Genomic DNA, 46267 nt, shown 5'->3' with positions numbered 1-46267 from the left:
CGCGACCGACCCGGCCAACGCAGGCGACACGCTCAAGCTGCTGGGCGGCTCCACGGCCACCGGCGTGGGCGTGCGCCTGATGGTCGAGGGCACGCCCGTGGCCCTCTCGCCCAACGAGGCCTTCCACAGCGGCGGCACCGAACTGGCACTGCAGAACACCGCCGCCACCGCAGCCCTCAAACAGATCCCCTTCAGCGCCCAGTACGTCCAGACCGGCTCGAGCGTCACCCCAGGCTCCGTTCAGGCGCGTTGCTGGTCAATATCTCGTACAACTGAAGCCCGGGCGCGCCGGACCCGTGGGCGATCAGAGCTGGGAGAGGCGATCGAGCGCGTTGCGCAGCGTCTCGTCCTTCTTGGCGAAGCAGAAGCGCACCACCCGCTGGTCGAAGGCGTCGCCGTAGAAGGCGGACAGCGGAATGGCGGCCACGCCGACCTCGCGCGTGAGCCACAGGCAGAACTCGGCCTCGCTCAGATCGCTCACTTCCGAGATGTCCGCGCACTGGAAGTAGGTGCCCTCCGAAGGCAGCAGCCGCAGTCGGGTGCGCGCCAGCCCCTGCGCGAACAGGTCGCGCTTGCGCTGATAGAAGGCCGGCAGCTCCAGGTACGGAGCGGGGTCGGCCATGTAGGCAGCCAGCGCATGCTGCATCGGCGTGTTGACGGTGAACACGTTGAACTGGTGCACCTTGCGGAACTCAGCGGTCAGCGGTGCCGGCGCGGCCACGTAGCCGACTTTCCAGCCGGTCACGTGGTAGGTCTTGCCGAAGCTGCTGACGATGAAGCTTCGCGCCGCCAGACCAGGGAAGCGGGCTGCGCTTTGATGTTGCGCACCGTCGAACACCATGTGCTCGTACACCTCGTCGCTGATGACGAACACGTCGGTGGGCGCCAGCAACTCCTCGAGGCGGCGCATCTCGGCTTCGGTCCAGACCGTGGCGCTGGGGTTGTGCGGGGTGTTGATGATGATGGCCCGGGTGCGCGGGCCGAGTGCGGCGGCGATGCGGTCGAAGTCGGGCCGGAACGTGCCGGGCGTCAGCGGCACGCGCACGACCGTGCCGCCGGCCAGTTCGATGTTGGGCACGTAGCTGTCGTAGCAGGGCTCGAGCACGATCACCTCGTCACCCGGACGCACGATGGCCAGCACCGCCGTGATGATGGCCTGGGTGGCGCCGGCGGTGACGGTGATCTCGTCGGCGGCGCTGTAGGCGCGGCCATAGTGTGCCTGCACCTTGGCGGCGATGGCGTCCCGCAGCGGCGCGATGCCGGGCATCGGCGGGTACTGGTTCAGGCCCGCGTTCATGGCACGCGTCACTTCGCCGGTCAGGCGCGGGTCGCAGTCGAAGTCCGGGAAGCCCTGTCCCAGGTTGACCGCGTTCTTCTCGGCCGCCAGGGCCGACATGACGGTGAAGATGGTGGTGCCGACGGCGGGCAGCTTGGTCTGTATGGCGGGGGTACGGGGGGACATGGTGTTCAACGGGGCAGGTTCACAGTTCGTAGTCTTCGTAGTGACCGCTCAACGCCTTGGCGATGAGTTGCCGGTCGAGCCGGTCGGACAGCAATTCGGCAAACTTGAAGACGAAGTTGCGCAGGTAGGCGCTGCGCTTGAAAGCCACCCGCGCGATGTTCTGGCCGAACAGGTGGCCGACGGGACGCGTGGCCAGGTCGGCGTCGTTGTCGCCGCGCACGGCCATCTCGGCGACGATGCCCACGCCAAGGCCGAGGCGAACGTACGTCTTGATGACGTCGGAATCGATCGCCTCGAGCGCGACGCGCGGCGAAAGCTTGCGCTGTGCGAAGGCGTTGTCGATGCGCGTGCGTCCGGTGAACGACGGGTGGTAGGTGATGATCGGCTCGTCGGCGAGGTCTTCGAGCGAGATGCGTTCTTTCTCGACCAGCGGATGGTCCTTGGGCAGCACCAGCACGTGCTGCCATTCGTAGCAGGGCAGGGTGACGAGGTCGGGGTAGGCGGCCAGTGATTCCGTGGCGATGCCGATCTCGGCCGTCTCGTCGAGCACCATGCGCGCGACCTGGTCGGGCGAACCTTGGTGCAGGCTGACGTTGACCTTCGGATAGGCCTCGCGCAGCTTGACCACCGGAATCGGGAGCACATACCGCGCCTGGGTGTGCGTGGTGGCAATCGACAGCGTGCCGCTGTCCTCGGCACTGAACTGCTCGCCGATGCGCCGCAGGTTGCCCACCTCGCGCATGATCAGCTCGATGCTGGCAATGACGTGCTGGCCCGGCTCGGTGACCCGCTTCAGGCGCTTGCCGTGGCGCGCGAAGATCTCGACGCCCAGTTCTTCTTCCAGTTCGATGATCGCCTTGGACACGCCCGGCTGCGACGTGTGCAGCGCCTTGGCAGCCTCCGTCAAGTTGAGATTTCGGCGCACGGCTTCTTGAACAAACTTGAACTGGTGCAAATTCATAACGATCCCGTCTTTATTCGGGTTTCATTATGCATTCTTCGTCTATGAATGCCTTGCCTTCAGGGGTTTACCTGGGGGTCGGATTCGGGCTCGACGGCGATGCGCGCCAGCAGCGCGGTGACTTCGGGCATTTCGCCCACGGCAGTCCGCAAGCGGATGGACACGCCCGGATGCGCGGCGCGCAATTCGTCGAGCAGGCGCGGCAGGTCTTCGCGCAGGTGCTTTCCAACGCCCAGGAAGAGCGGCAACAGGTCGACCGCCTGCACGCCTTCGCCGACGAGCTGGTTCACGGCCTCGGCCAAGTCGGGCGCGGCGAGCTCGAGATAGGCGCAGCGCACGGCGATGCCGGCATCGAGGCGCCGCGCAAGCGCGGCCACGGCCTCCACCGGCTCGCGCCAGCGCGCGTCGCGCGAGCCGTGCGCGAACAGGACGACGCCGCGGCGCGGCGCCGGGGCATCCGGCGCAGGCGTCATCGCGCTACCGCCTCAGGACCAGCCAGCCGAAGGCGGCCAGCGAGAGCACCGAATAGATCAGCCCCGGCGCGGCGGAAGTCAGGATGGGCGGCCAGTTGCCCAGGTTGCCGATGTAGCCGAACACGTTGTTCAGCAGGAAGAAGCTGATGCCGATCATCACGCCGCCGAAAACATAGGTGGTGATGCCGCTTTGCCTGAAATGAAGATAGGCGAACGGGAGGGCCAGCACTACCATCACCAGGCACGACAGCGGATAGAACACCTTGCGCCAGAGTTCGATCTCGTAGCGCTGGGCGGTCTGTCCGTTGGCATCGAGGTGACGCACGTAGTCGAACAGCGCAGCCGTGCTCATGCGGTCGGGCTTGAGCAGGGCCACCGAGACCATCTCCGAGGTCAGGCTGCTCGGCCACTGTGTCGACGGCATGTGCACCGTCTCGATGCGCGCCTTGTCACCTGCGGGCTGAGCCTGGTATTCCTGCCGCTCGACCTCCGTGAGCGACCAGACGCCGTGCTTGTCGATGCGCGCGGACCGCGCCGTGGTGAGCGAGCTCAGGAAGCCGCGCTCGTCGAACTCATAGATGCGCGGATTGGTCAGGCTGCCGTCACGCCCGACCGAGGCCACGTTGACCGCGTAGGACTTGTTGCCCTGGCGCTCCTTGAGCCAGGCGCCGGTATTGCCGACGACCGCGTCCGACCAGCCCTTGAAGCGCGTCTCCACCAACTGGGCGAAGCGGTCGGCAACCGGCGAGACATAGTCGCCCACCGCGAAGGTGAGGATGACGAAGCCGAGGCCCAGCACGAGCAGGGCCCGCAGGGCACGCCATGGCCCGAGGCCGCTGGTGCGCAGGATGGTGTATTCGGAGCTTTGCGCCAGCCGCGCCATCACGAAGATGGTGCCGATGAGCACGGCGATGGGCAGCAGCTCGTACAGGTGGCCCGGGATCAGCAGCGTGACGTACAACAGCGCCTGCGGCGTGCCGTAGCCGGGCGAACCCGGCCGGCCGATCGACTGGAGCTCGTCCACCAGGTCGAAGAAGAAGAACAGGCAAAGGAAGCCCAGGACGACGAAGCCCACCGACTTGAGGACTTCGGCGTAGATCAGGCGCCGCAGCGTCTTCATGCGGCGGGTCCTCCCGTGGCCGCCCGCCGCAGGGGCAGCCGCAGCACCCAGTTGTTGTGGCGCTTGAGCAGCCACAGCAAGGTGGCCACGAAGACGCCGCCGTGCAGGACGAGCAGATAGTTGGCCATGCCGAACCTGCCGCTGGCGATCCAGCTTTCGCCCAGGTTCAGCAGGTTGTAGTAGATGACGAAGGCGAACAGCGCAAACAGCATGTTGCCGCTGCGCCCCACGCGCGGGTTGGCACTCGACACCGTCAGCGCCAGCAGCACGAAGTTGGCCGCGGCCAGCAACATGCCGATGCGCCAGCTGAACTGGCCCAGGTTGGGCGGCGTCGGCTGGCTCAGGAGATTCGTCGTGCTGCGCACGCGCGGGCGCTCGTCGTTGGGCATGCTGCTGGCCTTGCCGCCCAGCAGCGAGCCATAGGCCTGGAACTCGCTGATCTGCAGGTCGGACTGGTCGAGCGGGCGCTCGAGCCGCTGGCCGTTGCGCAATACGAGGAAGCGCTTGCCGTCGATGGTCTCGATGCGGCCGCTCTGCGCCGACGTCACGCTCTGTTCGTTGTGCTCGACCTGCGAGATGAAGATGTTCGACGCGGTGGTGCCGTCCGCCGTGTCCTTGTCGATGAAGAACACCCGGTTGCGGCCCGGTGACTCCTGGAATTCGCCCGGCGCCACGCGATCGATGTCGCCGCGAGCCTGGTAGCGGTCACGCAGGCCTTGCGTCTGCGAGTTGGCCCAGGGCCAGCCGACCAGCGCCAGCACCGCGATGACCACCAGGATGGGCCACGAGAACTGGTAGAGCGGGCGCACGAAGTTGGTCAGGCCCTGGCCCGAAGAAAACCAGATGACCATCTCGCTGTCCCGGTACATGCGCGAGAGCGTGCCGACGACGGCGATGAAAAGGCACAGGCTGAGGATCGTCGGCAGGTAGCCGAGCGAGGTGTAGGCCAGCACCAGGAACACTTCGGACGGGTTGACGCTGCCCTTGGCGGCGAGACGCAAGGTGCGGATCAGCATCATGGTGACCACGATGGTGAAGAGCACCACGAAGGTCGCGCCGAAGCTGCGCGACAGTTCCTTGCGTAAAGAGGATTGGAATAACATTGCTCGAGAGAATAAGGCGATTATGAACTTTCAACTCAAGACCCTTTCCCTGGTCCAGGCGACCGCTGACAAAGCCGATGCACTGATCGTCCTGGTGGGCGAGGGCGCCGTGACAGGCAAGGACCCGCTGAGCGCACTGCTGGCCAAGGTTCGCGCCGCAGGCGACCTGCCGGACAAGGCAGGCAAGCTCCTCAATCTGTACCTGCCGCTGGCCGACGGCCCGCGCAGCGTGGTGTTCGCCGCCATCGGCGACGGCAAGGATTCGTCGGTGCGCAGTGCGGTGGGCGCCGCCGTGTCGGCGGCGCGCGCCGGCAAGCCGGTGCGGCTCGCCGTGGTCTTCGCCCAGGCGCCGACTTCCGGCGCGCTGCGTGCGGCCGTGCTGGCGTCGTCGGACGCCTGCTACGCCTACACCGCCACCAAGTCGAAGGCCGAGCCCAACCCGGTGCGTCAGCTGATCATGGGGGTGCCCGACGCCGCCGCCGTCCAGGCCGAGTTCGACACGGCGGTCGGTACGGCCGCCGGCATCGAGTTCGCCAAGGAACTGGGCAACCGGCCGGCCAACCATTGCACCCCGACCATGCTGGCCGAGGCGGCGCAAGGTCTTGCGCGCGCGCCCAGGATCAAGTGCGAAGTGCTGGGCCCTAAGGAAATTGCCAAGCTGGGCATGGGTGCCTTTGCCGGCGTCGCCCAGGGCTCGAACGAGCCGGCGCGGTTCATCGTCCTGCACTACCAGGGTGCACCCAAGACGCAGGCACCGGTGGTGCTGGTCGGCAAGGGCATCACCTTCGACACCGGTGGCGTTTCGCTCAAGCCGGCCGCCGAGATGGACGAGATGAAGTTCGACATGTGCGGCGCCGCCAGCGTGCTGGGCGTGTTCCGCGCGCTCGGGGAACTGCGTCCGGCCATCAACGTGGTCGGGCTGGTGCCGACCTGCGAGAACATGAACGACGGAAAGTCGGTCAAGCCTGGCGACGTCCTCACGACCATGAGCGGGCAGACGGTGGAGGTGCTCAATACCGACGCCGAAGGCCGGTTGATCCTGTGCGACGCACTCACGTACGCCAAGCGATTCGCACCTTCGGCCGTGATCGACATCGCCACGCTGACGGGGGCCTGCGTGATCGCGCTTGGCGGCGTTCGCAGCGGCCTTTTCTCGCCGGACGACGAATTGGCGGCCGCGCTGGAGCGCGCCGGCGAGGCCTCGCTCGACCGCTGCTGGCGCATGCCCCTGGACGACGAGTATGGCGAGGGGCTCAAGAGCAACTTCGCGGACATGGGCAACATCGCCGGCCGCGCCGCCGGCGCGGTCACCGCAGCGAAGTTCCTGCAGAAGTTCAGCGGCGACTTCCGCTGGGCGCACCTGGACATCGCCGGGACCGCCTGGAAGAGCGGCGCCGCCAAGGGCGCCACCGGCCGGCCGGTGGGCCTGCTTCTGAACTTCCTGCTCGGCGATCCGCTTGCCCAGCCGAGCGCGGGCCGCACCAAGACCGGGAAGACGGCCGCCGGCGGTGGCCGGACGGCGCGCAAGACACGGGCACGCGCGTGACCGACATCGAGTTCCGGGTCGACCTGTCGGACAAGCTCGGCTACGCGGTGCGCCTGGCACGCAAGTACGCCCTGGCCGGCCAGCCTCAACTTGTGGTTGCCGCCGACGAGCCGATGCTCGACGCGCTCGACGCCGCGATGTGGAGCGGCGGCGCCGCCGAATTCCTGCCGCATTGCCGCGCCGACGCCCCCGAAGAGGTGCTGAGCCGATCGCCGGTCGTGCTGGCCGACGCGGTCGATGGCGGCACGCCCCATGCGGTCCTGCTCAACCTGGGCAGCACAGTGCCCGCAGGCTTCGAGCGGTTCGAGCGCCTGATCGAGCTGGTTGGCGTGGCGGACGAAGACCGGGCGGCCGGGCGCGAGCGCTGGCGCCACTACAAGCACCGCGGCTACGCGCTGCGGCACCAGAGCGCCTTCGGAGGGCGTGCCTGATGTCTGCGCCTACCAATCCGGTGCGCAGCCCGCCGCGCTTCGTGCCGACACTGACGACGGTGGTCGAACTGCCCGCGGTTGCGCCGGCCGTGTCGGAACCGGCGCTGCACGCGCATGCCGCCGAGGCGGCACCTGCTGCGCCCCGACCCGAGGCGGCGCTCATCGAGGATCTTGATTTCGGCCCGCTTCGTGCAGCGCCGCCGCCGGCTGGCGGCATGGTCGCCGTGGCGCTTTCGGACGAGGAGGCGCTGCGGCTCGAGGAGGATCTGCTCCATCGCGTCCTGCAGCGGGTGGACCTGTCGCTCGAGTCCCGGCTGACCGACACCGTGTCCGCCGCCGTGCAGGCACAACTCGACGCAATGCTGCCGCGCCTGCGCGGGCAGATCGAGGAGGTGCTGCGTGCCGTCGTGATCGAGGCGCTGGCGCAGGAACTATCGGAAACCCCAGGGTCTGCGGCGCCTTCCGGGCACCTGGGCATGGGCTAAACTGCGCGCCGTCTGGTGGCGCGAGGGCGCCGATGGACTGCGGCGCGAAAATTGCTGCATGCGCAAGGGGCCGGACACCGTGGAGGCGGCCCGGTTTTTTCTGATCTCATCGACTACGACATCCTGGAGGTTTCCTCATGCAATTGAAATGGACTGCAGTAGCCCTGGCGGCACTGACGCTGGTGGCTTGCGGCAAGAAGGAAGAAGCCGCGGCGCCGGCTCCTGCGCCTGCGCCGACTGCGGCTGCGCCCGCGGCAGCACCTCCGGCTCAGACGCTCGTCGTCAAGATCGGCCACGTGGCCCCCACCAGCGGCGCGATTGCCCACCTTGGCAAGGACAACGAACTGGGCGCCCGCATGGCCGTCGAGGATCTCAACGCCAAGGGCGTGAAGATCGGTGACAAGGTCGCCAAGTTCGAACTGGTGGCCGAGGACGACGCCGCCGATCCGAAGCAAGGCACTGCCGTTGCGCAGAAGCTGGTGGACGAGAAGGTCAACGGCGTGGTGGGTCACCTGAATTCGGGCACGACCATCCCCGCCTCCAAGCTGTACAGCGATGCCGGCATTCCGCAGATCTCGCCGTCGGCCACCAATCCCAAGTACACCCGCCAGGGCTTCAAGACCACCTTCCGCGTGGTCGCTGACGACACGCAGTTGGGCGGCACGCTCGGCAAGTACGCGGTCGAGACGCTCAAGGGCAAGAACATTGCAGTGATCGACGACCGCACGGCCTACGGCCAAGGTGTTGCCGAGGAGTTCGAGAAGGCGGCCAAGGCGGCTGGCGGCACCATCGTGGGCCATGAGTTCACCACCGACAAGTCGACCGACTTCAACGCCATCCTGACCAAGCTCAAGGGCTCCAGCCCCGACATCCTGTTCTTCGGCGGCATGGACGCGGTCGGCGGCCCGATGCTCAAGCAGGTCAAGCAACTGGGCATGGACGTCAAGTTCATGGGCGGCGACGGCCTGTGCACGGGCGAACTGGCCAAGCTGGCTGGCGACGCGGTCGGCGAAGACAAGGTCGTCTGCGCGGAAGCCGGTGGCGTCGAGGGCGACTTCAAGCAGCCGCTGGACGACTTCAAGGCCCGCTTCAAGCAGAAGAACGGCGTCGACGTGCAGATCTACGCGCCGTACGTGTACGACGCCGTGATGGTCCTGGCAGACTCCATGCAGCGTGCCGGTTCCGCCGATCCCGAGAAGTACCTGCCGGAAGTCGGCAAGACCAACTACAAGGGCGTGACCGGCCCGATCGCCTTCGATGAGAAGGGCGACATCAAGAACGGTGCGCTGACGCTCTACACCTACCGCGGTGGCCAGCGCGTGCAGATCGCGGTGGTGCGCTGATCGAGAAAGGTGCAGGCGGCTGCGCGTGCGCAGCCGGCAAGCACGAAGGGGCCCGCATGCGCGAGGCCCCTTTTTTCATGGCGGTGCCCGTCGTGGCGCGAGGCGGATTCAGCGCACCTCGACGACGCCCGTGACGGTGCCGTTCTGGTCGACCGTGCACTTGGCCTGCCGGCCGCTGGGCGCATGGCGCAGGTCCACCTGGTAGAGCGTGGCGGACGTGCCGACCTGGGAGCCGAGCACCTGGATGCTGTCCACCGGCACGTGGAAACGCCGTGCGGCCGCCGCCGCGCAATCGGCCTGCCCCTGGGCCGGCGCCTGGCTGCCGGGTGTCGAGATGGCGCAGCCGGAAAGGCCGAGACCGGCGACAAGCAGGTTGAAAAGGACCGCGGTCGAGTGGGCAGGGCGCATGTGGGCTCCGGATCGGAAGGGCATTGCAGCAGGGCGCAACCATACCGCAAAGCGCGCCGGCAGGGCATCACACCCGGATGCAATGACGGAGGGGCACGCTTGCGTCGGACGCCGAAGGCGGGCGCCTACAACCATTGAGGACGTCGTCTTAAGGCCCGCCTAAGATTCATGGGCGACATTAATGACTCGGCAGTTCTTGTCTCTTCTCCTCCTCCCTCCTCACTTGAGAACTGCTGTTGAGCCCGCTTCGTGCGGGCTCTTCTTTTTTGTGCAAGCGCCAGCCGCCTGGCTCAGGAGCGCGGGTAGCTTCCCGCTTCTTTCGTGCTGGTGCGGGCGAGCCTGGCGGCGTAGGCCCGCGCGACTTGGCCCAGGCCGTAGGCGACGCGGCGGGTTTCCATCGACAGGCGGAACCGCATGGCCGGCAGTCGCTGGTACCACGCAAGCTTGAACGGCCGCAGTTGCGCGCGGTCGCCGATGGTGCTCGGCAGGCCGGTTTCGGCCGGGCAGGGAAGCGGCGTGACGACGCGAAGACGCAGGCCGAATGCCACGGCCTGCTCGAGCGCGTGGTCGTAGGGCAGCGTCATCGGCAGCAGGCGCTTGAGCAGCACCTGGGCCGCGTGGCGGTTGAACAGGATGCAGTTCGCATTCATCAGCCGGCTGAGCGGTACCGCCAGGCTGTGCTTGGGAGAAAGCGCCGCGACGGGCACCGGCGTACCGCCGTGGAAGCTGGAAAGCTTGACGATGTCCCACTGGTCGTGGCACTGGGCCAACTGCTCCAGCACGACGGCGAAATCCTCGGGAAAATCGGCATCGTCTTCCAGCACGAGCGCCCACATCCACGGACCGTCGAGGAAAGCCTTCAGGGCCTTGATGTGCGAGAGATAGCAGCCGACCTCGGCCGGATTGAGGCGCTTGCCATGGCGCTGGCGAAACCCGCGCTCATCCACCTCGGCGCACTGGGACATGTCGAGTGTCTTGCCGTCCACGCCGGGCACACGCAGCCAGGGAAGCTGCGCACGCTCAAGCCGTTCCTTCATGGCCTGAAGGCGGTCTGGCGAGCGGTCGAGATTGATGAGGAAAGTCTGGAACTGGGCGCTAGAGATCACGTTTCCTGAACCTGCAGCTAAGCACTGGCTACTACCCTTCCTTCGTGCAGGACAGGCCGACCAGCGGTGATTGAAAACATCGTGGTGGGCAATGCCCGGCTGCCCCAGCTCCGAACGGCGCGGCGAGTTCCGATGCTCGCGCACGTGCCCGGGGGCACTCAATATCGATGTGGTATTGATACTTTCGTCGACTTTTCACCCTGTCGACTTGGCGGAGCAGGCGGGATTCGAACCCGCGGTGGGCTATTAACCCACACACGCTTTCCAGGCGTGCGACTTAAACCACTCATCCACCGCTCCGAGCCCACGATTATAGCCTTTGGCGGGGCTGGTTCAGGAGACGGCGGGCGTCTTTCCGCTCTGGACCATCCGCATGGCCGAGGCGATCAGCGCCGCCGTCTCGGTCATGTTGCTCGGCACGATCAGGGTGGACGTGGCATCGGCGGCCACCTTGCTGTAGGCGTCGACGGCCCGCTCTGCCACCTTGAGCTGCACCGCCTGATCGCCGCCGGGCTGGCGGATGGCAGCGGCGATGCGCTCGATCGCCATTGCGGTGGCCTCGGCGACGGCGGTGATGGCGGCGGCCTCGCCCTGGGCATTGTTGATCTGCGCCTGCTTTTCCCCTTCGGAGCGGGCAATGAAGGCCTCCCGTTCGCCGGTGGCGATGTTGATCTGCTCCTGCCGGCGCCCTTCGGAGGCCGCGATCAGGGCGCGCTTTTCGCGCTCGGCGGTGATCTGGCGCTGCATGGCGTGCAGGATCTCCTTGGGCGGCGTCAGGTCCTTGATCTCGTAGCGCAGCACCTTGACGCCCCAATTGAGCGCCGCCTCGTCGATGGCTGCCACCACCTGCGCATTGATGATGTCGCGTTCCTCGAACGTCTTGTCCAGTTCCAGCTTGCCCACTACGCTGCGCAGCGAGGTCTGAGCCAGCTGCGTGACGGCGACGATGTAGTTGGAGCTGCCGTAGCTGGCGCGCATGGCGTCGGTCACCTGGAAGTACAGGATGCCGTCGACCTGCAGTTGCGTGTTGTCGCGCGTGATGCAGACCTGGCTGGGCACGTCCAGCGGGATTTCCTTCAGGCTGTGCTTGTAGGCGACCTTGTCGATGAACGGGATCAGGAAATTGGCTCCCGGTGCCATGGTGCCGTGGTACTTGCCCAGCCGCTCGCGCACCCAGGCGTTCTGCTGCGGGACGAACTTGACGGACTGGCTGATGAAGATGATCGCGATGACCAGGATGATTGCGGCAACTTCCATGATGTTCTCTCTCTCCTCTTGGGTTGTTTCTGTTGTCCGGCCGCGTCAGATCTTGTCGACCACCAGCCGGCTGCCGACGATCTCCGCGACGCGGTGCACGCCGGTTGCTGGCGTGACGCCGGGGCGCGAGATGACGGTCCACTGCGCGCCCCTGAAGCGCACGCTGGCAGTGCCGTCCGGGTTCCAGGAGTCGATCACGACCTGCTCGCCGATGTCGAGGTTGAGGTCGCGATTGGCGGCGCTGGGCGGGTCGGCGGGACGGCGGCGCTGGATCAGGTACCAGGCCAGCACCGAGACGGCGCCGACCACCGCGGCGACCACCAGCTGGATCTGTATGCTGGCACCGGCATGCGCGGCGATCGCGGCGGCGGCGAAGCCGGCGCCGAGCAGCAGCAGATAGATGGTGCCGGACAGCAGTTCGAGCACGACGGCGGCGCCGGCGATCAGCCACCAGATGGTGGATTGAGCCATGGAGTCTCCCCTTGTTGAACTTCGCCTGTGATTCTGCTTCAAAAGCCGTTGCGCGCCGGTCATCCGTATTCCGTACACTCTCGCCCTCGTTTCCCGCCCGGAGCTTTCCGACATGAAATTTCGCTTTCCCATCGTCATCATCGACGAGGACTACCGCTCCGAGAACACTTCCGGGCTGGGCATCCGCGCCCTGGCGACCGCGATCGAGACCGAGGGCTTCGAGGTGCTGGGCGTCACCAGCTACGGCGACCTGAGCCAGTTCGCGCAGCAGCAAAGCCGTGCCAGTGCCTTCATCCTGTCGATCGACGACGAGGAGTTCAGCGTCGGCCAGGGCCTGGACCCGGCGGTGCTGAGCCTGCGCACGTTCATCGAGGAAGTGCGGCGCAAGAACGCCGACGTCCCGATCTACGTCTACGGCGAGACCAAGACCAGCCGGCACCTGCCCAATGACATCCTGCGCGAGCTGCACGGCTTCATCCACATGTTCGAGGACACGCCGGAGTTCGTGGCGCGCCACATCATCCGCGAGGCCAAGAGCTACCTCGAAGGCGTGCAGCCGCCGTTCTTCAAGGCGCTGATCGACTACGCGGAAGACGGCTCCTACAGCTGGCACTGCCCGGGCCACTCGGGCGGGGTGGCGTTCCTCAAGAGCCCCGTGGGCCAGATGTTCCACCAGTTCTTCGGCGAGAACATGCTGCGCGCAGACGTGTGCAACGCGGTCGAGGAACTGGGCCAACTGCTCGACCACACCGGCCCCGTGGCGGCCAGCGAGCGCAATGCCGCCCGGATCTTCAACGCCGACCACTGCTTCTTCGTCACCAACGGCACTTCCACGTCCAACAAGATGGTCTGGCACCACACGGTGGCACCGGACGACGTGGTGGTGGTCGACCGCAACTGCCACAAGTCGATCCTGCACGCGATCATCATGACCGGGGCCATCCCGGTCTTCATGAAGCCCACGCGCAATCACTTCGGCATCATCGGCCCGATCCCGCGCAGCGAATTCGAGCAAAGCGCCATCAAGGCGAAGATCCGGGCCAATCCGCTGCTCTCGCACGTGGATGCCGACAAGGTCAAGCCGCGCGTGATGACCCTGACGCAGTCGACCTACGACGGCGTGCTCTACAACACCGAGACGATCAAGAAGATGCTCGACGGCTACGTCGACACCTTGCACTTCGACGAGGCGTGGTTGCCGCACGCGGCGTTCCACCCCTTCTATGGCACCTATCACGCCATGGGCAAGCGGCGCGTGCGGCCCAAGGATTCGCTGGTCTTCGCCACGCAGTCCACGCACAAGCTGCTGGCGGGCATCAGCCAGGCCAGCCACGTGCTGGTGCAGGACTCGCAGAACCGCATGCTCGATCGGGACCTGTTCAACGAGGCCTACCTGATGCACTCGTCGACCAGCCCGCAGTACGCCATCATCGCCAGCTGCGACGTGGCCGCGGCCATGATGGAACCGCCGGGCGGCACGGCGCTGGTCGAGGAAAGCATCCTCGAGGCACTCGACTTCCGCCGCGCCATGCGCAAGGTGGAAGACGAGTTCGGCAAGGACGAGTGGTGGTTCAAGGTGTGGGGCCCCGAGAAGCTGGTCGACGAGGGCATCGGCCGCGCCGACGACTGGATCATCAAGGGCGAGGCGCGGACCGCCAAGTGGCACGGCTTCGGCAACCTGGCCGACGGCTTCAACATGCTCGACCCGATCAAGTCGACGGTCGTCACGCCGGGCCTGGACCTCAAGGGCAAGTTCGCCAGCACGGGCATTCCGGCGAGCATCGTCACCAAGTTCCTGGCCGAGCACGGTGTGATCGTCGAGAAGACGGGCTTGTACAGCTTCTTCATCATGTTCACGATCGGCATCACCAAGGGCCGCTGGAACACGCTGTTGACGGCGCTGCAGCAGTTCAAGGACGACTACGACCGCAACCAGCCCATGTGGCGGATCATGCCGGAGTTCTGCCAGCAGCACCCCGGCTACGAGCGCATGGGGTTGCGCGACCTGTGCCACCGCGTGCACGAGCTGTACGCCAAGTTCGACATCGCCCGGCTGACGACCGAAATGTACCTGTCGGACCTGACGCCGGCCATGAAGCCCAGCGATGCCTTTGCCCACATCGCGCACCGCAAGACCGAGCGGGTGGAGATCGACCAGCTCGAAGGGCGCATCACCACCAGCCTGATCACGCCGTACCCGCCGGGCATTCCGCTGCTGATCCCGGGCGAGGTCTTCAACAAGAAGATCGTCGACTACCTCAAGTTCGCGCGACAGTTCAATCTGGAATGCCCAGGCTTCGAGACCGACATCCATGGCCTGGTCGTCCGAGCCGACGAGACGGGGGTCAAGCGCTACTTCGCCGACTGCGTTCGGGCCGGCTGAGGGCGGGCGCTGCTCACCCGAGCCGCAGCACCAGCACGCCGGCCAGTATCAGCAGCGTGCCGGCGCCGCGCTGCAGTCCGAACGGCTCGCGAAGCCACAGCGCGCCGATGAGCGCGGCGAACAGCACCGACGTTTCGCGCAGGGCGGCGATGACCGCTACCGGCGCGTGCGTCATGGCCCACAACGCGATGCCGTAGCTCCCGAGCGAGGCCACGGCGCCACCGAGGGCAATCGGCCAGCGGCCCTTCATGTACGCCAGCGCCTCCCTGCGCCTGCCCGGGCGGCGCCACAGGACGAGCAGCAGGAATGGGATGCCGTCGAAAAGGAACAGCGTGGCCGCGTAGGCCACGGCATTGCCCGAGACGCGCACGCCCAGGCCGTCGACAACGGTGTAGACGGCGATGATCACGGCGTTGGCCAGCGCGAAGGCCAGGGCCTTGGATCGGTTGGCGGAGGGGTCGACATGCATCGCCGAGCGTGCCAGGCCGAGGGTGACGACGCCGGCGCAAAGCACGGCCACGCCGGCCCAGGCGCGATGCGACAGGGCCTCGCCGATCAGCGCCAGGCTGCCCAGAGCCACCAGCATCGGTGCGCAACCGCGCATCAAGGGATAGGTCAGGCCGAGGTCGCCGTGCTTGTAGGCGCCTGCCAAGGCGATGTAGTAGCCCAGGTGGATGACGAGCGAGGCCAGCAGGTATGGCCACGACTCGCGCGCGGGCAGGCCGGCATGAAGCAGCAGCGGCAAGGCCACCAGAAAGCCGATGCTGTGGACCAGCGCGGTGTCGAGCGACTTGTCCTTGCCGGACTTGATCAGCGCGTTCCAGCTTGCGTGCAGCAATGCGGCGAACAGCACGGCGAGGACGATCGGCAGCGGCACGGCGGGCATGTGCCGACCCTATTCGTCCAGGTCGTTGCGCACGCGCACGAAGCGCGCGAAGCGGGGCAGGCCCGAGCTCGTGAGGCCGTTGTAGCGGAAGTTCACCCAGCTGCCCACGGGCGGCGGATTCTCGCGCTCGGCGTCGGTGAAGCCGCCGCCGAGCTTGAAGCGCCGGCCGTCGCGGGTCTCGACCACGAGGGCGCCCATGCGACGGGCATGCCGGCCCTGGCCGGGCACTATCGACAGCACGCGGGCATCGTCCTCGTCGTGGTCCTTGACCTTGAGCAGGTCGTCGCTGCGGCCGACCCGGTAGCGCGAACTGCCCCGATGCAGCATGAGGCCTTCGCCGCCTCCGCGCACGGTCCGCTCGAGGAGCCGTTCGAGCGCCTCATGTGTCGTGGCGCGCTGCTGCGGCACCGCGAGCAACCATGGCGACCGCGGAATCGGCAGCAGCCGGCGCAATGCTTCCAGCCGCCGGTCGAAGTCGCCCGGCTGCGCCGGAAGGTCGAACACCATGAAGCGGATCTCGCGCCAGTCGGTGTCGCGGGCGGCCTGGCTGCGGACCGTGGACACCGCCGTCGAGAACTTGCCGCGGCCGGCCCAGAGCTCACCGTCCATGGGCTGCGCCGGCCATCCGGCAGTGAACCACGCCGGCGCTGCCACGACGTCGCCCCCGCGCAGTCGCAGCTGCTTGCCGTCCCAGAACCCGCGCACCCCGTCGTACTTCTCGCTGACCCAGTATTCGGTCAGCGGTACGCCGGGACGGTAGTTCTCGGCCAGCATCAGCCGGGGCGCCTCGTCGGCGCCGGCGTGGGCGAATCGCAGCGGCAGGCAGCCGATCAGGGCGGCTGCCAGCAGGGCGCGGCGTTTGCGGGAGGCGGGAGACGGTGGCAGGGTCGGCGGAAACGTGAAAAGCATGCAGGACGCGTCGGGAAGAGGCCTTACTCGGCCATGCCGCCGACCACCTGGCTGAAGCCGCCGTCCACGTAGGTGATCTCGGCCGTCACGCCGCTGGCCAGGTCCGACAGCAGGAAGGCGGCCACGTTGCCGACTTCGTCGATGGTGACGTTGCGGCGCATGGGCGCCACGTCAGCCACTGCCGACAGCATCTTGCCGAATCCCTTGATGCCGCTGGCCGCCAGCGTCTTGATCGGGCCGGCGCTGATGCCGTTGACGCGGATGCCCTTGGGGCCCAGGGATTCGGCCGCGTATCGGACCGACGCCTCGAGCGAAGCCTTTGCCAGGCCCATCGTGTTGTAGTTGGGCAGGGCGCGTTCGGCGCCGAGGTAGGTGAGCGTCAGCAGCGCAGCCTTGTCGTTCAGGTAGGGCAGGGCCGCCTTGGCCATGGCTGGAAAGCTGTAGGCGCTGATGTCGTGCGCCAGGCGGAACGCCTCGCGCGACAGGCCTTCGAGGAAGTCGCCGGCGATGGCCTCGCGCGGCGCGAAACCGATGCTGTGCACGAAGCCGTCGAACTTCGGCCAGGCCTGCGACAGGTCGGCAAAGAGCTTGTCGATCTGCGCGTCGTCGCCCACGTCGCAGTCGAACACCAGCTTGGAGTCGAAGTCCGCCGCGAACTCGGTGATGCGGTCCTTGAAGCGCTCGCCCACGTAGCTGAACGCCAGTTCGGCGCCCTGGGCATGGCAGGCCCTGGCAATGCCGTAGGCGATCGAGCGGTTGCTCAGCACGCCCGTGATGAGGAGTTTCTTGCCGGCGAGGAAGCCCATGTCAGTATCCTTCGAGGTTGACCTTGTTTTCTTGGGCAGAATTCTCGCATGCGCGCATGTTGGCTACTGGCTTGGGCCCTCTGGGCCGCACCCGTCTGGGCGGCGCATGCGTACGCGCAGTTCGGCGACATCAAGTATTCGCCCGGCTTCAGCCATTTCGACTACGTCAACCCCGATGCGCCCAAGGGCGGCGAGATCCGCATGGTGCCGCCGACCCGGCCCACCAACTTCGACAAGTTCAACCCGTTCACGCTCAAGGGAACCGCGCCCTATGGCCTGGGCCAGCTCATGTTCGAGAGCCTGCTGGTCGGCAACAGCGAAGAGCCGACGACGGCCTACGGCCTGCTGGCCGAGGATGTCGAAGTGCCGCCGGACGGCCTGTCGGCCACCTTCCGGCTGAACCCGAAGGCGCGCTTCCAGGACGGCACCCCGGTGCTGGCTACCGACGTGGTGCACTCGTTTCGCACCCTCATCAGCAAGGAGGCGGCGCCGCAATTTCGCATCGTCTACGCCGAGGTCAAGGACGTGACAGCCATGGGCGAACGTACCGTGCGCTTCGACTTCGTGCGGCCGAACCCCGAACTGCCGCTGGTCGTCGGCGGCATGCCTGTGTTCGGCCGGACGTGGGGTGCGGGCAAGCCCTTCGACCAGGTCATCACCGACATGCCGGTGGTTTCGGGGCCGTACAAGCTGTCCAGCGACCGGCTCGGGCGTGACGTGACCTACGTGCGCGACCCGGGCTACTGGGGGGCTGAGCTCCCGACGCGGCGGGGGCAGTTCAACTTCGACCGGGTGACCTTCAAGATCTACCTGGACGACACCAGCCGGTTCGAGGGCCTCAAGGCCGGCGAATACGACTTCATGCGCGAGTTCAGCTCGCGCAACTGGGCGCGCCAGTACACGGGGCGGATGTTCGATTCGGGGCAGGTCGTCAAGCGGGCCTTTCCCAACGGCAATCCTGGCGACTACCAGGGATTCGTGTTCAACCTGCGCAACGACAAGTTCAAGGACGTGCGGGTGCGCCAGGCGATCGGGCTGGCCTATGACTTCGCCTGGCTCAACCGCCAGATGTTCTACGGGCTCTACCAGCGCGTGGAGGGCTGGTTTCCCAACAGCGAGTTCCACGCCGGAGGCTTGCCCGGGCCGGACGAGCTCGCCCTGATGGAGCCGCTGCGCGACAAGCTCGCCCCCGAGGTATTCGGTCCGGCAGTGCGTTCGCCGAGCACGGAGCCGCCGGGCAGCCTGCGAGAAAACCTGCGCGCGGCGCGCGACCTGCTCGCCCAGGCGGGATGGACCTACCGCGACGGCGCGTTGCGCAACGCCAAGGGCGAAGCGTTCACGATCGAGGTGCTCAACGACCAGCCGTCGCTCGTGCGGGTGATCGCGCCGTTGCAGACCTCGCTGCGCAAGCTGGGCATCGAGATGAGCTTTCGCAGCGTTGATTTTTCGCTGGCCCAGCAGCGCATGGACAATTTCGATTTCGAGATGACCACCATCCGCATCCCGGGCAGCACGGCGCCAGGCAGCGAACTGATCGACCGCTTCGGCTCCGAGGCGGCCAGGACACCTGGGTCTTCCAACATCTGGGGCATTGCCGATCCGGCCGTCGACGCGATCGTCGCCAAGGTGATCTCGGCGCGAACCCGGCCCGAACTGGTTGCGGCCGTGCGCGTGCTCGACCGCGTTCTCTCGCATGGCCACTACGGCATCCCGCAGTACTACGGCAACGCATTCCTGATCGGCTACCGGCCGGGCCCGTTCGTGCTGCCGCCGACGATCCCGTCGTACTACGATGCCGGCAACTGGGCCATCTCCACCTGGTGGGCGTCGGCCGCCAACAAATAGGAAAAGGCAGAGCGCCGCACCATGTCCAGCTACATCCTCAAGCGACTGCTGCTGATGCTGCCAACCCTGCTCGGGGTCATGCTGATCACGTTCATGGTGATCCAGTTCGTGCCGGGCGGGCCGGTAGAGCAGATGGTCGCGCAGCTGCAGGGGCGCGACTCGGGCGGCGAGCGCGCCGCGTCGTCCGGGGCGGGATACCGCGGCCGCCAGGGGCTGGATCCGCAGCGCGTCGAGGAAATCAAGAAGCTCTACGGATTCGACAAGCCGGCGCCGCAGCGCTTCTGGGACATGCTGCGCTCGTTCGCCCGCTTCGACCTGGGCACGAGCTTCTACCAGCGCAAGGACGTCTGGCAGCTGATCAAGGAGAAGCTGCCGGTCTCCATCAGCCTCGGGCTGTGGACCTTCTTCATCAGTTACCTGGTGGCGGTCCCGCTGGGTGTCGCCAAGGCGGTGCGTGCCGGCACCCGTTTCGACTTCGCAACCACGCTGCTGGTGCTGGTGGGGTACGCCATTCCCGGCTTCGTCCTGGGCGTGGCCCTGCTGGTGGTGTTCGGCGGCCAGCTCCAGTGGTTTCCGCTGCGGGGGCTGACGTCGTCGAACTGGGAGCAGCTGGGCTGGGGCGCGCGGATTGCCGACTATCTCTGGCACATCACGCTGCCGCTGATCGCCATGGTGCTCGGCAGCTTCGCAGTCATCACCATGCTGACCAAGAATTCCTTTCTGGAGGAGATCCGCAAGCAGTACGTGCTGACGGCCCGGGCCAAGGGGCTGGACGAACGCAAGGTGCTCTGGAAGCACGTCATGCGCAATGCCCTCATTCCCATCGTCACCGGCTTTCCCTCGGCGTTCATCGGTGCGTTCTTCACCGGCTCACTGTTGATCGAGACGCTGTTCTCCCTCGATGGGTTGGGCTTGCTGAGCTATGAAAGCGTCATCCGCCGCGACTACCCGGTCGTGCTGGGCACGCTGTTCTTCTTCACGCTGATCGGCCTGTTCACCAAGCTGATCTCCGATCTCTGCTACGTGGCGGTCGATCCGCGAGTGAAATTTGACTAAGCCCGACGTTCCGGCCGAAGCCGCCGCGCAGGTGCTGGCCTCCCTGAGTCCCGGGCGTCGCGCCTGGCGGCGCTTCCGGCGCAACCGGCTGGGTTTCGTCAGCCTGGTGCTGTTTTCCATCATGGTGGTGCTGTCGCTGTTCGCGGAGGTGCTGTCGAACGACCGGCCACTGGTCGTGCACTACGAAGGCAAAACCTACTTTCCGGTGCTGCGCGACTATTCCGAGAAGACTTTCGGGGGCGACTTCGAAACCCCGGCCGACTACCTCGATCCCTTCATCCGCGAGCGCATCACCGGCGGGGGCAACTGGGCCGTCTACGCGCCCAATCCGTATGGGCCGCTGACCATCAACTATTTCGCGAAGCTCCCCAATCCGGCGGCGCCGTCGAGTCAGAACGTGCTGGGCACCGACGACCGCGGGCGTGACCTGCTGGCGCAGTTGATCTACGGGTTTCGTGTCAGTGCGCTGTTCGCGCTGGCGCTCACGGTGATCGGCGTGGTGCTGGGCATCGCCGCGGGGGCGGTCCAGGGCTACTTCGGCGGCAAGGTCGACCTGATCTTCCAGCGCCTGCTCGAAATATGGGGATCGATGCCGGAGCTGTACCTGCTCATCATCTTCAGCGCCGTGTTCGCGCCCAGCGTGGCGCTGCTCCTGATCCTGCTGAGCCTGTTCGGATGGATGGGCCTGTCGGACTACGTCCGGGCCGAATTCCTGCGCAACCGGCAGATGGACTACGTGCGCGCCGCCCGCGCCCTCGGGGTGGGCAACCTGAGCATCATGCGGCGGCACATATTGCCCAACAGCATGACGCCGGTCGTCACGTTCCTGCCGTTTCGCATGAGCGCGGCGATCCTGGCGCTCACGTCGCTCGACTTCCTGGGCCTTGGGGTGCCGCCTGGCACGCCCTCGCTGGGCGAGCTCCTCAACCAGGGCAAGGCCAACCTCGACGCGTGGTGGATCTCCATTTCGACGTTCACGCTGCTGGTGGTCACGCTGATGCTGCTCACTTTCATGGGCGACGCGCTGCGCGATGCGCTCGATCCGCGAAAGGTCGACCGATGAGCCAGACCTTGCTGCAGGTGAGGGACCTGCGCGTCGCGTTCGGCGGCAAGGAGGTGGTGCACGGCGTCGACTTCGACCTGGCGGCCGGCGAGAAACTGGCGCTGGTGGGCGAATCCGGGTCGGGCAAGACGGTGACTGCGCTGTCCCTGCTGCGGCTGGTGCCGGATGCCCAGGTCGACGGCAGTGCCCTGTTCTCGCCGCCTGCAACCGCCACGGGGCAGGGTGGGGCGCCGCGCGACCTGCTTTCGTTGCCGGAGCGCTCGCTGCGCGGCGTTCGCGGCAAGGAGATCGCCATGATCTTCCAGGAGCCCATGACGGCGCTCAATCCGCTCTACACGGTGGGTGACCAGATCGCCGAGACGTTGGAACTGCACGAGGCACTGTCGGCAGCAGCGGCGCGCGATGCCGCGGTGCAACTGCTGGCCGAGACCGGCATTCCCGAGCCGCAGCGCCGCGCCGGGGCGTTCCCGCACCAGTTGTCGGGCGGCCAGCGACAGCGCGCCATGATCGCCATGGCGCTGGCCTGCAAGCCGCGGCTGCTGCTGGCCGACGAACCCACCACCGCACTGGACGTGACGCTGCGCGGCCAGATCCTGGAGCTGATCGACCTGCTCGCGCAGCGGCACGGCATGTCGGTGCTGCTGATCACGCACGACCTGAACATGGTGCGCCACTTCGCCGACCGGGTGGCCGTGATGGAGAACGGCTATCTGGTGGAGCAGGGGCCCGTGCGCCAGGTGTTCGGGGCGCCTTCGCATCCCTACACGCGCCGGCTGATCGACAGCCGGCCCGTGCGCGATGTCGACGCCCTGCCGGCGCAACCCGGCGCGCCGGTGCTGCAGGCGCAGGGCCTGCGGGTGGGCTACCCGGTGCCGCGACCGGGTATTCGCGGCTGGTTCGGCAAGGACGAGTACGTCGCGGTGCACGGCGCCGACCTGCGCATCCTGCCTGGCGAGACGCTCGGCGTGGTGGGTGAGTCAGGTTCGGGCAAGTCGACGCTGGCACTGGCGGCGCTGGGCCTGCTGCCGTTTCGTGGTCGGCTGGAGGTGGCGGGCGGCCAATGGCGCAGCGGCGCCGCCGATCGCGGCTTGCGGCGCCGGGTCCAGGTGGTCTTCCAGGACCCGTTCTCGTCCCTGTCGCCGCGCATGACGATCGAGGAGATCGTCGGCGAAGGCTTGTCGGTGCACGAGCCGGCGCTGGACCAGGCGGGTCGGCGGGCGCGTGTTGCGGCGGCGCTGGAGGAGGTCGGCATGGGCGAGCGGCAGTTCCCCGGCCTGCTGGCACGCTATCCGCACGAGTTCTCGGGCGGCCAGCGCCAACGCATCGCGGTCGCCCGCGCGCTCATCGTCCAACCCGAGCTGCTGGTGCTCGACGAGCCCACGAGCGCACTCGACGTGACCATCCAGAAGCGGGTGCTGGCGTTGCTGCAGCGCCTGCAGCGCGAGCGCCGCCTGAGCTACCTGCTGATCACCCACGACGTGCAGGTGATCCGCGCCATGGCGCACCACGTGCTGGTCATGAAGGACGGACGCATCCTGGAGTCGGGCGCAGTCGAACGCGTGTTGGACGCGCCCGAACATCCCTACACCCGCACGCTGGTGGAGTCCGCGCAGGATGTCTGAGGCATCGGATCGGCGCGGAGCCTGGCGCGCGGCGCTTGCCGGCATGGTCTGCCTGGCGGTGGTGATGGGCCTGGGCCGCTTTGCCTTCACGCCGGCGCTGCCCTTGATGCTGCACGAAGGCAAGCTGGACCTGGCTGGCGGCGGCCTGCTCGCGTCACTCAACTACCTGGGGTATTTCGTGGGCGCCTTGTCCGGTGCTGCCATCCGGGTGGCGCCGCCGCGGATGATCCGCGTCAGCCTGGTCGCCACGGTCGCGCTGCTGCTCGGCATGGGGCTGACCGGCAGTTTCGCCGGCTGGGGTGTGCTTCGCACCGCGGCGGGCGTGGCCAGCGCCTGGGCCTTCGTCTTCGTCTCCGGCTGGTGCCTGCGGCGGCTGGCGGAGACCGGCGCACCGCGTCTGGTCGGCCTCATCTATACGGGTCCTGGCGTCGGTATCCTGCTGGCGGGCGTCGTCGGGGGCCTGGCGGGGCGCTGGGGTGCCGACGCGGCCTGGTGCATCTACGGGGTGCTTGCGCTGCTGCTCAGCGCCGCGATCTGGCGGATATTCGACGACCCTCATGCCGTTGTGGGTTCGGCGGGCGGCCCGCCGGCCGAACCCGTACCGGAAGCGGGCGCCGCCGCGGCCCGGGACGCGCGCTGGCTGATCGCGCTGTATGGCCTGGCCGGCTTCGGCTACATCATCACCGCCACCTTCCTGCCGGTCATCGCCCGACAGGCGCTGCCCGGCACGCCCTGGCCGGACCTGTTCTGGCCGATGTTCGGCCTCGCCGTGGTGGTCGGTGCCATCCTGGGGGCGCGAATTCCGGGGCACCTGGACAACCGGCTGCTCCTGGCGGCCGGCTACCTCATGCAGGCGCTGGGCGTGCTGTTGTCCGTCGTGTGGCCCACGGTGGCGGGTTTTACCCTGGGCAGTCTCCTGCTGGGGCTTCCTTTCACGGCCATCACCATGTTCGCCGTGCGCGATGCGCGGCGCCTGCGCGGCAATGCCGCATCCAGCCTGATCGGCCTGGCCACTGCCTCTTACGGCGTCGGGCAGATCGTCGGCCCCCTGTTTGCCGCTCCCCTGGCGCAGCGCACGGGTTCTTTTGCGGTGCCATTGCTGGTGGCGGCCGGCGTATTGGCTTTCGGGGCGCTCATGTTCGGCTGGGTTTGGCGCCAAGGTGTGAATCGGATGGGCAAATTGCCAGCAAATGTTTTATAATCTGAAGCTCACGACCAAACGGGCGGGTAATTCACCGCCCGTTTTTTATTGGTCGACATCAATTGCCGGCGCGGGCGAGACGCGAATGGATTCGGATCGGATGATCGCGGCCGGCAGGACACAACAGGAACATCAGAGAACGCGTGGCGCTGCAGCAGACTGTAGAACAAACCGTGGCCGGGCTCGGCTACGACCTGGTCGAGATCGAACGCTCGGCCGGAGGCTTGCTGCGCGTCACGATTGATTTGCCCTGGGTCGGCCCCCAAGTGGATGACCTGGGCGGCGCGGCCAGGCCGGTGCAGCCCTTCGTGACGGTCGAGGATTGCGAAAAGGTCACGCGCCAGCTGCAATATGCGCTGGAGGTCGAGGGTGCCGAGTACAAGCGGCTGGAGGTGTCCTCGCCGGGCATCGATCGTCCGCTGCGTCACGAAAAGGACTTCGAGCGCTTTGTCGGCGAGATGATCGACATCACGCTCAAGGCGCCGATCGGTGCGGCCGGCCAGGGTGGCGGCGCGCCGGTGGCGGCAACACGCAAGAAATTCCGGGGCACGCTCGAGCGTGCCGACGGGGGCGGCTGGCAGATCGTCTGGAGCGATGCGCCGGCCCCGAAGCCAGGACAGAAGGTGGGCAAGAAGCGCGCGAATGCGCCCGTGGTGCTGCAGGCGCTGGGCTTTTCGCTCGACGAGCTGCGCGAGGCGCGGCTGGCGCCCATCGTTGATTTCAAGGGCCGCAAGGCCCCCAACCAGGAAGCTCGCATTGAGGAGCCCGGTCGCGCGGCGCCGGAAAACGAACAGAAGCAGGAGTGGCGGCAATGAATCGCGAAATGTTGATGTTGGTGGATGCGATCTCGCGCGAGAAGAACGTCGAGCGTGACGTCGTTTTCGGCGCGGTTGAATCCGCGTTGGCGCAGGCCACCAAGAAGCTCTACCAGGGCGAGGTGGACATCCGTGTGGCGGTCGACCGCGACAGCGGGGAATACGAAACCTTCCGCCGCTGGCACGTGGTGCCCGACGAGGCCGGCCTGCAATTGCCCGACCAGGAAATCCTCCTGTTCGAAGCGCGCGAGGAAATGCCCGACATCCAGGTGGACGAGTACATCGAGGAGCCGGTGGATTCGGTGCCGATCGGCCGTATCGGCGCGATGGCGGCCAAGCAGGTCATCCTGCAGAAGATCCGCGACGCCGAGCGCGAGATGCTGCTCAACGACTTCATGAGCCGCGGCGAACGCATCTTCACCGGCACCGTCAAGCGGCTGGACAAGGGCGACATCATCGTCGAGGCGGGTCGTGTCGAAGGCCGCCTGCGCCGCTCGGAGATGATCCCCAAGGAGAACCTGCGCAACGGCGACCGCGTCCGCGCCATGATCATGGAGGTCGACCTGACCCTGCGCGGCGCGCCGATCATCCTGTCGCGCGCGGCCCCCGAGTTCATGATCGAGCTGTTCCGCCAGGAAGTGCCCGAGATCGAGCAGGGCCTGCTGGAGATCAAGAGCTGCGCTCGCGACCCCGGCAGCCGCGCCAAGATCGCGGTGCTGTCGCACGACAAGCGGGTCGACCCGATCGGCACCTGCGTCGGCGTGCGCGGCACGCGTGTCAATGGCGTGACCAACGAACTGGCCGGCGAACGCGTCGACATCGTGCTGTGGAGCGAAGACCCGGCGCAATTCGTGATCGGCGCCCTGGCGCCGGCCAACGTCAGCTCCATCGTCGTGGACGAGGAGCGGCACGCCATGGACGTGGTCGTCGACGAGGAGAACCTCGCCATCGCCATCGGCCGCGGCGGCCAGAACGTGCGCCTGGCGTCCGAGCTGACCGGCTGGAAGATCAACATCATGGACGCCAACGAGTCTGCACAGAAGCAGGCGCAGGAAGTCGACGTTAGCCGTCGCCTGTTCATGGAAAAGCTCGATGTCGACCAGGAAGTGGCCGACATCCTGATCGCCGAAGGCTTCACCAGCCTCGAAGAGGTGGCCTACGTGCCGATCTCCGAAATGCTGGAGATCGAATCGTTCGACGAAGACACTGTCAACGAGCTGCGCTCGCGAGCCAAGGACGCGCTGCTCACCATGGAGATCGCCCGCGAAGAAGGCGTTGAAAGCGTCTCACAGGATTTGCGCGACCTGCCCGGGTTGGACGCCGAGCTCATCGGCAAGCTGGCCGAGGCCGGCGTCAACTCACGCGACGACCTGGCCGACCTGGCCGTGGACGAACTCATGGAAATTACCGGCCAACCCTCCGAGGAAGCCAAGGCGCTGATCCTGAAAGCCCGCGAACACTGGTTCGTCGGCCAAGAGTGACGTGATGGAGGCCAAAACTTTATATGTCCAGCACTACCACAGTTGCACAGTTCGCCAGCGAACTGAAGAAGACTCCCGAACTCCTGCTTGATCAACTCAAGAGCGCAGGCGTGGCCAAGTCGGCCGCGAGCGACGCGCTCACCGAGTCGGACAAGCAGCGCCTGCTCGGTTTTCTCAAGGCCAGCCACGGCACCGTTGCCGACGGCGAGCGCAAGAAGATCACCCTGGTGAAGAAGTCCACCAGCGAGATCAAGCAGGCCGACGCCACGGGCCGCGCGCGCACCATCCAGGTGGAAGTGCGCAAGAAGCGCACCTTCATCCAGCGTGACGAGCCCCAGGCGGCGCCCGAAGCCGCGCCGGCCCCGGCGGCCGAGCCGGTTGCCGCCGCTCCCCGCATCGACGAGGCCGAACTGGCGCGCCGCGAGGAAGAAGCGCGCCGCCAGGCCGAGCTGCTGCGCCGCCAGGAGGAAGAACTGGCCGAGAAGCGCCGCCAGCGCGAAGAAGCCGAGGCCCGTGCCCGCGAGGAAGCGGAACGGGCGCGCCAGGCCGAGCAGGCCGCGCGTGAAGAGCAGGCCCGCCGGCAGGCCGAGGCGCCTGCGAAGTCCGAAGCGCCCGCCGTCGTCGACAAGGCTGCCGAAAAGGCCGCCGAGGACAAGGCTGCGGCCGCCAAGGTGCAGGCCGAGAAGGCCGAGACCGAAGCCGCCGCACGCAAGGCCGACGAAGACACGAAGGCCAAGGCCCGTGCCGACGAGGAAGCCGCCCGTGCGCGGGACCTCGACGAGCGCCGCCGCAAGGCGCTGGCCGAGGCTGAGGCGATCCGCGCCATGCTGGCTGCGCCGGCACGCGTGCTGACGCCCCACAAGGCGCCCGAGACGCCCAAGCCCGGCGTGAAGGGCACGCTGCACAAGCCGGCCGCGACCGCGGCGCGCCCCGGCGCGCCCGCACCGGCCGCACCTGCCGCCGGCGTCAGCAAGGACGTGAAGTCGGCCAAGCTGTCTTCGAGCTGGGCCGGTGATCCGGCCAAGAAGAAGGAAATCAAGACCCGCGGCGACGCCAGCGGCGGGGTCAACCGCACCGGCAACTGGCGCGGTGGCCCGCGCGGCCGTCGCGGCGCGAACGACCGCGGCGCGCATGTGCAGCATGTGGCGGCCGCACCGGTCGAGCAGCGCGTGATCGAAGTGCACGTGCCCGAGACCATCACGGTCGCCGAGCTCGCGCACAAGATGTCGGTCAAGGCCGGCGAGGTGATCAAGCAGCTCATGAAGCTGGGCCAGATGGCCACCATCAACCAGCCGCTGGACCAGGACACCGCGATGATCATCGTGGAGGACATGGGCCACAAGGCGGTGGTGGCGGCACTGGACGATCCGGAAGCCTTCATCAGCGAGGACGCGGCCGCGCAGGACGTGGAACTGCTGCCGCGCGCCCCGGTCGTCACCGTGATGGGTCACGTCGACCACGGCAAGACCTCGCTGCTGGACTACATCCGCACCACCAAGGTGGCGGCGGGCGAAGCCGGCGGCATCACGCAGCACATCGGTGCCTACCACGTGGAAACGCCGCGCGGCATGGTGTCGTTCCTCGACACCCCCGGTCACGAGGCCTTCACGGCAATGCGTGCCCGCGGCGCGCAGGCCACCGACATCGTCGTCCTGGTGGTTGCCGCCGACGACGGCGTCATGCCGCAGACCAAGGAAGCCATCAAGCACGCCAAGGCGGCCAACGTGCCGATCGTGGTGGCGATCAACAAGATCGACAAGCCCGACGCCAACCCCGAGCGGGTGCGTGGCGAGCTGGTGGTCGAGGAAGTCGTGCCCGAGGAATTCGGCGGCGACTCGCCGTTCGTCGAGGTCTCGGCCAAGACCGGCCAGGGCATCGACAACCTGCTCGAACAGGTGCTGCTGCAAGCCGAAGTGCTGGAGCTGAAGGCACCCGTGGATGCCCCGGCCAAGGGTCTCGTGGTCGAAGCGCAGCTCGACAAGGGCCGCGGTCCGGTTGCCACGGTGCTGGTCCAGTCGGGCACGCTCAAGACCGGCGACGTGGTGCTGGCCGGCCAGACCTACGGCCGGGTGCGCGCCATGCTCGACGAGGATGGCAAGACCATCAAGACGGCAGGTCCGTCGATCCCGGTGGAAATCCAGGGTCTGACCGAAGTGCCGCAGGCGGGCGACGAATTCCTGGTCATGGGCGACGAGCGCCGTGCGCGCGAAATCGCGACCTACCGTGCCGGCAAGTTCCGCAACACCAAGCTGGCCAAGGCCCAGGCGGCCAACCTGCAGAACGTGTTCAGCGACCTGCAGGCCGGCGAGGTGCAGACACTGCGCCTGATCATCAAGGCCGACGTGCAGGGTTCGCAGGAGGCGCTTGCGCAGTCGCTGCTCAAGCTCTCGACCGACGAGGTCAAGGTGCAGATCGTCTACGCCGGCGTGGGCGGCATCAGCGAGTCGGACATCAACCTGGCCATCGCCTCCAAGGCGGTCGTCATCGGCTTCAACGTGCGTGCCGACGCCGGTGCGCGCCGCCATGCCGAGAGCAATGGCGTGCAGCTGAACTACTACGGCATCATCTACGATGCGGTGGACGAGGTGAAGGTGGCGATGTCCGGCATGCTGGCGCCCGAGCGCCGCGAGGAAGTCATCGGCCAGGCCGAGATCCGCACGGTGTTCGTTGCCTCCAAGATCGGCACGGTCGCCGGCTCGTACATCACGCAGGGCCATGTCACGCGCAACTCGCATTTCCGCCTGCTGCGCGACAACGTGGTCATCTACACCGGCGAGATCGATTCGCTGCGCCGGTTGAAGGACGACGTGCGCGAAGTGCGCGAAGGCTTCGAGTGCGGTATCAAGCTCAAGAACTACACGGACATCCGCGAGGGCGACCAGCTCGAGTTCTTCGAGATCAAGGAAATCGCAAGAACGCTCTGACCAGCCCCAGGCTGCCTTGCTTCGCAGGTCCGCCAACCCCCTTCGAGGGTTGGCGGATCGACAAAGCCCTATGCCCAAGAAGAAGTCCTCCACACCCAACCGCTCGTTCAAGGTTGCCGATCAGATCCAGCGGGATCTGACGGAGATCATCGCGCGCGAGTTGAAGGACCCGCGGGTGGGCATGGTCACGATCCAGGGCGTGGAGGTCACGCCCGACTACGCCCATGCCAAGGTGTTCTTCAGCCTGCTGGTGGGCGATCCGGAAGAGGCCACCCTGGCGCTGAACCAGGCGGCCGGCTTCCTGCGCAACCACCTGTTCAAGCGGTTGCACATCCATACGGTGCCGACGCTGCATTTCCAGTTCGACCGCACGCCCGAGCGCGCGGCCGACATGAATGCACTGATCGCCCAGGCCGTCGCCTCCCGCTCGAAAGAAGAGTAGGCATGAGCACCGCTGGGCCGCCCCAAGGTGCGAGAGCCCCCTTGGGGGGCAGCGACGCACATGCAACGAGCGAGCGTGGGGACAACGTCCGCGCGCCGCGCACGCGCGTGCAGCGACGCCCTGTGCACGGGGTGCTTCTGCTGGACAAGCCGATCGGGCTGAGCAGCAACCAGGCGCTGCAGAAGGCCAAGTGGCTGCTGCGCGCCGACAAGGCCGGCCACACCGGTACGCTCGATCCGCTGGCCACCGGCGTGTTGCCGTTGTGCTTCGGCGCGGCGACCAAGTTCAGTCAGCTGCATCTCGACGCCGACAAACGCTACGTGGCCACCGCGCTGCTTGGCGTGCGCACGGCGACCGGCGACGCCGAGGGCGAGGTGATCGAGCGCAGCGACGTCAACGTCTCGCATGCCGACATCGAGCGGGTACAGGCCCGGTTCACCGGCCCGATCCGCCAGGTGCCGCCCATGCATAGCGCGCTGAAGAAGGACGGCAAGGCCCTCTACGAGTATGCACGCCAGGGCATCGAGGTCGAGCGCGCCCCGCGCGATGTCGTGGTGCACGACCTGACGATCTCGGCCGAGGCCGGATTCGAGACCAATCACCGCGTCCGCATCGAAGCCGGCGTGAGCAAGGGCACCTACATTCGCACGCTGGGCGAGGACATCGGCATCGCCCTCGGCTGCGGCGCGCACTTGACCAGCCTCAGGCGTGTGCGCACGGGCCCTTTCGCGGCCGAGCGCTGCGTGACGCTCGAAGCCCTGGAAGCGATGGACGAGGCCGAGCGGCTGGCGCTGCTGCTGCCGGTCGAGGCGTTGGTCGAAGATCACGTCCCTGTCACGCTAGAGCCTGACGATGCCGGCCGGTTCCTGTCCGGGCTGCGCCGGCGCGGCACCTGGCCGGACGCCCCGGCCGTGGCCGTGTTCGGCCGGGCGCCCGACGCTTTTCTCGGCACCGCTCACGTCAAGGGCGGCGAACTCATCCCGAGCCGGCTCCTGAGCCCGGCCGATATCCAGCAGATTCATTTGCAGCATCAAGCGGCCCTGGCCGCAAGCACCACACCATCATGAGCAAGCCCATTCGCAACATCGCCATCATCGCCCACGTGGACCATGGCAAGACCACCATGGTCGACCAGCTTCTGCGCCAGTCCGGCACCTTCGCCGAGCACGAAAAAGTCGTCGACACGGTGATGGACAACAACGCCATCGAAAAAGAGCGCGGCATCACCATCCTGGCGAAGAACTGCGCGGTGAGCTGGGGCGGCACGCACATCAACATCGTCGACACCCCCGGCCACGCGGACTTCGGCGGTGAGGTGGAGCGGGCGCTGTCGATGGTCGACGGCGTGCTGCTGCTGATCGACGCGCAGGAAGGCCCGATGCCGCAGACGCGCTTCGTGACCAAGAAGGCGCTGGCCCTGGGCCTCAAGCCCATCGTGGTGGTCAACAAGGTCGACAAGCCGGGGGCCAACCCGGACAAGGTGGTCAATGCCGCTTTCGACCTGTTCGACAAGCTGGGCGCTACCGACGAACAGCTCGACTTTCCGGTGGTCTATGCCTCGGGCATCAACGGCTGGTCGTCGCTGGAAGAGGGCGCGCCCGGCGAGCAGTGGGGCCCCGACATGTCGGCCCTGTTCGAGACGGTGCTCAAGCATGTGCCGGCGCACGAAGGTGATCCGAGCGCGCCGCTGCAACTGCAGATCTCGGCGCTGGACTTCTCCACCTTCGTCGGCCGCATCGGCGTCGGCCGCGTGAACGCGGGCACCATCAAGCCCGGCATGGACGTGCTGGCGATGGATGGTCCGGACGGAACCACCATCAAGGGCCGCATCAACCAGGTGCTGACCTTCCAGGGGCTGGACCGCGTCCAGGCCGCCGAAGCCGGCCCGGGCGAGATCGTGCTGATCAACGGCATCACCGACATCAACATCGGCACGACCGTGACCGATCCGGCCAATCCGGCGCCCCTGCCGATGCTGCGCGTGGACGAGCCGACGCTGACCATGAACTTCTGCGTGAACACCAGCCCGCTGGCCGGTCGCGAAGGCAAGTACGTCACCAGCCGCCAGATCTGGGATCGCCTGCAAAAGGAGCTGCAGAGCAACGTGGCCCTGCGCGTCAAGGAAACCGACGAGGATGGCATCTTCGAAGTCTCCGGCCGCGGCGAACTGCACCTGACCATCCTGCTGGAGAACATGCGCCGCGAAGGCTACGAACTGGCCGTGTCCAAGCCGCGTGTCGTGTTCCGTGAGGAGAACGGCGAGCGCCTGGAGCCGATCGAGCTGGTGACGGCGGACATCGAGGAAGGACACCAAGGGGGCGTGATGCAGGCCCTGGGCGAGCGCAAGGGCGACCTGGTCAACATGGAACCGGACGGCCGTGGCCGCGTGCGCCTGGAATACCGCATTCCGGCGCGCGGGCTGATCGGCTTCTCCAACGAGTTTCTGAACCTCACGCGCGGCTCGGGCCTGATCGCCAACATCTTCGACGGCTACGAGCCGCACAAGGGCGAGATCGGCGGGCGCAAGAACGGCGTGCTGATCTCGATGGACGACGGCGAGATCTTCACCTACGCGCTGGGCAAGCTGGACGATCGCGGCCGCATGTTCGTGCGCGCCGGCGATCCGGTGTACGAGGGCATGATCGTCGGCATCCACAGCCGCGAGAACGACCTGGTCGTCAACGCGACGCGCACCAAGCAGCTCACCAACTTCCGTGTCTCGGGCAAGGAAGATGCGATCAAGATCACCCCGCCGATCGAGCTGACACTGGAATACGGCGTCGAGTTCATCGAGGACGACGAACTGGTCGAGATCACGCCCAAGAGCGTGCGGGTGCGCAAGCGGTTCCTGAAGGAAAACGAGCGCAAGCGCGCCGGGCGCTGACCCGACCCAGGGCGGCCCTGCTTTGCAAGGCCGCTCCCGTTCCGATGGAGACTGGCATGTTGTTGAGCCATGGGCGAGCGGTCTGGATGATGGTGGGGGCCACGTTCCTTTGGGCCACGGCCGGCGTTGTCACGCGCCACCTGGACGAGGCGCGTGGCTTCGAGGTCACGTTCTGGCGCAGTCTGTTCACCGCCATCTCGCTGCTGGTGATCCTGCCGGCATGGCAGGGGCGCGGGGCATTCGCACGGATGCGGGCCTCGGGCTGGGCCCTGTGGGTATCGGGCCTGTGCTGGAGCGTGATGTTCACCGCGTTCATGGTGGCGCTGACGCTCACTTCCACGGCGAACGTGCTGGTGACGATCGCCCTGACGCCGTTGTTCACGGCCCTGATGGCGCGCCTGTTCATCGGGCAGCGATTGCCCACGCGCACCTGGGGAGCCATCGTGGTGGCGGGCGCCGGTATCGCCTGGATGTACGCTGCCAAGTTCGAGCAGGGCGAACTACTGGGAACGCTGGTGGCCTTGTGCGTGCCGGTGGCGGCGGCCTGCAACTGGACGGTGCAGCAGTACGCGCATGCCAAGGGACACCATGTGGACCTGGTGCCCGCCGTGCTCGTGGGTGCATTGATCTCGTCGGCCGCTACGCTCCCGCTGGCCGCGCCGTTCTCGGCGAGCGCGCACGACATCGGCCTGCTCGCCTTCCTGGGACTGGTTCAACTGGCGATTCCGTGCGTCCTGGCAGTGACGTGCACCCGTGTTCTGAAAGCACCGGAGGTCGCGCTGCTCGGCCTGCTCGAGGTGATCTTCGGCATCGCGTTGGCATGGCTGGGAGCCGGCGAAGTGCCTGCGCCGGCGGCGCTGGCCGGCGGCGCGCTGGTCATTGCCACGCTCGCACTGAACGAATGGATCGGCTGGCGCGGGCGTCTGCAGCCGCGGCAAGCGCGTGCTTGAAAAGGCCGGCGTGCGAACCAGACAGTTGTCGGCCTCGGCCGACATCCGGGTGCGCCGTATCGTCGTTCAATAAGAAGTCACAAGGTAATACGCAGTCATTCCATGACATTCAAGTTCTATCGACCCGCTGCAACGGCGGCGACGTGCGTGCTACTGGCAGCTGGCCTTGCGCCGGTATCCGCCTTGGCGCAGGTCTCGGTCAACATCAACGTGCCCGGCATCGTGACCGTTGCGCCGCCGCCGCCGCGCTACGAAGTGGTCCCGCAACCGCGCAGCGGACAGATCTGGGTCCAGGGCTATTGGGCCTGGGACCACAACGACTACCGCTGGCGACCCGGCTATTGGCAGCCGGCGCGGCCCGACTACGACTACGTCCCGGGGCGGTGGGTGCGAGCCGACGGCGGCTACCGCTGGACCGAAGGCAGCTGGAAAGGCAAGGGCAAGGGCAAGGGCGGCCCGCCCGGCTATCACTGCCCGCCGGGTCAGGCGAAAAAAGGGCACTGCTGAACCTGGGTTCGGCAGTGCCCTTGCGGGCGCATCCGTGTGCGCCTGACGAGACTCAGGGACGCGCGGTTTTCCAGGCGCCGTTGAGCATGCCGTCGCCGGTGCGGTCGCCGGTCTTCATGTCCTTGGCCCAGTAGTACAGCGGCATGCCCTTGTAGGCCCACTGCTTCTTGCCGTCGTCACGAGTGATCACGGTGTAGCCGCCCATTGGCTTGGCAGCCTCGGGCGCCATGAGTGGCGGCCAGTTGGTGGCGCACTGGGCATTGCAGACCGACTTGCCGCTGTCGGGTGTGTCGCGCGCAAAGGTGTAGAGCGTCATGCCACTCGGGCCGATCAGCGTGCCGTCCACCGTGCGGGTCGGCGTGTCGGGCGCGGGGGCCATGCTGCTGCAACCGGCCAGCACGGCCGCGGCCAGGATCGTCGAGGCACCATACATTCTCATTTGAGCGTTCTCCTTGGTTGATGACAAAAGGGACGACGGGCCAGTGTAGGGCCTTTGCGCATCCGATCCTCACGCCACGGCGCGGACTCAGCGGTGCCGGCTCTTCATGGCGCGCTCGACTTCACGCTTGCCTTCGCGGTCCTTGATGGTGTCCCGCTTGTCGTGCTCGGCCTTGCCCTTGGCCAGGGCGATCTCGCACTTCACCTTGCCGGCCTTCCAGTGAAGGTTGAGCGGCACCAGGGTGTAGCCCTTCTGCTCGACCTTGCCCACGAGCCGCCGGATCTCTTCCTTGTGCAGCAGCAGCTTCTTGGTCCGTACTGAATCCGGATTGACGTGGGTGGACGCGCTCTTGAGCGGGTTGATCTGGCACCCCAGCACGTAGAGCTCGCCGTTGCGGATGACGACGTAGCCGTCGGTCAGCTGCACCTTGCCCTCGCGCAGCGCCTTGACCTCCCAGCCCTCCAGGACCATGCCGGCCTCGAAGCGCTCTTCGAAGAAATAGTTGTACGCGGCCTTCTTGTTGTCGGCGATGCGCGAGGAGGTGTCGGTTTTTTTCTTGGTGGCTGCCATGTTGGCCAATGTGAGGGCACGGGGCGTCAATGCAACGCCCGGCTACCCGAGCGCGAAATTCTAGGCGCTATCGGCACGGGTACCCGAGCCTGGGACCGGGATCGGTGCCGGCACGGATAATCGGGGGCCACATTGCCTATGAAAACCGTCCACAAGTCCGTTCTGATCTGGTTCAGCGCACAGGAAATGTACGCGCTGGTGACCGACGTCGCCCGCTACCCCGAGTTCCTTCCCTGGTGCGATCGCGCCCAGGTGCTGGAGCAGGACGAGGCGGGCATGACCGCCGAGATCGGCCTCGCGTTCGCCGGCTTCCACCAGGCCTTCACGACCCGCAACACGCATGTGCCGGACCGCGAGGTGCACCTGAACCTCGTCGACGGGCCTTTCTCCCGCCTCGACGGTGTCTGGCGCTTCACGCCGGTCGGCGAGCCCGACCAGCGTGCCTGCCGGGTCGAACTCGACCTGAACTACGGCTTCGACAGCGTCACGCTGCGGTCGCTGGTCGGCCCGGTGTTCGACAAGGTCGCCGGAACGCTGGTCGACGCGTTCGTCAAGCGGGCCGAGCAGGTCTACGCCACGTCCCCATGATCCGCGTCACGCTGGTCTGCGCGCCATTGCCTCGCACCGTGCACGAGGAAGACCTTCGCATTCCGCAGGGCTGCACGGCCGAGCAGGCCGTTGTCGCCAGCGCGTTGCCGCAGGCATTTCCGGGGCTCGACTGGCGGGCGCTGCAGGCCGGTGTGTGGGGCAGGGCGGTCGACTGGAACCGGCGCCTCGAGGACGGCGACCGGCTCGAACTGTGCCGCCCGCTCACCGTCGATCCCAAGGTGGCCCGGCGCGAACGGTTCGCCCGCCAGGGCGCCCGGGCCACGGGCCTGTTCGCCCGCCGCCGCGCCGGCGCCAAGGCCGGCTACTGAAGCGCCCGCGGCCTTATGGCTTGCAGTCGCTCTCGATGATCGACTGCAGGCGCTGTGTTTCGGCCGCACGGGCGTTGTCGTCGATGAACTCCCGCTCGCCCTGCGCATTGACGCGGGCCAGGCGGATGCCGCTGTCGTAGGTCGCCTTGGCCGTGCGGGCGCGGGTGCAGTTCTCGGACTTGGCTTGCGCCACCTTGCGTTCTTCGGCTTCCTTCTTGGCCTTCTCGGCTTCGTCGGCCCGGCGCACCTTTTCCTCGAGTTCCTTGTCGACCGGCGCCTTGGCCGCCGCGGGCGCGGCGGCGCCATTGACCTCCGGGGCGCCGGCAGCCGCCGGAGCCGGGCGCAGGGCCGGCAGATTGCCGCGCTGGGTGATGTTCTTGTCCGGGATCTCGGGCGGCGGCGGGGTGTCGCTGAAGACGGTGCGGCCATCCTTGTCGAGCCAGCGCCACTGGGCCTGCGCCGCCAGCGGGAGCAAGGTACAGACGCAGCACAGCCAACACAACCTGCGGACGATGTTCATGGGCGGCAGTTTAGCGCCTGCTTACCTTTTGCAACGTGTCGCGCCGGGATGCGCGCGGGCGGCGCGGTGAATCCGCCACACCGGCGCCCCGGGAAAGTACCGATCAATCGTTACAATCCGTCTTTTGGAGCTTGTCGCCATGCGCCTTCTCGGCAAAGCGCTCACCTTCGACGACGTGTTGCTGGTGCCTGCGTATTCCCAGGTCCTGCCCAAGGACACCTCCCTTGCTACCCGCCTCTCGCGCAATATCGTGCTCAACCTGCCGCTGGTGTCAGCGGCCATGGACACGGTCACCGAGTCGCGCCTGGCGATCGCCATCGCCCAGGAAGGCGGCATGGGCATCATTCACAAGAATCTCACCGCGCAGCAGCAGGCTGCCGAGGTGGCCAGGGTCAAGCGCTACGAATCGGGCGTCCTGCGCGACCCGGTCGTGATCACCCCGAGCCACACGGTGCTGCAGGTGATGCAGCTGTCGGAGGAACTGGGCATCTCCGGCTTCCCGGTGCTTGATGGTGGCCGCGTGGTCGGCATCGTCACCGGCCGCGACCTGCGCTTCGAGACACGCCTGGACGTCCCGGTCGCCGAGATCATGACGCCGCGCGAGAAGCTCATCACCGTCGATGACGGCACCGAGCTGGCGGCAGCCAAGGCGCTGCTGAACAAGTACAAGCTCGAGCGCCTGCTGGTTATCGACAAGGAATGGCGCCTCAAGGGCCTGATCACCGTCAAGGACATCACCAAGCAGACCAGCTTCCCGAACGCTGCACGCGACGCTTCGGGACGGCTGCGCGTCGGCGCCGCCGTCGGCGTGGGCGCCGGCACCGAGGAACGGGTCGAGGCGCTGGTCAAGGCCGGCGTCGACGCGATCGTGGTGGACACGGCGCACGGCCACAGTTCGGGCGTGATCGAGCGGGTGCGCTGGGTCAAGGAAAACTACCCGCAGGTCGACGTGATCGGCGGCAACATCGCCACCGGCGATGCCGCCCGCGCGCTGGCCGACGCCGGGGCGGATGCGGTCAAGGTCGGTATCGGCCCGGGCTCGATCTGCACCACCCGCATCGTGGCCGGCGTGGGCGTCCCGCAGATCATGGCCATCGACAGCGTCGCCACGGCGCTGCAGGGCACCGGCGTGCCGCTCATCGCCGACGGCGGCATCCGCTATTCGGGCGACATCGCCAAGGCCATCGCGGCCGGCGCCAGCACGGTGATGATGGGCGGCATGTTCGCCGGCACCGAGGAAGCGCCCGGCGAGATCGTCCTCTACCAGGGCCGCAGCTACAAGAGCTACCGCGGCATGGGCTCGATCGGCGCCATGCAGCAGGGCAGTGCGGACCGCTACTTCCAGGAAGCCACCACCGGCAACCCCAACGCCGACAAGCTCGTGCCCGAAGGCATCGAGGGCCGCGTGCCCTACAAGGGCTCGATGGTGTCCATCGTGTTCCAGATGGCCGGCGGCCTGCGCGCGGCCATGGGCTACTGCGGCTGCCCGACCATCGACGACATGAAGGCGCGCGCCGAGTTCGTCGAGATCACCACCGCGGGCGTGCGCGAAAGCCACGTGCACGACGTGCAGATCACCAAGGAAGCGCCGAACTACCGGGCGGACTGAGCCCGGCCAACGCAGTGACGACCGACCTACGGCCCGGCACGCATGCCCAGGCGGGCAAGAGGTCGCGATGACGGCATCGGCCGACTATCGCACCTATGTCCGGCTGGTCTATCGGCGTTACCGGGTGCGCGGGCTGGTCGCCGGCCTGTTCGCCGCGCTGGCGGGCATCCTCACGCTGTACGAGGCTGCGCTGGCGCCCGGGGACACCGGCTCCTGGATCAAGGTGTCGACCCTGCTTTCGGCAATTTTTGCGGTGCTTGCCGCCGTGTGGAGCAGCATGAAATCGGAGATCGAAGGCAAGTACACGCTGGCGCTGGCATTGGCGCATGGCTACTACCAGAACCTGGTGCTGCGCGTGCTGGCCGACCCTGACGCCCGCCTGATCGTGTACAGGCCCGCGCAGCTCGAAGCGCTCGAGCCGGCGGCGGTGCAGGCCACCTGCCGGCAGTTGGCCGATCAGGGGGCGAGCATGGAGGAAGTGCCTGTTCCTGGCGCTGACGGCGCGCGCACCGTGTTGCGTGTGAGCAAGCCTGACGGCGGCGCGGCCTATCTCGACTTCCCGCGCACCTTGCGCACGTTGTCGAGCCTGCTCGACTACCGCGACCGCGAGTACAAGGCTGCTACCGGCAGCTTCTTCACACCCGAGCATCGGGCGCTGGTGACGAAGCGCCTGATCGACGAATTCTTCGAGGAGCTGCGCAAGATGGCGGCACTCGAAAAGCAGCAGGACCGCATGGTCTTCACCGACTCCATTTCCAAGCAACTGTGATGCAGCACCAGAAAATCCTCATCCTCGACTTCGGCTCGCAAGTCACACAGCTGATTGCCCGGCGCGTGCGCGAGGCGCACGTGCTGTCCGAAGTCCATCCGTGCGACGTCAGTGACGAGTGGGTGCGCGAATATGCCGCCGACGGCGCGCTCAAGGGCGTGATCCTCTCCGGCAGCCACGCCAGCGTGTACGAGGAGAGCACCGACAAGGCGCCGCAGGCGGTGTTCGAGCTGGGCGTGCCGGTGCTTGGCATCTGCTACGGCATGCAGACCATGGCGCACCAGCTCGGCGGCAAGGTGGAAGGCGGCCACAAGCGCGAGTTCGGCTTCGCGGCAGTGCGCGCGCGCGGCCACACGCAACTGCTCAAGGACATCGCCGACTTCACCACGCCCGAAGGGCACGGCATGCTCAACGTCTGGATGAGCCACGGCGACAAGGTGAGCGAGCTGCCGCCGGGTTTCAAGCTGATGGCGTCCACCGACAGCTGCCCCATTGCCGGCATGGCCGACGAGGAGCGCCGCTTCTACGGCGTGCAGTTCCACCCCGAGGTCACGCATACCGTGCAGGGCAAGGCGCTGCTGGAGCGCTTCGTGCTCGGCATCTGCGGTGCCAAGCCCGACTGGGTCATGCGCGACCATGTCGAGGAAGCGGTGCAGAAGATCCGCGAGCAGGTGGGCGACGAGGAGGTCATCCTGGGCCTGTCCGGCGGCGTCGACTCGTCGGTGGCGGCAGCCCTGATCCACCGCGCGATCGGCGACCAGCTCACCTGCGTCTTCGTCGACCATGGCCTGCTGCGCCTGAACGAGGGCGACATGGTCATGGACATGTTCGAAGGCAAGCTGCACGCGCGCGTCATTCGCGTGGACGCGAGCGACCTGTTCCTCGGCAAGCTGGCCGGCGTGAGCGACCCCGAAGCCAAGCGCAAGATCATCGGCGCCGAGTTCGTCACCGTGTTCAAGCAGGAAGCGGCCCGGCTCAAGGCCGGCACGGGTGGCCACAAGGGCGCTACTTTCCTGGCCCAGGGGACCATCTATCCCGACGTCATCGAATCGGGCGGCGCCAAGAGCAAGAAGGCCGTCACCATCAAGAGCCACCACAACGTCGGCGGCCTGCCCGAGCAGCTCGGCCTGAAGCTGCTCGAGCCGCTGCGCGACCTCTTCAAGGACGAGGTGCGCGAGCTTGGCGTGGCCCTGGGCCTGCCGCCCGAGATGGTGTACCGCCACCCGTTCCCCGGCCCGGGCCTGGGCGTGCGCATCCTGGGCGAAGTGAAGAAGGAATACGCCGACCTGCTGCGCCAGGCCGACGCCATCTTCATCGAGGAACTGCGCAACTTCCGCGACGAGGCGAGCGGCAAGACCTGGTACGAGCTGACCAGCCAGGCCTTCACGGTCTTCCTGCCGGTCAAGAGCGTGGGCGTGATGGGCGACGGCCGCACCTACGACTACGTGGTCGCGCTGCGCGCGGTACAGACCAGCGACTTCATGACTGCCGACTGGGCCGAACTGCCCTACGCGCTGCTCAAGAAGGTGTCCGGCCGGATCATCAACGAAGTGCGCGGCATCAACCGCGTGACCTACGACGTGAGCAGCAAGCCGCCGGCGACGATCGAGTGGGAGTGACTCTAAAACTGTTTAAATTCAACAGCTTATGTTGAATTTTCCGCTGTCAAAGAATGCTCTGTGCTTTGCTCGGCAAGTGAGCGCGGTTCAAACGCTGCGCAGAGCGTACGCACGACCGGCCCAACGGGCCAACACGTCCATGTCGATGAAGTTCGTGCCGTCGGGCCGGACTTCCAGGTTCGGCACCTGCGCCAGCGCCAGCAGCGTAGCGTCTTCACCCGCGGTTTAGAAGTCATCGACCAGCAGGCGCACGCACGCCGCGGGCCGCCGCATCGCGCAACGCGCGCATCAGCGCGAGACCGGCGTTACCTGCTCGCAGCAGGCAGTACCGGGCGCGCGCGACTCCGCCTGGTGTGCACCAACCGTCGCCACAAAGCCCAGCGCCAGTTGCACCAGCGCCTCCTCGATTTCTCGCACCGGCGGCGCGCTGTCGCTCGCGGCCAGTGAGCGCAACACGCCGCCGATCGCGTGGGTCAGCACGAACGCCTGGGCACGCGACAAAGGCTGCGGCGCTGCTCCCGCGACCACGACGCCTTTCGCCGACAGCGTCTCGGTCAATTGCGACAACAGCGGCGGCAGTCGGCTGCCCGACGTGCGCGTCAACGAGTGCGCGATCAGTCGGCGATGCACGCGCCCGCGACCGCCGTACGCGTCTACCACCGCGCGCAACGTGCGGCGGATCCGGTCGCCCGGCGCATCGGTCGGCGCGGGCTTTGTCGCGTCGAGGATCGCCGACGACATGCTGCCGAACTCGCGCTCCATCAGCGCGTCCAGCAATGCATCCTTGTCGTTGAAGTATTGATACAGCGTGCCGATGCTGACGCCTGCCCGGGCCGCGACCGCGTTGGTGGTCAGCGCGCTGACATCGTCCTGCTCAAGCAGTTGGACGGCCGCTTCCAACATGAGTTCGATCTTCTGAAGAGACCGTAGCTGCTGCGGTGCGCGGCGCACAGGTGCTTGATTTGAAACGACTTTTTTTGACATCGCCGACTCCTCGAAACGCGAGTTTACTAACGTGAGCATGACTCATATTATGACGGCTCTTGCACAGGAGACCTCGATGATCCGCAGAAATTTCGTGATCGCCGCCAGTGCCGTCGCTGGCGTCACCCAAACCTTGGCCGCGCCCGCCGCGCCCGCCGCGCCCACTGGCGCGCGCCCGGACCAGCGCCTGGCCATCAAGTACCGCTTCGACGACCCCAACATGGATCTGTTCTTCATGTCCGCATTGAGCTGGGGCCCGGCCGGTGGTCTGGACATCGGCCAGGCGTTCCACGCCGCCTCGACGATCGTCGACGGCGACGCCGACAGCTGGGTCGCCTCGTTCGGTACCTACGGCGACGTCCAGGACGCACAAGCGACCACCTGGGCGAAGCGCGGTTGGCGCCGGGCCGCCGGCGAGGCACGTCTAAAGGCCTTTGCGAGCTATCGCTCCGCATGGCAGTTCGCCGAGCCGGGCGGCGAGTCGTTCACGCGGCTGTACCGCCAGCATCAGAAGGCTTTCGCGACTGCGATGAATGAACTGGCATTGCCCGCGACACTGTTCCAGGTGCCGTACCAGGGCAAGGCGTTGCCGGGCCTGTTCCTGCGCAACGCCGCGGCCGATGCGCCGGTCGTGCTGTTGATCGGCGGCGCCGACACCTGCTTCGAGGACCTGTTCCTGTCGTACGGCCGCGCGTTCTGGGAGCGCGGCTACTCTGTCGCGATCGCCGACCTGCCGGGGCAAGGCATCACAGCGGCCGATGGCCTGTACTGGGAGATTGAACCGGAGCGCCCGATCGCGGCGGTGGTGGACACGCTGATCCAGCGCTTCGGTGCGCGCGCCGGCCGCATCGCGCTGGTCGGCTGCAGCCTCGGGGGCTACTTCGCGACCCGCGCGGCCGGCCTGGAGCCACGCTTGGCGACGGTGATCGCGACCACACCGTTCCCGGCGCCGGGCGAACTGTTCGGTGCCAGCGTGCGTGCCGCGCTCGCGGGTGGCGCCGAGGCGAAGGCGCCGAGCAGCGCGACGCTGCGCAGCTGGCAGACGATGCTCTGGAAGGCCGGTGCGGCCACGCCGCAAGCCTTCGTCGCGCGCTGGGAACCGGCGCGGGCCGATGCTGCGAAGGTGACGCTGCCGTTCCTGTCGGTCCTTGGCGGCGGCGATTCACCGGTGTTCGCCGCGCAGGCGCGCCGCTGGCACGAGCAGATTCACTCGTCGCGCAAGGAGTTCGTCTTCCTCGACGCGGCCAGCGGCGCCGACGGCCACTGCCAGGTCAACGCCCGCGTGCGCCTGGTGCAGGAAGCGTGCGGATGGATGGATGAGGTTTTTGCAGCAAAAGCGAGAAGCTGATCATGGGTGCACTGTTGGGATTCGCACCGTTCATCGGCTTCGTGGTGATCGAGAACCTGCTCGGCATCGTGCCAGGGCTGGTCGTCGGCGCCTTGCTATCGATCGTCTTGCTGGTTTTCGATCGGCTCAAGGGGCGAGGCGAGGTCAGCATCCTCGAAGCAGGCAGCGCGGTGATGTTCACGCTGCTCGCCGGCCTGGCGTTCAGGAACGGCGGCGAGGCCTGGTCGCTCTGGCGCGTGCGGCTGTGGATCGACGGCGGTCTTCTGCTGATCGTCGTCGGCAGCATCGTGGCCAGGCGGCCATTCACGCTGCACCATGCTCGCCGCCGCGTGAGCGCGGAAGTCGCCGCCAGCGCGCGCTTCGTGCATGCCAACAGCGTCCTGTCGGGAGCCTGGGCGCTGGCGTTCGCAGTGCTGGTCGCGGCGGACCTGCTGATGGTGCTGCGTCCGGAGACGCCGATGCGCATCGCCGTCTGGTCGAGCGTGATCGCCCTCGCCGCGGCGGCGTGGTTCACCAAGTCATACGTCCAGCGAGCGCGTGACCAGCGCACGGGCAGCGACATCGGAGCCGCGCGATGACGCCGGCTCACGCGCGCGACATCGCGTGCAGCACCGGCGACACCGGCCCGAAGACGGCGTCGCGTCCGCCGTAGCAGCCAAGGTCGGCATGGCCGAGGTCATCGGCCACGATGAAGATGATGTTCGGGCGCCTGGTTTGCGTGGCCATGTCTTGTGCGTCTTCAGGGCTGGTAACCGGACTTCTGCACCACCGGCGCCCACTGCGCGCGGTAGGCCTTCAGCATCGCGACGGTCTGCGCCTGGCTGCTGACCACCGGCGTCATCTGCGAATCCTTGAAGCGTTGCGTCGTCTCCGGGTCCTGCATCACGGCGCGAATCGCGACGGCCAGCCGTTCGACCTTGTCCTTGGGCATGCTCGCCGGTGCGAAGAAGGTGTTCCAGCCGCTGGCCGCCAGGTCGAGGCCGGCTTCCTTGAAGGTCGGGATCTTGGGCGCGAAGGGCGAGCGCTGCTCGCCCGACAGGGCGAGGATGCGCAGCTTGCCGGCGTCATGCTGCGGCAGCATGCCGTCGGCGGTGTCGACTGCCACCGGCACCTGGCCGCCCAGCAGGTCGTTGATCAGCGGAGCCGAGCCGCGGTAGCCGATCACTTGCGTCTGCACGTTGGCCTTCTCGCCGACCATCAGTGCGAAGAAGTGCGGCAGGCTGCCGGTGGCAGGCACGCCGACGTTGGCCTGCGTCGGGTTGGCGCGCATCCAGGCGAGCAGGTGGCTCAGCTCGCGCACCGGCAGCGTGGGCGACACGGCGAGCGCGAAGTCGTAGTCGCTGACGTGCGACACCGGCACGAAGTCGCGCTCGGGGTCGTAGTTGTTGTCCTTGAAGACCAGAGGCGCGACGATCATCACCGCCGGGTTCGCCAGCATCAGCACGTTCTGGTTGGGCGGCGTCGCCTTCACTTGCTGCGCCGCGAGCCGCCCGCCTGCGCCGGGCTTGTTGTCCACCACCACGGGCACGCCCAGGCGCGCGGCCAGCTTGTCGCCAACGATGCGTGCCACGCGGTCGGTGGCGCCGCCGGGTGCGTAGCCGACCACGATCCGCAGCGGGGTGTCGAGTTGCGGCTGTGCCTGCGCATGGGCGGCGGGCAGGGCGGCGGCGACGAGGCCAGCGGCGACCGCAAGTGCGGCGATGCGGCGGGTGGGCTGCCAGCGCGCTCGAAAAGAGTGGGGCGTCATGGGAAGTCTCCGGTGGTCATTCGATGTGGCCGCCAGCGGCGCTGCGGCTGTCGGCCATTCTGGTGACGTCTGGGGCGATTGTTCAAAGCAACCATCGTCCGGAATAACCCGGACATGACGAGATTCAGCCGTGAGATCGCCTCGCCTTTCAAATGCGAATGAATCTCATTTAGAATGAGGCTTTCCGTGCCGCGACGCCATGCCGGGCGTTGCCTGCCACCGCCGAGGAGCCAACGCCATGAAAGTTGCCGAACAGGACTTCGATCAGCTGCTGCGCGAGCATTGCGCACTGCTGCGCGAGCATGGCCGCGTGCAGGCGCGATGCGGGGAGCAGTTGAGCGCGCAGGCGCGCGAGATCGATCGCCTGCGTGCCCAGGCCTTTCGCCAGCGTGCCCAGTTGATCCAGCGCGACACCGCCCTGGCCTGGGCGCGTGAAGACCGCGCGGCGCTGGAGCAGGCCATCCCCGGGCTGCCAGGCCGCGTCAAGCTGGCGCGGCATGTGAACGTGCTGGTCTCGCGCATCCAGGAACTCCTGCGCGAGCGGCTGCGCTGGGAGTGGCACAAGGCTCGCCCGATGGTCGCCCAGGCGGACGCGGCCGTCCCGCCGGTCGACGACGGCGAAGGGCTGGAGGCCACGCTGCGCACTGCCGACCTGGTCATCTGCCAGACCGGCTGCCTGAGCCACGGCGCCTATTGGCGCGTGCAGGACCTTTGCAGGCGCACCGGCAAGGCCTGCGTGCTGGTCGAGCAGCCCGACGCCCTGCGCATCGTGCGCATCCACCGGGCGCCCGACGATGCCGAGCGGGCTTCTGCGGCCACCGCTGCGCCGGCGCCGGCGTCGCACGCCTGAGCGGCCCGGCGCCTTGGCGCACTACTTCGGACAGGTGCCGCCGACGGACGTGCTGCCGTCCTTGCATTCGGTGATGATCGGGGCCTCGCGCTTGCGCGGGGCCGGCGGCGGGGCCGGTGTCGCGGGATCGGGCGACGCACTGCCCGTCGGCGCGCCGGTGCGCGTATAGACGATCTGGCGCGTGCCCTGGGCGCAGGTGCCGACGACCTGGCCATCGGCCGGCGCGTTCGCATCGATCACCGTGACCGTGAACGCACTGACGCCGGCGGCGCCGATCTTCGCCTCGATCTGCGCGCGCAGGTCTTCGCAGTTGCTCGGTTGCGCATGCGCCGCGCCGGCCAGCGCACAGAGCAGCGGCACGAGCCATGCGGCGGGAGAGCGGTGACGGGTCGGGAGTGTCTTGCGGGGCATGAGGCGGTTCCTCCTTTCAATCCGGGCCTGAGCGGAGCCCATCATCGTCCATTCAACCTGCCTTGCGAAAGGTGAAGTTGATGCGCTGGGCGCCGAGCGCCGGGTGCGGCGCATCGGCCAGCGGCAGCACGCCATGGAAGCGAAGGCGGTCTGCGCCGCCCCAGACCACGACGTCGCCGTGGAGCAGCGGCAGTCGAAGTGCCCGCGCCGCGCGGCTGCTGCCGCCCCAGAGGAAGGTGGCCGTCATGCCCAGCGACACCGAGACGACGGGCGCGCCGAGGTCGCGTTCGTCGCGGTCCTGGTGCAGCGACAGGCGCGCGCCCGGCAGGTAGCGGTTGATCAGGCAGGCGTCCGGCGCGAAGGCGTCGAAGCCGGCGGCCGCGGCCGCGTCGCGCGCCAGCCGGCTGAAGACCTCGGGCATCGCGGGCCACGGCCGGCCGCTGTCCGGATCGGTGGGCGCATAGCGATAGCCGCGGCGATCGCTGGTCCAGCCGAGCGCGCCGCAATTGGTCAGTGCCACCGACATCGTGAACCCACCGGGGGT

The 46267-nt window shown here is 67.3% G+C and carries 47 protein-coding genes and 1 tRNA gene (1 of these 48 cut by a window edge); 26 read left to right on the top strand and 22 right to left on the bottom strand.

Annotation, left to right across the window (positions count from 1 at the left end):
• From VES41_RS22675 to lptF, 6 genes are all read right to left on the bottom strand, one after another.
• Positions 1-228 (bottom strand): hypothetical protein (locus VES41_RS22675; protein WP_324821755.1); only part of this gene is annotated, 228 nt, incomplete at its 3' end.
• 76 nt (positions 229-304) lie between these two features.
• A complete protein-coding gene (locus VES41_RS22670; protein ID WP_324821753.1) occupies positions 305-1462 on the bottom strand; it encodes a pyridoxal phosphate-dependent aminotransferase in 1158 nt (385 codons plus the stop codon).
• A gap of 19 nt (positions 1463-1481) precedes the next feature.
• The gene (locus VES41_RS22665) at positions 1482-2423 is read right to left on the bottom strand and encodes a CysB family HTH-type transcriptional regulator (RefSeq protein WP_324821750.1); all 942 of its coding nucleotides are present in this window, start codon (positions 2421-2423) and stop codon (positions 1482-1484) included.
• A gap of 59 nt (positions 2424-2482) precedes the next feature.
• Positions 2483-2896, bottom strand: coding sequence for a CbiX/SirB N-terminal domain-containing protein (locus VES41_RS22660; RefSeq protein WP_324821748.1), 414 nt, complete (start codon positions 2894-2896; stop codon positions 2483-2485).
• A gap of 4 nt (positions 2897-2900) precedes the next feature.
• The gene (gene lptG, locus VES41_RS22655) at positions 2901-4016 is read right to left on the bottom strand and encodes an LPS export ABC transporter permease LptG (RefSeq protein WP_324821746.1); all 1116 of its coding nucleotides are present in this window, start codon (positions 4014-4016) and stop codon (positions 2901-2903) included.
• A complete protein-coding gene (gene lptF, locus VES41_RS22650) occupies positions 4013-5119 on the bottom strand; it encodes an LPS export ABC transporter permease LptF (protein WP_324821744.1) in 1107 nt (368 codons plus the stop codon). Before lptF ends, lptG begins: the two co-directional genes overlap by 4 nt.
• Positions 5120-5141: 22 nt before the next feature.
• On the opposite strand from lptF, the gene VES41_RS22645 reads away from it, so the two are divergent.
• From VES41_RS22645 to VES41_RS22630, 4 genes are all read left to right on the top strand, one after another.
• Entirely contained in the window at positions 5142-6665 is a 1524-nt protein-coding gene (locus VES41_RS22645) for a leucyl aminopeptidase (RefSeq protein ID WP_324821742.1), read from the top strand.
• Entirely contained in the window at positions 6662-7096 is a 435-nt protein-coding gene (locus VES41_RS22640; protein ID WP_324821739.1) for a DNA polymerase III subunit chi, read from the top strand. Before VES41_RS22645 ends, VES41_RS22640 begins: the two co-directional genes overlap by 4 nt.
• Complete coding sequence (locus VES41_RS22635; protein ID WP_324821737.1) at positions 7096-7581, top strand: hypothetical protein; 486 nt, start codon at positions 7096-7098, stop codon at positions 7579-7581. The genes VES41_RS22640 and VES41_RS22635 overlap by 1 nt, the downstream gene beginning before the upstream one ends.
• 137 nt (positions 7582-7718) lie before the next feature.
• Positions 7719-8924 (top strand): branched-chain amino acid ABC transporter substrate-binding protein, encoded by a 1206-nt coding sequence (locus VES41_RS22630; RefSeq protein WP_324821735.1) that lies wholly within the window; start codon positions 7719-7721, stop codon positions 8922-8924.
• A 108-nt stretch (positions 8925-9032) separates the two neighbouring features.
• Here the strand turns inward: VES41_RS22630 and VES41_RS22625 are convergent, their stop codons facing one another.
• The 5 genes from VES41_RS22625 to VES41_RS22605 form a co-directional block, all read right to left on the bottom strand.
• Positions 9033-9332 (bottom strand): hypothetical protein, encoded by a 300-nt coding sequence (locus tag VES41_RS22625; RefSeq protein WP_324821733.1) that lies wholly within the window; start codon positions 9330-9332, stop codon positions 9033-9035.
• Positions 9333-9622: 290 nt separating this feature from the next.
• Positions 9623-10438: a glycosyltransferase family 25 protein gene (locus tag VES41_RS22620; RefSeq protein WP_324821732.1), complete on the bottom strand. Its 816-nt coding sequence runs from the start codon at positions 10436-10438 to the stop codon at positions 9623-9625.
• Between the two features lie 209 nt (positions 10439-10647).
• A tRNA-Ser gene (locus VES41_RS22615) sits at positions 10648-10738 on the bottom strand.
• A gap of 33 nt (positions 10739-10771) precedes the next feature.
• A complete protein-coding gene (locus VES41_RS22610) occupies positions 10772-11695 on the bottom strand; it encodes a stomatin-like protein (protein WP_324821730.1) in 924 nt (307 codons plus the stop codon).
• Between the two features lie 45 nt (positions 11696-11740).
• Positions 11741-12166 carry an NfeD family protein gene (locus VES41_RS22605; protein WP_324821728.1) on the bottom strand — a complete coding sequence of 142 codons (426 nt, stop codon included), beginning with the start codon at positions 12164-12166 and terminating at the stop codon, positions 11741-11743.
• Between the two features lie 112 nt (positions 12167-12278).
• On the opposite strand from VES41_RS22605, the gene VES41_RS22600 reads away from it, so the two are divergent.
• Positions 12279-14549, top strand: coding sequence for an arginine/lysine/ornithine decarboxylase (locus VES41_RS22600; RefSeq protein ID WP_324821726.1), 2271 nt, complete (start codon positions 12279-12281; stop codon positions 14547-14549).
• A 13-nt stretch (positions 14550-14562) separates the two neighbouring features.
• Here VES41_RS22600 and VES41_RS22595 read toward each other — a convergent pair whose 3' ends face one another.
• The 3 genes from VES41_RS22595 to fabI are packed head-to-tail and all read right to left on the bottom strand — an operon-like array spanning position 14563 to position 17150.
• Entirely contained in the window at positions 14563-15435 is an 873-nt protein-coding gene (locus VES41_RS22595; RefSeq protein ID WP_324821724.1) for an EamA family transporter, read from the bottom strand.
• A 9-nt stretch (positions 15436-15444) separates the two neighbouring features.
• Positions 15445-16344, bottom strand: coding sequence for a DNA ligase (locus VES41_RS22590; RefSeq protein ID WP_324821722.1), 900 nt, complete (start codon positions 16342-16344; stop codon positions 15445-15447).
• A gap of 23 nt (positions 16345-16367) precedes the next feature.
• The gene (gene fabI, locus VES41_RS22585; protein WP_324821720.1) at positions 16368-17150 is read right to left on the bottom strand and encodes an enoyl-ACP reductase FabI; all 783 of its coding nucleotides are present in this window, start codon (positions 17148-17150) and stop codon (positions 16368-16370) included.
• Between the two features lie 48 nt (positions 17151-17198).
• Here fabI and VES41_RS22580 point away from each other — a divergent pair, with 48 nt between their 5' ends.
• The 13 genes from VES41_RS22580 (at position 17199) to VES41_RS22520 (ending at position 33940) form a co-directional block, all read left to right on the top strand.
• Positions 17199-18995, top strand: a complete 1797-nt coding sequence (locus VES41_RS22580) for an extracellular solute-binding protein (RefSeq protein ID WP_324821718.1) — start codon at positions 17199-17201, stop codon at positions 18993-18995.
• A gap of 21 nt (positions 18996-19016) precedes the next feature.
• Positions 19017-20051: a microcin C ABC transporter permease YejB gene (locus VES41_RS22575; protein WP_324821716.1), complete on the top strand. Its 1035-nt coding sequence runs from the start codon at positions 19017-19019 to the stop codon at positions 20049-20051.
• Positions 20044-21114 carry an ABC transporter permease gene (locus tag VES41_RS22570; RefSeq protein WP_324821715.1) on the top strand — a complete coding sequence of 357 codons (1071 nt, stop codon included), beginning with the start codon at positions 20044-20046 and terminating at the stop codon, positions 21112-21114. The genes VES41_RS22575 and VES41_RS22570 overlap by 8 nt, the downstream gene beginning before the upstream one ends.
• Positions 21111-22736, top strand: a complete 1626-nt coding sequence (locus VES41_RS22565; protein WP_324821713.1) for a dipeptide ABC transporter ATP-binding protein — start codon at positions 21111-21113, stop codon at positions 22734-22736. The genes VES41_RS22570 and VES41_RS22565 overlap by 4 nt, the downstream gene beginning before the upstream one ends.
• Positions 22729-23937 carry a YbfB/YjiJ family MFS transporter gene (locus tag VES41_RS22560; protein ID WP_324821711.1) on the top strand — a complete coding sequence of 403 codons (1209 nt, stop codon included), beginning with the start codon at positions 22729-22731 and terminating at the stop codon, positions 23935-23937. Before VES41_RS22565 ends, VES41_RS22560 begins: the two co-directional genes overlap by 8 nt.
• 143 nt (positions 23938-24080) lie before the next feature.
• Positions 24081-24752, top strand: coding sequence for a ribosome maturation factor RimP (gene rimP / locus VES41_RS22555; RefSeq protein WP_324821709.1), 672 nt, complete (start codon positions 24081-24083; stop codon positions 24750-24752).
• Positions 24749-26233 carry a transcription termination factor NusA gene (gene nusA / locus VES41_RS22550; RefSeq protein WP_324821706.1) on the top strand — a complete coding sequence of 495 codons (1485 nt, stop codon included), beginning with the start codon at positions 24749-24751 and terminating at the stop codon, positions 26231-26233. Before rimP ends, nusA begins: the two co-directional genes overlap by 4 nt.
• 23 nt (positions 26234-26256) lie before the next feature.
• The gene (gene infB / locus VES41_RS22545) at positions 26257-29157 is read left to right on the top strand and encodes a translation initiation factor IF-2 (RefSeq protein ID WP_324821704.1); all 2901 of its coding nucleotides are present in this window, start codon (positions 26257-26259) and stop codon (positions 29155-29157) included.
• Between the two features lie 70 nt (positions 29158-29227).
• Positions 29228-29599 (top strand): 30S ribosome-binding factor RbfA, encoded by a 372-nt coding sequence (gene rbfA, locus VES41_RS22540; protein WP_324821702.1) that lies wholly within the window; start codon positions 29228-29230, stop codon positions 29597-29599.
• A 107-nt stretch (positions 29600-29706) separates the two neighbouring features.
• Positions 29707-30666: a tRNA pseudouridine(55) synthase TruB gene (gene truB, locus VES41_RS22535; protein ID WP_324821700.1), complete on the top strand. Its 960-nt coding sequence runs from the start codon at positions 29707-29709 to the stop codon at positions 30664-30666.
• A complete protein-coding gene (gene typA, locus VES41_RS22530; RefSeq protein WP_324821698.1) occupies positions 30663-32483 on the top strand; it encodes a translational GTPase TypA in 1821 nt (606 codons plus the stop codon). The genes truB and typA overlap by 4 nt, the downstream gene beginning before the upstream one ends.
• Positions 32484-32539: 56 nt before the next feature.
• The gene (locus tag VES41_RS22525) at positions 32540-33433 is read left to right on the top strand and encodes a DMT family transporter (RefSeq protein WP_324821696.1); all 894 of its coding nucleotides are present in this window, start codon (positions 32540-32542) and stop codon (positions 33431-33433) included.
• 102 nt (positions 33434-33535) lie between these two features.
• Complete coding sequence (locus tag VES41_RS22520) at positions 33536-33940, top strand: YXWGXW repeat-containing protein (protein ID WP_324821694.1); 405 nt, start codon at positions 33536-33538, stop codon at positions 33938-33940.
• Between the two features lie 52 nt (positions 33941-33992).
• Here the strand turns inward: VES41_RS22520 and VES41_RS22515 are convergent, their stop codons facing one another.
• Positions 33993-34379, bottom strand: a complete 387-nt coding sequence (locus VES41_RS22515) for an ATP-binding protein (protein ID WP_324821692.1) — start codon at positions 34377-34379, stop codon at positions 33993-33995.
• 87 nt (positions 34380-34466) lie between these two features.
• A complete protein-coding gene (gene smpB / locus VES41_RS22510) occupies positions 34467-34949 on the bottom strand; it encodes an SsrA-binding protein SmpB (protein ID WP_324821690.1) in 483 nt (160 codons plus the stop codon).
• Between the two features lie 138 nt (positions 34950-35087).
• On the opposite strand from smpB, the gene VES41_RS22505 reads away from it, so the two are divergent.
• Both VES41_RS22505 and VES41_RS22500 read left to right on the top strand, forming a co-directional pair.
• On the top strand, positions 35088-35537 hold the full coding sequence (locus VES41_RS22505; protein WP_324821688.1) for a type II toxin-antitoxin system RatA family toxin: 450 nt from the start codon (positions 35088-35090) through the stop codon (positions 35535-35537).
• Positions 35534-35866 (top strand): RnfH family protein, encoded by a 333-nt coding sequence (locus tag VES41_RS22500; RefSeq protein WP_324821686.1) that lies wholly within the window; start codon positions 35534-35536, stop codon positions 35864-35866. Before VES41_RS22505 ends, VES41_RS22500 begins: the two co-directional genes overlap by 4 nt.
• Positions 35867-35879: 13 nt before the next feature.
• Here VES41_RS22500 and VES41_RS22495 read toward each other — a convergent pair whose 3' ends face one another.
• Positions 35880-36386: a DUF4124 domain-containing protein gene (locus VES41_RS22495; RefSeq protein WP_324821684.1), complete on the bottom strand. Its 507-nt coding sequence runs from the start codon at positions 36384-36386 to the stop codon at positions 35880-35882.
• Positions 36387-36525: 139 nt separating this feature from the next.
• On the opposite strand from VES41_RS22495, the gene guaB reads away from it, so the two are divergent.
• The 3 genes from guaB (at position 36526) to guaA (ending at position 40383) form a co-directional block, all read left to right on the top strand.
• On the top strand, positions 36526-37995 hold the full coding sequence (gene guaB, locus VES41_RS22490; protein ID WP_324821682.1) for an IMP dehydrogenase: 1470 nt from the start codon (positions 36526-36528) through the stop codon (positions 37993-37995).
• A gap of 67 nt (positions 37996-38062) precedes the next feature.
• Entirely contained in the window at positions 38063-38764 is a 702-nt protein-coding gene (locus tag VES41_RS22485; protein ID WP_324821680.1) for an STING domain-containing protein, read from the top strand.
• Positions 38764-40383, top strand: a complete 1620-nt coding sequence (gene guaA, locus VES41_RS22480; protein ID WP_324821678.1) for a glutamine-hydrolyzing GMP synthase — start codon at positions 38764-38766, stop codon at positions 40381-40383. The genes VES41_RS22485 and guaA overlap by 1 nt, the downstream gene beginning before the upstream one ends.
• 288 nt (positions 40384-40671) lie before the next feature.
• Here guaA and VES41_RS22475 read toward each other — a convergent pair whose 3' ends face one another.
• Positions 40672-41367 (bottom strand): TetR/AcrR family transcriptional regulator, encoded by a 696-nt coding sequence (locus tag VES41_RS22475; RefSeq protein ID WP_324821676.1) that lies wholly within the window; start codon positions 41365-41367, stop codon positions 40672-40674.
• Between the two features lie 76 nt (positions 41368-41443).
• On the opposite strand from VES41_RS22475, the gene VES41_RS22470 reads away from it, so the two are divergent.
• Positions 41444-42715 carry an alpha/beta hydrolase family protein gene (locus VES41_RS22470; RefSeq protein ID WP_324821674.1) on the top strand — a complete coding sequence of 424 codons (1272 nt, stop codon included), beginning with the start codon at positions 41444-41446 and terminating at the stop codon, positions 42713-42715.
• Between the two features lie 2 nt (positions 42716-42717).
• The gene (locus VES41_RS22465; RefSeq protein WP_324821672.1) at positions 42718-43293 is read left to right on the top strand and encodes a hypothetical protein; all 576 of its coding nucleotides are present in this window, start codon (positions 42718-42720) and stop codon (positions 43291-43293) included.
• Positions 43294-43300: 7 nt separating this feature from the next.
• Here VES41_RS22465 and VES41_RS22460 read toward each other — a convergent pair whose 3' ends face one another.
• Both VES41_RS22460 and VES41_RS22455 read right to left on the bottom strand, forming a co-directional pair.
• Positions 43301-43441: a hypothetical protein gene (locus VES41_RS22460; RefSeq protein WP_324821670.1), complete on the bottom strand. Its 141-nt coding sequence runs from the start codon at positions 43439-43441 to the stop codon at positions 43301-43303.
• A 13-nt stretch (positions 43442-43454) separates the two neighbouring features.
• Positions 43455-44462 carry a Bug family tripartite tricarboxylate transporter substrate binding protein gene (locus VES41_RS22455; RefSeq protein ID WP_324821668.1) on the bottom strand — a complete coding sequence of 336 codons (1008 nt, stop codon included), beginning with the start codon at positions 44460-44462 and terminating at the stop codon, positions 43455-43457.
• A gap of 238 nt (positions 44463-44700) precedes the next feature.
• Between VES41_RS22455 and VES41_RS22450 the strand changes: the two genes are divergently transcribed.
• Positions 44701-45312 carry a DUF2325 domain-containing protein gene (locus VES41_RS22450; protein ID WP_324821666.1) on the top strand — a complete coding sequence of 204 codons (612 nt, stop codon included), beginning with the start codon at positions 44701-44703 and terminating at the stop codon, positions 45310-45312.
• A gap of 21 nt (positions 45313-45333) precedes the next feature.
• On the opposite strand, the gene VES41_RS22445 is transcribed toward VES41_RS22450, so the two are convergent.
• Together VES41_RS22445 and alkB are read right to left on the bottom strand one after the other, a co-directional pair.
• On the bottom strand, positions 45334-45723 hold the full coding sequence (locus VES41_RS22445) for a DUF1161 domain-containing protein (protein ID WP_324821664.1): 390 nt from the start codon (positions 45721-45723) through the stop codon (positions 45334-45336).
• A gap of 52 nt (positions 45724-45775) precedes the next feature.
• Positions 45776-46267 carry the 3' portion of a DNA oxidative demethylase AlkB gene (gene alkB / locus VES41_RS22440; RefSeq protein WP_324821662.1) on the bottom strand. The gene runs 159 nt beyond the window's last position, so 492 of the gene's 651 nt are visible here — the last part of the coding sequence; its start codon lies beyond the right edge, outside the window; it ends in the stop codon at positions 45776-45778.

The sequence above is a fragment of the Variovorax sp. genome (genome assembly GCF_035634955.1).
Taxonomy (GTDB): Bacteria; Pseudomonadota; Gammaproteobacteria; order Burkholderiales; family Burkholderiaceae_C; genus Variovorax.
This window is presented reverse-complemented; position numbering and strand designations above follow the sequence as displayed.

What these genes read in the sequence shown, in the direction of transcription:
- smpB (WP_324821690.1), bottom strand. Translation starts at nt 34,949, where the DNA reads ATGGCAGCCACCAAGAAAAAAACCGACACCTCCTCGCGCATCGCCGAC.
- VES41_RS22450 (WP_324821666.1), top strand. Translation starts at nt 44,701, where the DNA reads ATGAAAGTTGCCGAACAGGACTTCGATCAGCTGCTGCGCGAGCATTGC.
- lptG (WP_324821746.1), bottom strand. Translation starts at nt 4,016, where the DNA reads ATGAAGACGCTGCGGCGCCTGATCTACGCCGAAGTCCTCAAGTCGGTG.
- typA (WP_324821698.1), top strand. Translation starts at nt 30,663, where the DNA reads ATGAGCAAGCCCATTCGCAACATCGCCATCATCGCCCACGTGGACCAT.
- guaA (WP_324821678.1), top strand. Translation starts at nt 38,764, where the DNA reads ATGCAGCACCAGAAAATCCTCATCCTCGACTTCGGCTCGCAAGTCACA.
- VES41_RS22625 (WP_324821733.1), bottom strand. Translation starts at nt 9,332, where the DNA reads ATGCGCCCTGCCCACTCGACCGCGGTCCTTTTCAACCTGCTTGTCGCC.
- infB (WP_324821704.1), top strand. Translation starts at nt 26,257, where the DNA reads ATGTCCAGCACTACCACAGTTGCACAGTTCGCCAGCGAACTGAAGAAG.
- VES41_RS22590 (WP_324821722.1), bottom strand. Translation starts at nt 16,344, where the DNA reads ATGCTTTTCACGTTTCCGCCGACCCTGCCACCGTCTCCCGCCTCCCGC.
- VES41_RS22505 (WP_324821688.1), top strand. Translation starts at nt 35,088, where the DNA reads ATGAAAACCGTCCACAAGTCCGTTCTGATCTGGTTCAGCGCACAGGAA.
- VES41_RS22515 (WP_324821692.1), bottom strand. Translation starts at nt 34,379, where the DNA reads ATGAGAATGTATGGTGCCTCGACGATCCTGGCCGCGGCCGTGCTGGCC.
- VES41_RS22645 (WP_324821742.1), top strand. Translation starts at nt 5,142, where the DNA reads ATGAACTTTCAACTCAAGACCCTTTCCCTGGTCCAGGCGACCGCTGAC.
- fabI (WP_324821720.1), bottom strand. Translation starts at nt 17,150, where the DNA reads ATGGGCTTCCTCGCCGGCAAGAAACTCCTCATCACGGGCGTGCTGAGC.
- VES41_RS22610 (WP_324821730.1), bottom strand. Translation starts at nt 11,695, where the DNA reads ATGGAAGTTGCCGCAATCATCCTGGTCATCGCGATCATCTTCATCAGC.
- VES41_RS22470 (WP_324821674.1), top strand. Translation starts at nt 41,444, where the DNA reads ATGATCCGCAGAAATTTCGTGATCGCCGCCAGTGCCGTCGCTGGCGTC.
- VES41_RS22465 (WP_324821672.1), top strand. Translation starts at nt 42,718, where the DNA reads ATGGGTGCACTGTTGGGATTCGCACCGTTCATCGGCTTCGTGGTGATC.
- VES41_RS22595 (WP_324821724.1), bottom strand. Translation starts at nt 15,435, where the DNA reads ATGCCCGCCGTGCCGCTGCCGATCGTCCTCGCCGTGCTGTTCGCCGCA.
- VES41_RS22445 (WP_324821664.1), bottom strand. Translation starts at nt 45,723, where the DNA reads ATGCCCCGCAAGACACTCCCGACCCGTCACCGCTCTCCCGCCGCATGG.
- VES41_RS22605 (WP_324821728.1), bottom strand. Translation starts at nt 12,166, where the DNA reads ATGGCTCAATCCACCATCTGGTGGCTGATCGCCGGCGCCGCCGTCGTG.
- VES41_RS22575 (WP_324821716.1), top strand. Translation starts at nt 19,017, where the DNA reads ATGTCCAGCTACATCCTCAAGCGACTGCTGCTGATGCTGCCAACCCTG.
- VES41_RS22635 (WP_324821737.1), top strand. Translation starts at nt 7,096, where the DNA reads ATGTCTGCGCCTACCAATCCGGTGCGCAGCCCGCCGCGCTTCGTGCCG.
- rbfA (WP_324821702.1), top strand. Translation starts at nt 29,228, where the DNA reads ATGCCCAAGAAGAAGTCCTCCACACCCAACCGCTCGTTCAAGGTTGCC.
- guaB (WP_324821682.1), top strand. Translation starts at nt 36,526, where the DNA reads ATGCGCCTTCTCGGCAAAGCGCTCACCTTCGACGACGTGTTGCTGGTG.
- VES41_RS22565 (WP_324821713.1), top strand. Translation starts at nt 21,111, where the DNA reads ATGAGCCAGACCTTGCTGCAGGTGAGGGACCTGCGCGTCGCGTTCGGC.
- VES41_RS22520 (WP_324821694.1), top strand. Translation starts at nt 33,536, where the DNA reads ATGACATTCAAGTTCTATCGACCCGCTGCAACGGCGGCGACGTGCGTG.
- VES41_RS22580 (WP_324821718.1), top strand. Translation starts at nt 17,199, where the DNA reads ATGCGCGCATGTTGGCTACTGGCTTGGGCCCTCTGGGCCGCACCCGTC.
- VES41_RS22665 (WP_324821750.1), bottom strand. Translation starts at nt 2,423, where the DNA reads ATGAATTTGCACCAGTTCAAGTTTGTTCAAGAAGCCGTGCGCCGAAAT.
- VES41_RS22500 (WP_324821686.1), top strand. Translation starts at nt 35,534, where the DNA reads ATGATCCGCGTCACGCTGGTCTGCGCGCCATTGCCTCGCACCGTGCAC.
- VES41_RS22455 (WP_324821668.1), bottom strand. Translation starts at nt 44,462, where the DNA reads ATGACGCCCCACTCTTTTCGAGCGCGCTGGCAGCCCACCCGCCGCATC.
- VES41_RS22600 (WP_324821726.1), top strand. Translation starts at nt 12,279, where the DNA reads ATGAAATTTCGCTTTCCCATCGTCATCATCGACGAGGACTACCGCTCC.
- VES41_RS22630 (WP_324821735.1), top strand. Translation starts at nt 7,719, where the DNA reads ATGCAATTGAAATGGACTGCAGTAGCCCTGGCGGCACTGACGCTGGTG.
- VES41_RS22485 (WP_324821680.1), top strand. Translation starts at nt 38,063, where the DNA reads ATGACGGCATCGGCCGACTATCGCACCTATGTCCGGCTGGTCTATCGG.
- VES41_RS22460 (WP_324821670.1), bottom strand. Translation starts at nt 43,441, where the DNA reads ATGGCCACGCAAACCAGGCGCCCGAACATCATCTTCATCGTGGCCGAT.
- VES41_RS22670 (WP_324821753.1), bottom strand. Translation starts at nt 1,462, where the DNA reads ATGTCCCCCCGTACCCCCGCCATACAGACCAAGCTGCCCGCCGTCGGC.
- VES41_RS22525 (WP_324821696.1), top strand. Translation starts at nt 32,540, where the DNA reads ATGTTGTTGAGCCATGGGCGAGCGGTCTGGATGATGGTGGGGGCCACG.
- VES41_RS22475 (WP_324821676.1), bottom strand. Translation starts at nt 41,367, where the DNA reads ATGTCAAAAAAAGTCGTTTCAAATCAAGCACCTGTGCGCCGCGCACCG.
- VES41_RS22560 (WP_324821711.1), top strand. Translation starts at nt 22,729, where the DNA reads ATGTCTGAGGCATCGGATCGGCGCGGAGCCTGGCGCGCGGCGCTTGCC.
- lptF (WP_324821744.1), bottom strand. Translation starts at nt 5,119, where the DNA reads ATGTTATTCCAATCCTCTTTACGCAAGGAACTGTCGCGCAGCTTCGGC.
- VES41_RS22495 (WP_324821684.1), bottom strand. Translation starts at nt 36,386, where the DNA reads ATGAACATCGTCCGCAGGTTGTGTTGGCTGTGCTGCGTCTGTACCTTG.
- nusA (WP_324821706.1), top strand. Translation starts at nt 24,749, where the DNA reads ATGAATCGCGAAATGTTGATGTTGGTGGATGCGATCTCGCGCGAGAAG.
- VES41_RS22660 (WP_324821748.1), bottom strand. Translation starts at nt 2,896, where the DNA reads ATGACGCCTGCGCCGGATGCCCCGGCGCCGCGCCGCGGCGTCGTCCTG.